Annotated in this window: 56 protein-coding genes and 1 pseudogene (1 of these 57 only partly in view); 24 read left to right on the plus strand and 33 right to left on the minus strand. The window is 41.2% G+C overall.

Annotated elements, in window-relative coordinates:
• Positions 1-110: 110 nt before the first annotated feature.
• Positions 111-524: an OsmC family protein gene (locus ACK4HU_RS06505; protein WP_409804519.1), complete on the minus strand. Its 414-nt coding sequence runs from the start codon at positions 522-524 to the stop codon at positions 111-113.
• Between the two features lie 174 nt (positions 525-698).
• Here ACK4HU_RS06505 and ACK4HU_RS06510 point away from each other — a divergent pair, with 174 nt between their 5' ends.
• On the plus strand, positions 699-1,082 hold the full coding sequence (locus tag ACK4HU_RS06510; RefSeq protein ID WP_409804521.1) for a GxxExxY protein: 384 nt from the start codon (positions 699-701) through the stop codon (positions 1,080-1,082).
• A 127-nt stretch (positions 1,083-1,209) separates the two neighbouring features.
• Here ACK4HU_RS06510 and ACK4HU_RS06515 read toward each other — a convergent pair whose 3' ends face one another.
• From ACK4HU_RS06515 to ACK4HU_RS06535, 5 genes are read right to left on the minus strand one after another with little or no spacing between them, the layout of a single operon-like run.
• A complete protein-coding gene (locus ACK4HU_RS06515) occupies positions 1,210-2,334 on the minus strand; it encodes a glycosyltransferase (protein ID WP_409804524.1) in 1,125 nt (374 codons plus the stop codon).
• Positions 2,310-3,443 (minus strand): glycosyltransferase family 4 protein, encoded by a 1,134-nt coding sequence (locus ACK4HU_RS06520; protein WP_409804525.1) that lies wholly within the window; start codon positions 3,441-3,443, stop codon positions 2,310-2,312. The genes ACK4HU_RS06515 and ACK4HU_RS06520 overlap by 25 nt, the downstream gene beginning before the upstream one ends.
• A gap of 13 nt (positions 3,444-3,456) precedes the next feature.
• Positions 3,457-4,359: a class I SAM-dependent methyltransferase gene (locus ACK4HU_RS06525; protein ID WP_409804527.1), complete on the minus strand. Its 903-nt coding sequence runs from the start codon at positions 4,357-4,359 to the stop codon at positions 3,457-3,459.
• Between the two features lie 3 nt (positions 4,360-4,362).
• Positions 4,363-5,487: a glycosyltransferase family 4 protein gene (locus ACK4HU_RS06530; RefSeq protein ID WP_409804530.1), complete on the minus strand. Its 1,125-nt coding sequence runs from the start codon at positions 5,485-5,487 to the stop codon at positions 4,363-4,365.
• 33 nt (positions 5,488-5,520) lie between these two features.
• Entirely contained in the window at positions 5,521-5,727 is a 207-nt protein-coding gene (locus tag ACK4HU_RS06535) for a hypothetical protein (protein ID WP_409804532.1), read from the minus strand.
• 182 nt (positions 5,728-5,909) lie between these two features.
• Between ACK4HU_RS06535 and ACK4HU_RS06540 the strand changes: the two genes are divergently transcribed.
• Positions 5,910-7,016, plus strand: a complete 1,107-nt coding sequence (locus tag ACK4HU_RS06540; protein ID WP_409804534.1) for a Fic family protein — start codon at positions 5,910-5,912, stop codon at positions 7,014-7,016.
• A 25-nt stretch (positions 7,017-7,041) separates the two neighbouring features.
• Here ACK4HU_RS06540 and ACK4HU_RS06545 read toward each other — a convergent pair whose 3' ends face one another.
• The 7 genes from ACK4HU_RS06545 to ACK4HU_RS06575 all read right to left on the minus strand — a co-directional run bounded on the left by ACK4HU_RS06545 (position 7,042) and on the right by ACK4HU_RS06575 (position 16,101).
• Positions 7,042-7,851 (minus strand): class I SAM-dependent methyltransferase, encoded by an 810-nt coding sequence (locus tag ACK4HU_RS06545; protein ID WP_409804537.1) that lies wholly within the window; start codon positions 7,849-7,851, stop codon positions 7,042-7,044.
• Between the two features lie 127 nt (positions 7,852-7,978).
• On the minus strand, positions 7,979-8,800 hold the full coding sequence (locus tag ACK4HU_RS06550; protein WP_409804539.1) for a class I SAM-dependent methyltransferase: 822 nt from the start codon (positions 8,798-8,800) through the stop codon (positions 7,979-7,981).
• Between the two features lie 53 nt (positions 8,801-8,853).
• Positions 8,854-10,245: an O-antigen ligase family protein gene (locus tag ACK4HU_RS06555; RefSeq protein ID WP_409804541.1), complete on the minus strand. Its 1,392-nt coding sequence runs from the start codon at positions 10,243-10,245 to the stop codon at positions 8,854-8,856.
• A complete protein-coding gene (locus ACK4HU_RS06560; RefSeq protein ID WP_409804544.1) occupies positions 10,236-11,159 on the minus strand; it encodes a glycosyltransferase family 2 protein in 924 nt (307 codons plus the stop codon). Before ACK4HU_RS06560 ends, ACK4HU_RS06555 begins: the two co-directional genes overlap by 10 nt.
• The gene (locus tag ACK4HU_RS06565) at positions 11,143-12,435 is read right to left on the minus strand and encodes an oligosaccharide flippase family protein (protein WP_409804547.1); all 1,293 of its coding nucleotides are present in this window, start codon (positions 12,433-12,435) and stop codon (positions 11,143-11,145) included. Before ACK4HU_RS06565 ends, ACK4HU_RS06560 begins: the two co-directional genes overlap by 17 nt.
• Before the next feature lie 13 nt (positions 12,436-12,448).
• The gene (locus ACK4HU_RS06570) at positions 12,449-13,516 is read right to left on the minus strand and encodes an exopolysaccharide biosynthesis protein (protein WP_409804550.1); all 1,068 of its coding nucleotides are present in this window, start codon (positions 13,514-13,516) and stop codon (positions 12,449-12,451) included.
• Positions 13,513-16,101: an SLBB domain-containing protein gene (locus ACK4HU_RS06575; protein WP_409804553.1), complete on the minus strand. Its 2,589-nt coding sequence runs from the start codon at positions 16,099-16,101 to the stop codon at positions 13,513-13,515. Before ACK4HU_RS06575 ends, ACK4HU_RS06570 begins: the two co-directional genes overlap by 4 nt.
• A 181-nt stretch (positions 16,102-16,282) precedes the next feature.
• Here ACK4HU_RS06575 and ACK4HU_RS06580 point away from each other — a divergent pair, with 181 nt between their 5' ends.
• Both ACK4HU_RS06580 and ACK4HU_RS06585 read left to right on the plus strand, forming a co-directional pair.
• Entirely contained in the window at positions 16,283-16,768 is a 486-nt protein-coding gene (locus tag ACK4HU_RS06580; RefSeq protein WP_409804556.1) for a nucleotidyltransferase substrate binding protein, read from the plus strand.
• A gap of 148 nt (positions 16,769-16,916) precedes the next feature.
• Complete coding sequence (locus ACK4HU_RS06585; RefSeq protein WP_409804558.1) at positions 16,917-17,240, plus strand: nucleotidyltransferase domain-containing protein; 324 nt, start codon at positions 16,917-16,919, stop codon at positions 17,238-17,240.
• Positions 17,241-17,248: 8 nt separating this feature from the next.
• Here ACK4HU_RS06585 and ACK4HU_RS06590 read toward each other — a convergent pair whose 3' ends face one another.
• A complete protein-coding gene (locus ACK4HU_RS06590) occupies positions 17,249-18,253 on the minus strand; it encodes a radical SAM/SPASM domain-containing protein (protein ID WP_409804734.1) in 1,005 nt (334 codons plus the stop codon).
• Between the two features lie 130 nt (positions 18,254-18,383).
• Between ACK4HU_RS06590 and gldB the strand changes: the two genes are divergently transcribed.
• Positions 18,384-19,382 carry a gliding motility lipoprotein GldB gene (gldB, locus tag ACK4HU_RS06595; RefSeq protein WP_409804559.1) on the plus strand — a complete coding sequence of 333 codons (999 nt, stop codon included), beginning with the start codon at positions 18,384-18,386 and terminating at the stop codon, positions 19,380-19,382.
• A 228-nt stretch (positions 19,383-19,610) separates the two neighbouring features.
• On the opposite strand, the gene ACK4HU_RS06600 is transcribed toward gldB, so the two are convergent.
• Genes ACK4HU_RS06600 through nth form a run of 3 tightly spaced genes read right to left on the minus strand, consistent with a single transcriptional unit; the run spans position 19,611 to position 23,286 of the window.
• Entirely contained in the window at positions 19,611-20,846 is a 1,236-nt protein-coding gene (locus ACK4HU_RS06600) for a glycosyltransferase family 4 protein (protein ID WP_409804561.1), read from the minus strand.
• Positions 20,843-22,615 (minus strand): asparagine synthase (glutamine-hydrolyzing), encoded by a 1,773-nt coding sequence (gene asnB / locus ACK4HU_RS06605; protein ID WP_409804563.1) that lies wholly within the window; start codon positions 22,613-22,615, stop codon positions 20,843-20,845. The genes ACK4HU_RS06600 and asnB overlap by 4 nt, the downstream gene beginning before the upstream one ends.
• On the minus strand, positions 22,615-23,286 hold the full coding sequence (nth, locus tag ACK4HU_RS06610) for an endonuclease III (protein ID WP_409804566.1): 672 nt from the start codon (positions 23,284-23,286) through the stop codon (positions 22,615-22,617). Before nth ends, asnB begins: the two co-directional genes overlap by 1 nt.
• A gap of 192 nt (positions 23,287-23,478) precedes the next feature.
• On the opposite strand from nth, the gene ACK4HU_RS06615 reads away from it, so the two are divergent.
• From ACK4HU_RS06615 to ACK4HU_RS06625, 3 genes are read left to right on the plus strand one after another with little or no spacing between them, the layout of a single operon-like run.
• Positions 23,479-23,691 carry a hypothetical protein gene (locus tag ACK4HU_RS06615; protein ID WP_409804569.1) on the plus strand — a complete coding sequence of 71 codons (213 nt, stop codon included), beginning with the start codon at positions 23,479-23,481 and terminating at the stop codon, positions 23,689-23,691.
• 38 nt (positions 23,692-23,729) lie between these two features.
• A complete protein-coding gene (locus ACK4HU_RS06620) occupies positions 23,730-24,815 on the plus strand; it encodes a P1 family peptidase (protein ID WP_409804570.1) in 1,086 nt (361 codons plus the stop codon).
• Between the two features lie 11 nt (positions 24,816-24,826).
• Positions 24,827-26,038: a hypothetical protein gene (locus tag ACK4HU_RS06625; RefSeq protein ID WP_409804572.1), complete on the plus strand. Its 1,212-nt coding sequence runs from the start codon at positions 24,827-24,829 to the stop codon at positions 26,036-26,038.
• Between the two features lie 6 nt (positions 26,039-26,044).
• On the opposite strand, the gene ACK4HU_RS06630 is transcribed toward ACK4HU_RS06625, so the two are convergent.
• Complete coding sequence (locus tag ACK4HU_RS06630; RefSeq protein WP_409804574.1) at positions 26,045-27,421, minus strand: methyltransferase RsmF C-terminal domain-like protein; 1,377 nt, start codon at positions 27,419-27,421, stop codon at positions 26,045-26,047.
• Positions 27,422-27,604: 183 nt separating this feature from the next.
• Between ACK4HU_RS06630 and ACK4HU_RS06635 the strand changes: the two genes are divergently transcribed.
• On the plus strand, positions 27,605-27,967 hold the full coding sequence (locus tag ACK4HU_RS06635; protein ID WP_409804577.1) for a DUF1304 domain-containing protein: 363 nt from the start codon (positions 27,605-27,607) through the stop codon (positions 27,965-27,967).
• A gap of 25 nt (positions 27,968-27,992) precedes the next feature.
• On the opposite strand, the gene ACK4HU_RS06640 is transcribed toward ACK4HU_RS06635, so the two are convergent.
• The 5 genes from ACK4HU_RS06640 to ACK4HU_RS06660 are packed head-to-tail and all read right to left on the minus strand — an operon-like array spanning position 27,993 to position 31,655.
• Positions 27,993-28,310 (minus strand): nucleotidyltransferase domain-containing protein, encoded by a 318-nt coding sequence (locus ACK4HU_RS06640; protein ID WP_409804579.1) that lies wholly within the window; start codon positions 28,308-28,310, stop codon positions 27,993-27,995.
• Positions 28,280-28,672, minus strand: coding sequence for a HEPN domain-containing protein (locus ACK4HU_RS06645; protein ID WP_409804582.1), 393 nt, complete (start codon positions 28,670-28,672; stop codon positions 28,280-28,282). The genes ACK4HU_RS06640 and ACK4HU_RS06645 overlap by 31 nt, the downstream gene beginning before the upstream one ends.
• Positions 28,673-28,727: 55 nt before the next feature.
• A complete protein-coding gene (locus tag ACK4HU_RS06650) occupies positions 28,728-28,976 on the minus strand; it encodes a hypothetical protein (protein ID WP_409804585.1) in 249 nt (82 codons plus the stop codon).
• Positions 28,977-29,031: 55 nt separating this feature from the next.
• Complete coding sequence (locus tag ACK4HU_RS06655) at positions 29,032-30,552, minus strand: magnesium chelatase (RefSeq protein WP_409804588.1); 1,521 nt, start codon at positions 30,550-30,552, stop codon at positions 29,032-29,034.
• A 2-nt stretch (positions 30,553-30,554) separates the two neighbouring features.
• Complete coding sequence (locus ACK4HU_RS06660; protein WP_409804590.1) at positions 30,555-31,655, minus strand: vWA domain-containing protein; 1,101 nt, start codon at positions 31,653-31,655, stop codon at positions 30,555-30,557.
• A gap of 461 nt (positions 31,656-32,116) precedes the next feature.
• Between ACK4HU_RS06660 and ACK4HU_RS06665 the strand changes: the two genes are divergently transcribed.
• Complete coding sequence (locus ACK4HU_RS06665) at positions 32,117-32,350, plus strand: hypothetical protein (protein ID WP_409804593.1); 234 nt, start codon at positions 32,117-32,119, stop codon at positions 32,348-32,350.
• A 50-nt stretch (positions 32,351-32,400) separates the two neighbouring features.
• Here the strand turns inward: ACK4HU_RS06665 and ACK4HU_RS06670 are convergent, their stop codons facing one another.
• Entirely contained in the window at positions 32,401-32,607 is a 207-nt protein-coding gene (locus ACK4HU_RS06670; RefSeq protein ID WP_409804595.1) for a DUF6364 family protein, read from the minus strand.
• Positions 32,608-32,683: 76 nt separating this feature from the next.
• Between ACK4HU_RS06670 and queG the strand changes: the two genes are divergently transcribed.
• Positions 32,684-33,631, plus strand: coding sequence for a tRNA epoxyqueuosine(34) reductase QueG (queG, locus tag ACK4HU_RS06675; protein WP_409804597.1), 948 nt, complete (start codon positions 32,684-32,686; stop codon positions 33,629-33,631).
• Here the strand turns inward: queG and nadC are convergent.
• Positions 33,612-34,469, minus strand: coding sequence for a carboxylating nicotinate-nucleotide diphosphorylase (gene nadC / locus ACK4HU_RS06680; protein WP_409804600.1), 858 nt, complete (start codon positions 34,467-34,469; stop codon positions 33,612-33,614). The genes queG and nadC overlap by 20 nt on opposite strands.
• A 33-nt stretch (positions 34,470-34,502) precedes the next feature.
• On the minus strand, positions 34,503-34,901 hold the full coding sequence (locus ACK4HU_RS06685) for a DUF4783 domain-containing protein (RefSeq protein WP_409804602.1): 399 nt from the start codon (positions 34,899-34,901) through the stop codon (positions 34,503-34,505).
• Positions 34,902-35,034: 133 nt separating this feature from the next.
• Between ACK4HU_RS06685 and gpmI the strand changes: the two genes are divergently transcribed.
• Positions 35,035-36,558 carry a 2,3-bisphosphoglycerate-independent phosphoglycerate mutase gene (gene gpmI / locus ACK4HU_RS06690; protein ID WP_409804603.1) on the plus strand — a complete coding sequence of 508 codons (1,524 nt, stop codon included), beginning with the start codon at positions 35,035-35,037 and terminating at the stop codon, positions 36,556-36,558.
• On the plus strand, positions 36,558-37,115 hold the full coding sequence (locus ACK4HU_RS06695) for a hypothetical protein (RefSeq protein WP_409804605.1): 558 nt from the start codon (positions 36,558-36,560) through the stop codon (positions 37,113-37,115). The genes gpmI and ACK4HU_RS06695 overlap by 1 nt, the downstream gene beginning before the upstream one ends.
• 190 nt (positions 37,116-37,305) lie before the next feature.
• Here the strand turns inward: ACK4HU_RS06695 and ACK4HU_RS06700 are convergent, their stop codons facing one another.
• Both ACK4HU_RS06700 and ACK4HU_RS06705 read right to left on the minus strand, forming a co-directional pair.
• Entirely contained in the window at positions 37,306-38,217 is a 912-nt protein-coding gene (locus ACK4HU_RS06700) for a Fic family protein (protein ID WP_409804608.1), read from the minus strand.
• 460 nt (positions 38,218-38,677) lie between these two features.
• Entirely contained in the window at positions 38,678-40,354 is a 1,677-nt protein-coding gene (locus ACK4HU_RS06705) for an amidase (protein ID WP_409804610.1), read from the minus strand.
• A 74-nt stretch (positions 40,355-40,428) separates the two neighbouring features.
• Between ACK4HU_RS06705 and ACK4HU_RS06710 the strand changes: the two genes are divergently transcribed.
• Positions 40,429-40,881, plus strand: coding sequence for a hypothetical protein (locus ACK4HU_RS06710; protein WP_409804613.1), 453 nt, complete (start codon positions 40,429-40,431; stop codon positions 40,879-40,881).
• A 64-nt stretch (positions 40,882-40,945) separates the two neighbouring features.
• On the opposite strand, the gene ACK4HU_RS06715 is transcribed toward ACK4HU_RS06710, so the two are convergent.
• A complete protein-coding gene (locus ACK4HU_RS06715; protein WP_409804615.1) occupies positions 40,946-41,245 on the minus strand; it encodes a hypothetical protein in 300 nt (99 codons plus the stop codon).
• Positions 41,246-41,409: 164 nt separating this feature from the next.
• Between ACK4HU_RS06715 and polA the strand changes: the two genes are divergently transcribed.
• The 6 genes and pseudogenes from polA to ACK4HU_RS06745 all read left to right on the plus strand — a co-directional run.
• Positions 41,410-44,247 (plus strand): DNA polymerase I, encoded by a 2,838-nt coding sequence (gene polA, locus ACK4HU_RS06720; RefSeq protein ID WP_409804617.1) that lies wholly within the window; start codon positions 41,410-41,412, stop codon positions 44,245-44,247.
• A 500-nt stretch (positions 44,248-44,747) separates the two neighbouring features.
• Positions 44,748-46,121: a DNA repair protein RadA gene (gene radA / locus ACK4HU_RS06725; RefSeq protein WP_409804619.1), complete on the plus strand. Its 1,374-nt coding sequence runs from the start codon at positions 44,748-44,750 to the stop codon at positions 46,119-46,121.
• A gap of 61 nt (positions 46,122-46,182) precedes the next feature.
• On the plus strand, positions 46,183-46,830 hold the full coding sequence (locus ACK4HU_RS06730) for a hypothetical protein (protein WP_409804621.1): 648 nt from the start codon (positions 46,183-46,185) through the stop codon (positions 46,828-46,830).
• The gene (locus tag ACK4HU_RS06735) at positions 46,787-47,476 is read left to right on the plus strand and encodes a hypothetical protein (RefSeq protein ID WP_409804623.1); all 690 of its coding nucleotides are present in this window, start codon (positions 46,787-46,789) and stop codon (positions 47,474-47,476) included. The genes ACK4HU_RS06730 and ACK4HU_RS06735 overlap by 44 nt, the downstream gene beginning before the upstream one ends.
• Before the next feature lie 10 nt (positions 47,477-47,486).
• Positions 47,487-47,693: a hypothetical protein gene (locus ACK4HU_RS06740; RefSeq protein WP_409804625.1), complete on the plus strand. Its 207-nt coding sequence runs from the start codon at positions 47,487-47,489 to the stop codon at positions 47,691-47,693.
• A gap of 68 nt (positions 47,694-47,761) precedes the next feature.
• Positions 47,762-48,028, plus strand: a pseudogene (locus ACK4HU_RS06745) (S16 family serine protease); the annotation flags it as partial.
• 13 nt (positions 48,029-48,041) lie between these two features.
• On the opposite strand, the gene ACK4HU_RS06750 reads toward ACK4HU_RS06745, so the two are convergent.
• Positions 48,042-49,979: a TlpA family protein disulfide reductase gene (locus tag ACK4HU_RS06750; RefSeq protein ID WP_409804628.1), complete on the minus strand. Its 1,938-nt coding sequence runs from the start codon at positions 49,977-49,979 to the stop codon at positions 48,042-48,044.
• Positions 49,980-50,212: 233 nt separating this feature from the next.
• Between ACK4HU_RS06750 and ACK4HU_RS06755 the strand changes: the two genes are divergently transcribed.
• The 4 genes from ACK4HU_RS06755 to ACK4HU_RS06770 all read left to right on the plus strand — a co-directional run bounded on the left by ACK4HU_RS06755 (position 50,213) and on the right by ACK4HU_RS06770 (position 53,129).
• Complete coding sequence (locus ACK4HU_RS06755; RefSeq protein WP_409804631.1) at positions 50,213-50,581, plus strand: DMT family protein; 369 nt, start codon at positions 50,213-50,215, stop codon at positions 50,579-50,581.
• 61 nt (positions 50,582-50,642) lie between these two features.
• A complete protein-coding gene (locus ACK4HU_RS06760) occupies positions 50,643-52,112 on the plus strand; it encodes a pyridoxal phosphate-dependent decarboxylase family protein (protein WP_409804633.1) in 1,470 nt (489 codons plus the stop codon).
• A 64-nt stretch (positions 52,113-52,176) separates the two neighbouring features.
• Positions 52,177-52,620, plus strand: coding sequence for an outer membrane insertion C- signal (locus tag ACK4HU_RS06765; protein ID WP_409804636.1), 444 nt, complete (start codon positions 52,177-52,179; stop codon positions 52,618-52,620).
• Between the two features lie 47 nt (positions 52,621-52,667).
• Positions 52,668-53,129: a DUF1905 domain-containing protein gene (locus ACK4HU_RS06770; protein WP_409804638.1), complete on the plus strand. Its 462-nt coding sequence runs from the start codon at positions 52,668-52,670 to the stop codon at positions 53,127-53,129.
• Here the strand turns inward: ACK4HU_RS06770 and ACK4HU_RS06775 are convergent.
• The 3 genes from ACK4HU_RS06775 to ACK4HU_RS06785 all read right to left on the minus strand — a co-directional run.
• On the minus strand, positions 53,126-55,528 hold the full coding sequence (locus tag ACK4HU_RS06775; protein WP_409804641.1) for a TonB-dependent receptor: 2,403 nt from the start codon (positions 55,526-55,528) through the stop codon (positions 53,126-53,128). The genes ACK4HU_RS06770 and ACK4HU_RS06775 overlap by 4 nt on opposite strands.
• A 72-nt stretch (positions 55,529-55,600) precedes the next feature.
• Positions 55,601-56,320 (minus strand): fatty acid desaturase, encoded by a 720-nt coding sequence (locus ACK4HU_RS06780; protein WP_409804643.1) that lies wholly within the window; start codon positions 56,318-56,320, stop codon positions 55,601-55,603.
• 17 nt (positions 56,321-56,337) lie between these two features.
• On the minus strand, positions 56,338-56,736 hold the 3' end of the coding sequence (locus ACK4HU_RS06785; protein ID WP_409804646.1) for a 4-hydroxy-3-methylbut-2-enyl diphosphate reductase. The gene runs 447 nt beyond the window's last position; 399 of the gene's 846 nt are visible here — the last part of the coding sequence; the start codon falls outside the window, past its right edge; it ends in the stop codon at positions 56,338-56,340.

The following is a 56,736-nucleotide window of genomic DNA, read 5'->3' on the forward strand; positions in this document are numbered from 1 at the left end:
GGAACATGGCTGTTGTCACTCTGAGCGAAGTCGAAGAGTCCTCGACTCCGCTCGGACTGACACATTATTTGTGCCCATCGCCGTGGTCTGTGTCCTCACAAACCACTTTTTTATGCGTTTAGCGTGTATTCTACACTTATTTCCATATTCAATGCTTTGGAGATCGGGCAGTTTTCCTCTGCATCTTTTACTTGCTTCGCAAATTCCTCTTCGGAGATTCCTTCTACTTGAGCTTTCAATACCAAATGAGATTTTGTTAAGGCTCCGTCTTCAAAAGTGATGTTGGAAGTCACGTCCAGTTCTTTTGGCGGAAACTTAACTTCGGTTAAGTTAAAGCTCAATTTCATCGCAAAACATCCCGCATGAGCTGATGCAATTAATTCTTCAGGATTGGTTCCTACCCCTTCTTCAAATCTGGATTTGAATGAGTATTGGGTTTTGTCGAGGACAGTGCTGTCGGTGGTTAAGTGGCCTTTGCCTTCCTTTCCAGTTCCGCTCCAAACGGCAGTTGCTTTTCTGATCATGGTATTAAAGAGTTTTAGGTTAAAATATATGATTACAAGGTTTTTTTGAGGCTTTAAGTTTCTTGATTTATAAAGTTCCCGCAGATGACCGCAGAAAAGGACGCAGATTTCCACAGATCTATCAAAATCAGCGGGCATTTTTTTTAAGTAACTAGAAAATTATTATTTTAATTTATGCACGAGAATGAAATCACATTTTTGATCCGAGGTGCAATTTTTAAAGTGTACAACACCCTCGGTCCTGGTCTTCTTGAATCCAGCTATGAAGCAGCAGTGGGATATGAACTTATCAAATCAGGGCTTTTGGTTGAGCATCAAGTAGGACTTCCTCTAATTTATGAGGAGCTCAAATTAGATGTAGGGTATCGGATAGATTTGTTGATAGAGAAAAAAGTAATTGTTGAAATCAAGTCTGTAGAAACTCTTGCTGAAGTCCATTATAAACAAATTGTGACTTACTTAAGATTATCAGGGATAAAAGTTGGGCTACTTGTTAATTTCAATACGGCGGATATTTTGAAATCAATTCATAGAAGAGTAAATGATTTTAAAGATTAAGGATTTATTTCCCGCAGATACTCGCAGAAAAAGTCGCAGATGCCCGCAGATCTTTTTTATAATCAGCGATAGATCAGCGCACCCAATCGGCGTAAATCAGCGGGAGATTTTTTTGTATCAGTGGGAACTAAATTTTGGCCAAGCTTTTAAACACCTCCAAGTATTCCTCGGTCACGTAGTCCCAGTTGTATCTTTTAGTCAATCCTGATCGTGCTGTTAATCTGAATTCATCCATCTTTTCTGGTTCGGATTCAGCTTTTTCAGCAATTGCTTTTACCGATTCAGGATTTTTTTCGAAATACCAACCATGCTTTCCGTTTTGCAGCATTTCCTGATTGAATGGCGTATCCAAAGCCAAAATCGCACAGCCGTAACCAAGCGCCTTGAGCATTGCTGGATTTGTCCCGCCATATTCATGCCCATGGAAATACACAAAACAGTGCGAATACAGTGCAGCAAGGTCATCGGGGTCGGTGACGTAACCTGTGAAAAGCAGACGCTCATCCTGAAGATTTTTCAGCCGATTTGCCCAGGCATCCTCAAACGGAACATCGCCCGTAATCACCAGTTTTCTCCTGGAATTTGACTTCAAAAACCCTTCAATAATCAAGTCGGCATTATTGTCCGGAACCAATCTACCGACAATCAAGAAATACCCTCTGCTTTCTAGATTCCACCGCTCAAGTGGTGCTGAATCGACAGATTCCCGTGGATTTGCCCCATAGGCGATGACTTTGGAGTCAGCCTGGAAAAGGTCCAAATAAACCCGTCGCATTTCATCAGAATCATTGATGAGTTGATCGTAAAATTTGGTAGCCAATTTGGAAGCCCAGTAAAAATATTTCGATCCCAAGCCTTTCCATTTGGGCCTCAGCCATTCCAATCCATCTACATTTATCGCTGTTGGTTTTCCAAAAAGCTTCGAAATTAATCCAAATGGGCCATTTCCACTATTCACTACAAAAATTACATCCACATCCGAAAAGCATGCATGGATCATGGCAAAGAAGGTATGCGTGAGTTGAGTTAGGCTTTTGGTCTCAATTGCCGGAGTATAAATGCACTCAATTCCATTTACGAACCGAGGTCGTTCTACAAACAAAGCCCGATGATTATACACTCTCACATGGACTCCTTTTGCGACCAAGCGCTCTCCCAGCTCCTTGATGAGCGTATCGTATCCACCGTAGACGTATGGATACCCTTTAGCACCCATGATGGCGATCTTTAGGGTTGACTCAGGTACTGCCATAGATGCGTTTTAATTTTTTCTTCGAAAGCTTGCAAACTATATAAATTTAGAACTCGCCTTCTTCCTGCTTCGCCATAATTTTGACGAAGTTCTGAATCTTGGATCAACTTTTCCAAAGCCTGTATTCCTTTTTCAATATCTTCTACTTGAATCAAATAGCCAGTTTCTCCATCTAAAACCATTTCTGAAGCACCTCCCGAGCGAGTTGCGACTACGGGTTTTCCGGAAGCCATAGCTTCCAAAATTACCGTTGGGAAAGAGTCAGGCAGAATCGAGGGCAAAACAAAAATATCCAAAGCTGCCATGACTTTAGGAATATCTTCTCTAAATCCCAAATAAGTAACTCTTGCTTCTAAATTTTTGTCTCTAACCTCCTTTTTCATTTCCTCCAAAATCGGTTCATATCCCGGAAATGGATCTCCTACAAGTATAAAGTGCGTATTTGGATACTTTTTTGACAGCAGATCTGCCATTTCCAGAAAGTAAAGCTGGCCTTTTCCGGGATTGATTCGACCAATCATTCCAATGACGATATTATCACCGTGTAAGCCTAAGTCCTTTTTTGCATCTGGATAATCTTCCGAAAATGGATCATAAGGGATACCATTATGGATTACCTGAATATTGGATTCTTTCAAAAGTGGTTGCCAATGATTGGCTACAGCATTCGAGACGGCAATGGGATTTGGAGTGCTTTGGTCCAGTAAACTGGCCAACATTTTTACTAGAGGCTTTGGGCCGGGGAGAATTTCATGAATATGCCAGATGTGTCGAATATGCCTTCTCTTAGCCCAATAAGCTCCTACTATTACTGCGAGCGTATTGGAATAAACCAGCTCAAACCGATAAGTCTGATGCAATTCGGTAAGGAATCGATAGGCTTTCAGGTTTTTACTCAGTCTATTGAGTAAACCAGTTGGGGTAATATATTTTCGACGAAGAATCCCCAAATTCTGTACATAGACAGGGATTTTGAGTTGAGACAAATTTTGCTGAATTGGACCTTCATTGGTCAAAACCACCACAGGTGAAAATCCCTGATTTTGGTAAATCCGCAAGACCTGCAAAATGATTTTCGCAGAACCGTAGCCATCGGAAGAGCTTTGCAAAAAAAGTACGTTTCTAGACTTCGCCACTTCTTTTCAGATAAATTCCCAATATTCCAGATTTGCCAAATCCAGTTGAAATCAATTCCAAAATCCATGCAAAAGGCAATAAAACTCCTATTGATATCAACAATCCAAATGACTTTTTTCGCTTCAGTCTAAGAATTAGATTTTCCCGGAAACCAAACTTAGAAAGCAAAGCCTGCAGCATTCCCAAGACACCAAGGTGAACGGAAAAGTTTCTTTTATCCACAATTTCAAACCCGGTTTTTCGCATCTGATTTTTCAAACTAAGGTCTGTCCAATGCGTCAAATGCCTAGGAATATCCCAGTGAATCCAGTTTTTACCGGCAATTTGAGCTTGCCATGAATTTGCCCGAGGCACTTCGATGTAGACCATGCCATTTGGAGACAAGTTTTCATCCAAAAGTGATTTAAGCAATCCAATTGGCTCAGGTAAATGCTCTAAAACATGATTCAAAGTGATTAAATCAAAGCTTCCATTTCCAATTTTTCCTCCCTCATAAAGTTCTGTATGAACTTGTACACCATATTTTTCTTTGGCAAATGCTGCTCGATCATAGGCAGTTTCGATTCCGAATTCTTTCCAGCCCTGAGATTTGGCAACGGCTAAAAACTGTCCTTTTCCAGAGCCAAAATCTAAAAGTGAATTTGCATTGGGATTAATTTTTCGTGCTTTTTGAAGCACTTTTTTAGCCTCTGAAAAAATGATACGTTCAAAAATCGATTTGCGGTTATCAACAATGGAGTAAACCTCATCCGAATAAAGAGACTGCCCGTCTACATCCTCTGGAAGAAAAGTCCAGCGTGTCCCACAATTCTGACATTGAACGATAGAATGACTTTTTGCCGATGTTGAAGGTGAAGTTTTACAAATCGGACAGGTATTTTGCCGCATGGCTTATTGAGGAGGGCTCAGGATAATTTGATGAAAAGACTCGATAAATTTTTGTGCGGAAAAGTCCAAAGATCTCGTCTTGCCCATTTGAATGAGTTGGGATCTAAGCTCGGTTTCGCAGTCCAAAAGTACCATTTTTTCAGTCAAATCATCTGAATTACCTGTTTCAAAAGCTAGTCCAGCACCTCCCGAAACTTCCATCAATGCTTGTTGATCGGAATGAATAACCGGAACTCCAAATCCAAACGCTTCTAAAATCGGAATTCCAAAGCCTTCATTTTCTGAAGGAAAAACATAACCAAAGGCGCCTTCATACAGGGCTTTGATTTCACCATCAGTGATATAGCCCGGAAGAATTACTTTGTCCTCCAATTCCAATTCTTTGATTATACTTTCAACGGTTGGCAAATCATTCATCTGCTTGCTTTCACCGGGTCCCCCAGCCAAGACTAGTTTTTTTTCAGAATCCGTTTGTTTCAAAAACTCAGCATAGGACTTTACGAGTAAAGGCAAATTTTTGCGTCGGTCGAAGGTGCCGATGTGGAGGAAATAGCCTTTGGCTTTTAGATCGTTTTTGGTCAAAAAAGTAGGGTCAGCGGCTGCTTTCAATCCTTTTGGAGCTTGATAAACCACAGAAATTGGAAAAGTATCTCCCAGAATCTCAAGTAATGAATTTCGAGAATATTCAGAGGTTGTGACGATTTCTGTTTTTTCTTTCAGCCCTTTTTTGATCAGACTGGTAAAATATTTTCGCCACCATTTGGAGTAGTTTTTTGGCATTTGCCAGAAAAATGCATCGTGAATGACCGTCAGTCTCCTGCATGGAAGTGAGGCCGCAGGTGAAATGAAATCAAGGCAAATCACGACATCGGGTTTGTGCTTCTTCACCATATCCGGAAGCATAAACTCCTTCCATCGGAAATAGTCCAAATGATAATTAAGTTTCTGGACTTTGGTGTGTGCTGACTTGTAGGTTTTGTCGGCCGCTTGAGCTTCAGGTTCGTGGGTAAAAATCCACTCAATGTCTGGATGAGGGTATTTTCGGGCCGCTTTGGCCAATTCCATCATATAGGTTTTGATCCCTGTAGAGGCAACATTGAGGTATTGGAGATCGAGGAGGACTTTCAAAGAATTGATTTTAAGATCTGGTTGATTTCTACCTCAAAGCTCATTAAGAAGTTCTTTTGCGGATTTAAGTTTTATCTTCCCTTGTTTGGCAAGATTAACCTCCTCCACCGCTTCCTTCAAACCCTCATAGAATTCCTCATCTTTTGGATTTAGTTTTTCAGTTTTGACATAGCTCAGCTTATTCAGCATTTCGAGAAATGATTTTGCCTTTTCATCAGGAACTTCTACAAGGAGCTTCATAATAAGAGTGAGTTTAACGAGTTTAAGTTAAGGTTTTTTAAACTGAGTTGAATCCTTCTCAACTTTCAGATTTATCATTGATTTGATTTTCTCGTGGCTGATTTTTGTTTTGAGTTAAAAAACTCAAATTTATAACTCAAAATATTGCATATTTATGAGTTATAAATTTGAAAATATACCTCATGACTTGGAATTGGGAGACAAAAGATTGGCCGAATTTTACATTTGAACTGAGCTTCATGCAGGCGGAATTGGATAAATTTTTCATATTGGCAGGTGAGCTTTTGGGAGTAAGCAAAGTGGTTTCCGATGAGGATAAGCAAATCTTGATGCTTGAGATCATTACAAATGAAGCACTAAAGACCTCCGAAATCGAAGGTGAAATTTTTAACCGTGAAAGCGTACAGTCCTCTATTCAAAGGCATTTTGGACTAAAAAGTGAAGGTAAAAAACCAAACCCTGCCGAATTTGGAATAGCTGAAATGATGGTGGATCTGTATCGTTCCATTGATAAATCGCTAAGCCATGAACTGTTGTTCTCTTGGCATAGTATGTTGACCAATGGGCGAAGGGATTTGGTGGATATTGGTAGGTATCGATCGAGCCCGGAACCAATGCAAGTGGTTTCTGGACATTTGGGAAGACCGATAGTTCATTTTGAAGGGCCTCCCTCCTCAGCTGTTTTTGGGGAAATGGAAAAATTTATGAATTGGTTTAGAGAAACATCCAAGTCAGGATCGAAACCATTGCATCCCGTAGTTCGAGCTGGAATAGCTCATTTGTATTTTGTAAGTATCCACCCGTTCGAGGATGGAAATGGAAGAATTGCTCGTGCTATTGCCGAAAAAGCACTTTCCGAAGGCTTGGGTTATCCAAGTTTGATTTCTCTTTCTCAGTCCATTGAGAAGAGCAAAAAGTACTATTATAGCTCTTTGGAAAAAAATAATAAGCACCTTGAAATCACTGATTGGCTTGGTTACTTTGCAAATACAGTCGTCCAAGCTCAAAAGCGAAGTATTGCTTTGGTGGAATTTGTTTTAGCCAAAACCAGGCTTTATGATGGCTTGAACCCAAAACTCAATGATCGTCAAAGAAAAGTTTTGGAGAGAGTATTCAGAGAAGGTTTAGATGGATTTCAGGGCGGACTTGGATTGAAAAACTACCTGACGATTACAGGAACGAGTCGCGCCACTGCCACGCGTGATTTACAGGAACTGGTAGAAATGGGAGCTCTTTACAAAACAGGAGAATTGAAATCCACGAGATATTTCTTGAATTTTAAAAACTGAATGAGAATTCATTGAGAATCATATTTCAATACTCCGACAATTCCTTTTTCCAGGATTTTTTCTCCTTCAATTCCACAATCACTTCAAGTTCCTCTGCAAATTTTTTTGTCAAATTTCCAATTTTTGAAAGTGCTTTATAAGCCAGATAGGGAGGTTTTAGATCGAGTTCTTTGTAGTGATAAGGATTGATTGTGACTTGAAAGTCATCGGATAAAGTATGAAAATAGGTTTTGATTTCCTGTGCGGAATATTCCTTCCAATGATGTCCATACGTTACCTTGGAAATGATATCATCTACCGTGATTCCCACCGATTGTAGCGTGATCAGATTTTTAAAATTCCTCGCCCAATTGGCCAGCGCAAGTGAATTTGGAGTGGAAATATAGATTTTCCCCCCGGGTTTCAGGATTTGGTAAATTGTTTTCCAAAGTTGGATCGGGTTAAAAGTGATGTGCTCAAAGATTTCCGTGAAAACGATCAGATCATATTTGTCATGAGTCGTCTGAAATTCTGGCATATTGGCCAAATCATTCTCGACAATCGGGTTAATACCAAATTTTGCACCTCTTTTTTTTACAAAATCCATATCCCAAAATATAGAGACGTCCATTCCGTCCACCTCAAAACCCATATCTGCCAAAATCATAGAAGAATGCAGATAATGACTGCCGATGTCCAAGCCTTTTAATTTTGCAGACTGGGGATCAATAGGAAATTGATTATTCAAAAATCCCTCAAAACGCTCAAAACGCCTTTTGTGAAAGGTGAAATATTCGATTTCAGATTCCTGTGCTGAATTGAGGATTTCTTGTTGTATGGTTTTAATCGTACTCATTTGAAAATGTAAGAACAGGCTTTCTGGTATTGTCTGATTTCAAAGATTAAGCCCAAACTGTTTGTTTTGACTTTTTATAATATGAATCTCGATTATAAATACATGCTACTTAACTCTAATCGACATTTTATTTTTTTCTACAAACAATCCATTGATTTACATGAAAAGCATTTTGAATTAATCGATTCACCTTTTTGTGAATCGGCATTTTGTAGGTCAGCAAGCGACTGATTTTTTCTCCAAAATTATGGGTATAATGATCCAACACATCTAAAGCTTCTTCCTCACAAAGGCTTTTTAATCGAGTTTTAGGGAAAATGAAAGTATGTTCCAATCCATCTATCACATCAGGAATCCGAAACCTAAGAAAATTGACCCATCGATGAATGGTGTAAAGCCAGCTTGAAATATCCGGTGTGCCAATCGCTAAAATTCCCCCAGGTTTTAGGATGCGCTTCATCTCTTGAATATATGCCCTTGGGTCCAAGACATGCTCAATCACATGTGAAATGTGTATAAAGTCAAAAAAATCATCAGGATAATTTGCTTCCTGAATGTCTCCATGAAAGGTCTTTACTTGAAAATGCTCCTGAACAAAATCCAATGCACCTGTATCGTACTCAGTGGCATATAACTCACAGCCAATTTGATGCGCATAAGCTAAACCTAGACCTAGTCCACAGCCTACATCCAAGAATTTCGTACCGCCCTCAAGCTTATTAAGAAATCTTGCTTCTTTTATTATCCCATCATAATTAAGGGTCGATATTCTTTTAAAATGTCCGAGAATTAGCTCTTTATATCCAATTGATTCATAATGGTCTTTTTCATAATACTTGGTATAATATTGCCCTAATTCATCCTGATCTGCCATTGGATTGGCAAAGACAACCCCGCAGCTTTCACACTTTACTCTTGATATATGTGGGCCCTTTCTTTGCGTATCCATAGCGTATCCAGATAAATCCCTAGACTGACAAAGAGGGCAAAAAGTATGTAAAATCATTTGTTGAGGCTTTTTAATTTTGAATACTCATTGGTACTAAACCCGATCATCCACCAAGTGATCCACGAGACATAGGTATAGATTTCAACATTGGCAGTGAAAAGAGGCAGAAGAAGTCCAACTTTCACAACTGCTCCAGTAAATGCGACTCGCGCGATCGAGGTGTTTTCAGTTGAATGGAACACTCGTATAGAATTTCTGACTCCCGAGGCCAAAGCTAAAATGTACAGTATCATCCCAATCCAACCCAATTGGACTCCATAAATCAGAAACTGATTTTCCCCTCCAACTCGAAGTTCCTCATCCACACTTCCAAAATTCCCACTCATTGCCAGACCGATTCCCAATGGATTGGCTACCATGGAGTCCAAGGCCAAGAGCCATTCCACCACGTGACCGAGACTTGAGGTGTTTTCAAAGGTGATGGTATCGATGACAAAGAAATAAAAATCCTCTGAGGCAAAGGCAATCACATAAATCCCAAAACCAATTAGGGCTAAAAAACCAGCTCCGATCAATTTGTAAAGCTTGAAAACTAGAGCTACAAAGAAAATCATGATAAAAAATGCTCCAAAAGCAGCTCTGGAAGCTGAGAAAACCAAGCTTCCCAAGGAAAAAGCCATGATCAATAAATAGGGCCAACTGTATTCTTTTTTCGAAGTCAAAAACCAAATCAATCCTGCTGCAAATCCCATCAGCACCGAACTTGCCAACTCCAGTGGATCAGAAAAAAAACTCGCCAATCGCTTGGTGACAGCCTGTGTTTCAAAGGTCCACGTTAAGCCAAAGTGACCAGATGGCTCGACGTCATTGATTACGTAATTGTATAGCGAATACCCGGTGAATTGCTGAAGATGCGCTTGCAGGAGATAATTTTCAATCAGATTAACCAAAAAAGCGCCTATCGCTACTACAAAAATTATCTTAAAAATCCAGCCAATTTCGACTTCGCTAAATCGGGTATTTCTCCCAAGAAAATAGACGAAACCAGGAATCAACATGCTTTTGTAGTATAGTGCTTTATTGATAAATGAGGCTTGACCCAAGGGTAGAACTAAATACAAAAATCCAATGCCTAGAAACCCGAGCATCATCCAATCGGTGGATTGAAGTCGAAAAGGATATTCGAAAACCTTCCTTTGGTAGAAAATGAAAACAAGAATGGCCACTAATACCACAACTTCCTTTAGAATCTGGAAAATCCCCAAGATCTCCGGAGAGCGAGTAGCAAGGAAGATTACACTCAATGAGGTGATGTAAAACGGAAGAAACGCTGCCAGAAAAAAGATGAAATAGCTCCATTTTCCCTTGAAAATCATTTCCTGAAGCACCCACAGAAATCCCGCGCCTACCCCCAATGCGATCACTATGAAAAATATCAGGGCCATCTTGCTGCGCTTTCTAAATCATCACTTAGCCCATCACGGATTCCCTTAATGACGGATTTCAATTTTTGGAATCTGCCTCTAAATAAAAAATATCCTGTCCAACCTAAAAAGCGAAAAAAATGATAAACGATTCCGGCCGGTATTCTTTGACTTCTAAGCAACAAAAATTGATTTCTAACATTATAATAAAATACCCGAGGGCTTAAAGTGCCTTCCGAATGAGTCTTTTTGGATGATGCTCCTGCTTCATGATAAATGACTGCCTTTTCTGCCAAAGCAATTTCAAACCCCGCTTTTTTGAATCTCAGAGACCATTCCACATCCTCAAAATAGGCGAAATATTGTTCATTGAGAAGTCCTACGTGCTGGATTGCTTCCCTTGAAATCAACATACAGCAGCCCGTTGCCCAGTCCAATTCCGATTTGTTAAATCTATAATCAGCTAAAGGTTCCCGATCTCCCAACGTAATCGCCCTGCCTATTGATGAAACCCATCTTCCTCCTGCGCTCCAGATTTTTTTTGGATCATGAAGGAAAAGAATCAATGGCTGCACAACTCCCAAGTTTGGGTTTTGGTGGAATTTCAGCATCATTTCTCCCAAGAAATCAGGCTCCACTTCTGTGTCATTGTTTAGGAGCATGATGTGGGAAAAGCCCTGTTCCAGCGCATATCTGATTCCTACATTATTCCCCCCTGTGAAACCAAGATTCTCTGCATTTTCGATCAATTCAATTTCCGGAAAAGCTTTTTTTAAAGCCTTGCCTTCTTGATCCAATGAGGCATTGTCTACCAAAATGACTTTATAATCAGTAAAATCCAAGTTGCGAAGCGAATTCAAACAAGCCCGCGTAAAGTCAAACCCATTCCAGTTGACCAAAATAATTGCGACCGATGAATTAGGAATAAAAGCCATGAAACAGGGTTCGGTTGTGTCTGTATAAAAGACCCAGACAGATTAAGAATACCATTATTTCGGTGGAAATGATGGCTATGCAAAGTCCAATTGGCCCAAAGTAGGCCGTCAAAATAGGTGACAAAATGATCATGAAAGCACACATCAGCCAACTTGCCTTAAACAGCAATTGTCTTAAATCAGCCGCCATCATCATGGTCACATTTGCCACATTAAGGCAAGCCAAGAACGGCACTAAGGCCAAAATTTTTAAATACAAAACGGACTCTTCCAGTGCCGACCTTGAGAGGACCTGAACGATAAAGGGCGCTGCAAAATGGGCTCCTGCTGAAATAAAGAACCCAACAACCAATACTTTCTTATACACTCTTTTCATGAATTTAAAGAATGCAGGTAAATCCTCAGCATAAAGTCTACTGGCGTTTGGAATGATTGCCTGGAAAATAAAAGGTGGAAAAAGTCTCAAAACCATAATCACTCGCTCAGCCAAACTGTACATCCCGAGTGTCTCCGCACCCGCAAAAAAACTTAAAACGATTAGTCCACCGCTGATAGAAATATGGCTCGCCAGATTGCTGAAAAAGAGCAAGGAATTGTCTTTGAGGCTTTTCCAGATAGCTGAGAATTCCGGTCTGTAAAATTGAATTCCTAAAAACGAATGGATATAAGCCAAGAGCAGAAGATTTATTCCAAGCCCAAAAAAGCCCATCAGAAAGTTAACCCATTTGCTTTGCTCCGGAGAATGAATGAACAGCACGATACCCATTAAGAAAAGCAGCTTGGAAAAGATATTGGCGATAGATACCAGTTTCATTTTCTCCATGCCCTGGAAAAACCAAAGTGGAAGTGTCGCTTCAGAAAAAAGTAAAAGCACTGAAAACACCAAAATCATTCGGTATTCCTGGAAAAGATTGAATCCGAAAGCACCTACCAAAATCAGGAAAGTAGCTGTAACCGCAAGGAGAATTTTGCCAGAGAAAACATTGGAAACAACATGAGAAAGGGCTTCTTTGTCTCCTTGGTTGATGGCAATTTCTCTTGGAGCACTGAGATTGTAACCAAATCCAACCAGAATGTTGAGAAGGATAATCACCGAAAGTGCAAGATTTACCAAGCCAAATTGATCTACTCCGATACTTTGTATAAGTAAAGGCATAGAGATGATCGAAATCAACACGTTGGAAGATTGGATCACCGCCAAAAAGAGGAAATTCTGAAAGGACTTGTTTCGGATGTAATTTCCGAAGGGGATGAGGAGGTTTAGTTTTTCAAACATGGCAGCCTAGGGTTTAGCTTTCCTGCACATGCTTTTGGTACAGCCTGTGAAAATATAGACCAAAAATTACCAATAGCCCCATAATGATCACACCTAAAACCATCCCTTTGACCAATCGGATCTCTGATCGATTCAAGGGAAGTCTAGGTGAATCGATGATCTGGATTAGAGGAGAATTGTTGCGATGATTGACTTTGGCGATTTCCAGATTTTTTACAATCTCCTGGTACACCGCGCCGGTTGCTTGCACGTCAATTTGCCGTTTGCGGCTTTCGACATTAGCAGAACTTAGGAGCGGATTGGCATTGGGCACTCGGTCTGTCGCACTGGCAAATGCACCGATACTTTCATCCAAAATCACCCGCACACTGTCTGCTTGCGTTTGAAGAATTGTGAGATTCTCGCCGGTCTTTTTGGTTTTAGTTTCGAGGTAAAAGGAATTCACTTTTTCCACTAATTTTTCATTAAATGCTTTCGCAAAATGCTCATCCTTCGATGAAATGCTAACCTGAATAATGCTGAGTTTTCGATCCGGCTTGGAAACTGAAAGTTGATTTTCCCGAATTAATTTGGAGACTTCTTTGACCACTGAGTCTTGGGTAACTGTGAAATTTTCCCGTGTAATCGAAAAATCCAAGGACGAAAAATCAACCTTTGAGGCCCATTTTTCATCCAATTCCTGAAACTCCACAAATCGCTCTATAAGCAATTGGCTTTCATTGAATTCACTGAGTAAAGTCTCTCCAAGCATCCGATCGGAGCGATACAATTCCATGATATTGTCACCTTGGAAAAGTCCACTCGTACTTCCTAAAGAACCCAAATTGACGCCAACTAGCGAAGCCAAACCCGACATTTGACCAATTCCTCCCCCTTCACCTTCTTCTAATACAAAAGACGTTTCCGCATGGAAAACGGGTTTCTTGAATTTGGAAACTAAAGCACCAAGGCCAAGTCCGATGATTCCCGCGAGAATTAAAATTTTCCACTGAGACAGAAAAAAAGAAAACCACTCGCCCAAGTTTTGAAAGACTTCCTTAAGCGTAAACTGATTATCCGAAAAGTGCTTCGACCCCGTCATTGCCAATTGATTTGAGATAGAACAAGGGCAAGAGTCGCTAAGCCTGTAGTCACACCAACTACATCACCCAATCGAAGCGGCATTCTAGGACCTTTGGTTGGCACGATCACCTCTGCTCCGGGTTCAATCGGAGGGAAGCTTCTAATTCCGAAAAAGCTTTTGGTCCGCTTCACAGCACCATTCGCATAGACTACGTAGGTTTGCTTTTTATTGGCTCTGCGCTCAAAACCACCTGCACCATTGATGTAGTGTTTTAATCCTCGACCGGTTTCATGACGGAGCGTCGTTGGATAGACTACATCGCCGCGCATCCTGACAGTTTGAAGAAGTTTTGGCACTGAAAGAATATCACCTTCTTCAAGAATCAGGTCATTTTCAGATCCCGGATTTTCGATGATTTTCTGAAGGTCGATTGCAACTGCTTCACTCTCTTTAAGTTTTACCGCAAATCCTGGAGTTCCGGCTGCAATCTGATCCAAGGATTCTCTTTTGGCAGATGCGATAGCGGTATCGGCTGGACTTAAATTCGTTGTTGGTAAATCCCTAAAAAGTCGCTGAAGCATTTCTTCCTGGGCTTCGGAGTTATTTGGATCTTCGATAAGCTTCATTCTCAATGCTTCAAGGTTTCGCTGTCTTCGAATTTGCTCGGACTCAGTATTGAAAAACTCCGTTCTACGGATCAAAGTTGCACCTTTTGAGTAAGCAAATTGATTGAGCCCACCTGCTCTTTTCACCAAATCAGATACTCGCTCTACACTGTTTTGAATAGCGAATAAACCCGGAGAATTCACCTGACCTTCTACAGAGACAAGTCTTTGCATTGTGAAATTTGCTCGCTTTCGAATAATAACTTGGTCAAAAGGAAGCAAACTCGGAGAATCCGAACTGATGGATAAATCTGGATTTACGCGTGCTGGAATAATATCTGAAAGTGTACCTAAGTCAGAATCCTCCAATCTTCTTGCGATCTCAATGTCCTGCGAATTGGCTGACTCCTGAAGTCCACCTGCCAAAATGATCAATTCCTCGATCTTCATGGATTCAGAATAAGGATAGGTTCCTGGCTTTTTCACTTCTCCCAAAATCTGAACATAGCGCTCATTCTGAACATCGTAAATGCTGGAAATGCGAATTACGTCTTCGCGCTGTAGAATTACATCCGGTGCGGTTCCGGCGAGGACATTCTTTAGATTGACCTCAATCATTTCTGTGCTTAGATCAGCTTTAGTTCGCAGAATACTTGCTCGCTCGGTGTAGGCATCGCCTCGGAGTCCTTCTGCATTATTCACTAATTGAGATAAAGTCAACCCATCAGAAAGCGCAAAAGTACCCTCACGGTATACGGCACCTCTGATCTGAACTCGATTGCTGAAGCGATTCAGAATTTTGCTGACGGAGATTTCATCGCCGCCTTTCAGGATAAACATCCCAAACTGGTTCTGATACACATCTGAAACCGAGCGCTGATTTCCGGTAATTCGGGAGATGGCAACCCGATCTTTAAATGCCAAATCGGTAAATCCTCCGGCATAACTTAGCAGGTTTTCAAACGTGTCCTCTGCGGTGATTTCAAAAGTCATTGGACGCTTTACCTCCCCGTTTATTTTTATTCTGGACTCAAATGGAGGAACCAATATTACATCCTGATCCTGAAGTTGAATATCGAGGTTTGCAGTACCGTTGATCAACAAATCATACACATCGACGACTGCAATGGGCTTGTTATTTCGGATCACTTTAATTGCTCGCATGGTGCCGTTGTCATTCGGACCACCTGCTGAATAAAGGGCATTGAATACGGTGGAAAAAGCGCTAAGGGTAAAGGTGCCAGGTAATCGAACTTCGCCCAGAATGTTCACTTTTATCGTTCTGACATTTCCCAAAGTCACCTGTAAAAAAGTTTTTGGGTTGGCTCCGGAAAGACCCGGATAATACCTGGAAACTCTGCTTTTGATGATTCCGGTTGCTTCGGTGATGGTCTTTCCCGAAACTGAAACAGGGCCGATGTTGTCCAAGATCACGAATCCGTCCGGATTTACTGTGGCCTCGTAGTATTGCTCAGACTGACCGTAGATGTCAACAAATATCACGTCTCCGGGGCCTAAAATGTAACTTTGGGGAGTGGCTTGGTTGAGGCTTGGTTCGAAACTCAAACGCCTGTTTTTTTGGTAAAAAAGGGAACTGCCAAATATCTCGTTTCCAGAAGGTAGATTTTGGATTTCATCCTGAGGTTGATAAAGTCCTCGGGTAATCTCATTAAAGTCCATTTGTTGCCTTGGCTCTCTGCGAGAGGCATTCGTACTCCTTTTTGCAGATCCGCTTAGGTCAAGGTCCCCAATTCTGTTTCGTAGTTTTTCGACTTCTACAGAGGGCATTCCCCGGAGTTGAGCCATTTGCAGAAAATCATCCACTCCTAAGCCTGCCTCATTGGCTCTTTTCACCAATTCGGCAACCTGTTCGTCGCTCAAATCATCAACTTTAATGGTTGTCAGGTCAATGTTTTGCTGAGCAAAGCTGGATGGAACTGATACAATCAGCAATGCGATGAAGGCAAAAAAATACCAGATTCTTATGTTTAAAATCATGATCTAAAAGACTATTCCGGGTGTATATCGGGCAATTACGGTTATCAAAAATCCATCAATTTCTTAATTCTACCAAATATAGGTCCAAAAAGTCCCTTTTGGGTTAGATCCGGAATCAAGGATTTGAACAATAATTTGGATATTTTTAAATTTCGAATTGAAATTTAGGGGATTAAATCTCATGAATTATTTGGTCCGTTTGAAAACTAATATGGATATCAGGTGGGAACAACGGTTTAATAATTTTAATAAAGCTTTTCAAAAGCTTGGTGAGGCCGTTTTGAGGATAAAAAAGGAATATTATTCAAACGGGGAGCTTGATCGAGTTAAGTTTTTAGAAGGAGATGATTTAATTAAAGAAGGTCTTATTCAACGTTTTGAATACACACATGAACTAGCTTGGAATGTTTTGAAAGATTTCCTTGAGGTAAGAGGTGTTTCAGGTCTATTTGGTTCGAGAGATGCAACGAGAGAAGCATTCGATGTAGAATTAATCACTGATGGGAAAATCTGGATGGACATGATCAATAGCAGGAATAAAACTTCCCATACTTATAATGAGGAAATTGCGGATGAGATATTCGTGAAAATTTTGGAGGAATATTATCATGCCTTTTTGAATTTCCAGAAAGTCATGAACAAGTTAAAATCTTCAAAAAGGAATTGAAAAAATGAAATCGAGCCTGCCTGAGGCAGACAGGCATGACTAAAAAGTCACACACTGGGATGCCTCGATGGCTATCGGGGTCACCATGCGAGATTCCACCTGCCTGCTGGCAGGCAGGTGTGACCGATAAAAATCAAATTATAAACTCATGAAATTTGGATTGGAAGAAGAGGATATTCAAGCGATTTCGAAAGTGCTAAATCAATACAATCAGATTAATCGCGCAATCATCTATGGCTCTAGAGCTAAAGGGAATTTTCAGCCTTCTTCAGACATTGATTTAACTTTGGAAGGTGAAGATTTAGACTTAAGCCTGCTTTTTGGGGTTGAAAATGATTTGGATGATTTGCTTTTGCCATGGAAAATTGACTTATCCATTTTGAAAAAAATTGAGAATTCTGAATTAGTGGATCACATTTCTCGGGTAGGAAAAGTGTTTTTTGAAAGAGAAACAGAGAAAATCTCTCGTTAAATGATCCCCTACTCCGTACAATTCCTGCAAATCTCGATCTCTCTTCGGTCTGCCAATAGCTGCTTCCGAAAGTTGAAATAAGGCCATGAATTCCAAATTGAGCTCATTGATTGAGTTTTGAGCTCCCCCATTACATGGCTAGCATCCTTGTCAAAACAGCAAGGAACCACCTTTCCATCCCAAGTTACTACGGCGCCTTCCCACATTCTCCAGCATTTGTTTTCGAGTTGTTTTTTCAGTTTCCATTTTCCATTTCCGACAGGAACATAACGAGAATAACCCAAGTCTTTTGGAATTAAGTCAGAGCCGTTCTCGAAATCGTAAATCTGGGTGGTTTTGAGTTGGAGTTCATCTACCTCCATTGTTTTTGCCCAATTTTTCAAAGCAGGAAGCTGATGTTCGTTTTGTCCTGTGACCAAAAATTGAAGGACAATTCTGGGATATTGAAAGTCATCTTTTTTTCGCTCTGAAATTAGCAATTGAAGACCCTGCTCAACTTTGGCGAGATTTCCTCCTATTCGATATTGCTCATACACTTCCTGTGTAATGCCGTCCATTGACACAATCAATTGCTTGAGTCCACTTTTCAGGATTTCTTTAACCTGCTTTTTCTCAAGATAATGGGCATTGGTGGAGGTGGAGGTGAATATCCCCTTTGAATCAGCATATCGGACCATCTCCAGAAATCTGGGATTCAAAAATGGCTCACCTTGAAAATAAAGATGAAGCCAGGAGAGATGACCTTTTACTTGGTCGATTACAGTTTCGAAAAGCCGTTCTTGTAACATTCCGGTCGGACGGGAAAATGACCTCAAACCAGAAGGGCACTCTGGGCAGCGCAGATTACAACTAGTGGTTGGTTCGATGCTCAAGGTCGTCGGCCTTCCCCACATGAGGGGTTTTCGAATCACTTGGCTGAAATAAAAGGAACTTCTGAGCAGGAGGTAATTCATGACTTTTTGAAAAGTCAGGTATCGGAAAAATGCCAGCCCGGTGATCCATTTGTTTTGCACACGGAAAAATAAGGAATAAGTGCTGGAAGTAGCAATGAAGAATTCGGGCAAGTAATACCAAATGGTCAGTAGATGCGTTTGGATGGATTAAACTTGGATTGCTTATTTTTGAACTCGAAACATCAATCTCATGCGGCTAAATCGAATTGCTCTTCTTATTCCTGTATTGTTTTTAGCTTTTGCCTGCGGCAAAAAAAGCGAGACATGTGAACTTGATCCTGACATTTTGGATCAAGACTTGGAGGTGAATATTACCCGACTGGAAGATGAGTTTTTCGGAGCTAAAACCGCTCAGGACTTTCTTTTTTTGTTGGATAAGTACCCTGATTTTGCGAAATTTTACCTTCAGGAGAGTGTTTATTTTTCACCGGATTCACTTGCTCCCAGTCTTCTGGAGATTCATCAGGATTCTTCTTTGCGGGTTTTGTATGATTCTGTCAAGGTTGAATTTGCGGACATTTCCGATCTTGAAAACGAACTTGAAGCATCTTTCAAGGCTATCAAATATTATTTTCCCGATTTTAAAGTTCCCAAGGTGTACACCTTTGTCTCCGGATTCAATTCGGATTTGCTCATCACTGAAGACATGATTGTCATCGGTTTGGATTATTTTCTTCCGGCGGATCATACATTCCAACCCGACATCGCGCGATACATGGCAGTACGATATGAGAAAAAGTTCCTCGTACCCATGATTGTGCTGGCGATTTCCTCCAAGTACAATATCACCAACCCGGCGGATAACACCTTGCTTTCGGAAATGATCTATTATGGCAAGGCCTATCATTTTGTTAAGTCTATCATGCCTTGTACCTCGGATCAGTACATCATCGGTTATTCTCCGGAAGAAATTGCTGAATGCTTTGACAATGAAGAGTACATCTGGTCTCATTTTGTGGAGAATGAATTACTCTACGAAACCAACCCATTTGAAATCCGCAAATACATCGGAGAGGCTCCTTTTACTGATGCGATTTCTACCAAAGCTCCTGGAAGACTAGGCCGATGGCTGGGATGGAACATCGTGGATGATTACCGATCCTATCAGGATATGGATCTAGCAGTGCTGATGATGGAATCTGATGTTGAGAAGATTTTCAGGCAGTCCGGGTATCGACCGAGAAGGTAGGGAGCCCTGTTTTTGCTTTCTCTTGAAGGTGTGCAAGGGATCATACTGATTCACAAATCCTTTATTTGTCGTGAAAAGGATTGATCCTTCACAAAGCCTTGGAGTTCGAAAATAGATTGATACTAACTTTTCTCTCTTCAGAATCTTTGCGGTTAAAAAAAAGTGCTAATAGGTAGGATATGATTGATATTTAAGCTCCTAAGCCCCGCCATTCTTTTTCTGTAAATCCTAAATGTTTCTTACTCGGAACGACCTTTCACTTTCACCTTTATTCAAATTTCTGTCATCAGTAGGATTGATCACTTCCAATAGTCGGTTCACAGCGATTTCCTTTGAAAAATACGTCTCGGCAAGTTTTCTTGAGTTTTTTCCCATCAGTTCTAATTGAGCAGGGTTGTCGGCCAGGTTTTCCAGCTTTGCAAAAGCTGATTTCATCCTGCCGGGTAAACAGGAAATCCCAAGTTCATGGGTTTTCACCAAGTCAAATACCCAACCTTTATGATTGACCAAAATAGCCTTTCCTGCCGCCAAGGCATCAAAAAACTTGTTGGGACTGTTGGTTTTGAGGACTGGCAAATGAGCAAAAGATATCCATGCAAAGTCTGCAAGGCTGAGAACTGCATTTACTTTTTCCTTTGGGCCGAAAGGGATAAATCGGACATTCAAAAGGCTTTTTGAGTGAGCGATTTTCCTCAGATTTTCCTCGTGACTTCCTGTACCCATGATCAGGAAATTCCAGTCTTTCTTTTGATTTTGAGCCATTTCGGCTAATTCCAAAAGTTCTTCCACCGCATTCACTTGTCCAAGTGCACCAGTATAGGCGATGGTCAGTCCAATAGAAAGTCCAAGTTGCTGAGCGAGTTTTTGGTTTTTTTCTTCTGGATAAAAGACATTCAAATCAGAAAAATTGGGAATCAATGCTACTTCTCGCTTTGGGCTGATCTTCTGCAAATGGGCTGCTATACCCGGAGAAAGTGCGACCAAACTCAAAGCTTGATCATAAATCCGTTTCTCCAGTTCATAAAGTAACCTCTTGGTCAACGGGTTTTTGATTGCACCCACCTGTATCGGAGCTTCCGGCCAAAGATCCCGAACTTCAAAAATATACGGCAAAGCCAGCCTTTTCTTTGACCAAAGTCCGATCAATCCAGTAGTGAGAGGGGTGGATGTGATATAGAGTAAATCCGGTCTGGGAAGTTTTTTGACTAGTTTTCTGGCCTTCACGACAAACTGCCAAAACGCCCAAATGCGCTTTAAAAAGCCGAATTTTTGATCATAATTCACCGGCAAATAATGAACTCGAATTCCATCAATCCATCGCTGATCATAGTCAGGTAATTCATGTGAGGTGATCATTTCTACGCCAATTCCAGCTTCCACCAAGCCTTTGGCAAGGTGATAAGATCGAACCGCCCCACCTTGATCGGGCGTCCGAAAGTACTGATGGATGTAGATCACTTTCATAGACGCAAGTTCGACCATTCTGCCAAAAGAAACAGATTATATATCGCCAAGAATTGTGTTTTGACACCACTCTCTGGTTTTTGCAAGAGTTGACGGACAGGAGCAGAAAGGTACTGCCCATGGCTTTGGTCAAATTCCCTAAGAGAATGAAAAACTCGCATGGAGAATTCATTACTTTCGCTTAGCCATTCTTTCAGAGGCAAGCCAAATCCGAATTTTTTACGATCGGCTATCCAGCCCAAGTCGTTTTCCCGAAGGATATTTTTAATCCATGGCTTACCAAGGAGTAAATCGGGGTCCTCTACTTGCTGCCAAAGCTTAAGCATGGATACATCAAGATATGGAGAACGACCTTCGATTCCGTGTGCCATGAGTGCATTATCATGAACTTTCAGAACATCCTGTACGAGATAACCCTGTCGGTCAAAGTCCAGCATTCGCTTGTATTCCGGTAGTTTTGGATTAAATATCCGCTCATAGTCACCCATAATTTCCTGAGGTGGATTTTGTAGGGTAGAAAAATTAAGAAAGGTATGATTTGGGTCTTGCCGAATACCTGACAAGAACTTTTTCCAATTGCTACCAAAAGGGAATTTCCCAAAAAAACCTGCGCAATTGATCCAAAATGAATGCTGATCCCAATATCTGGAAAAAGCTTGGTGCCGCTGATATCCACCCCAAAGCTCATCCGCACCTGCGCCGGAAATCATGACTTTGGCATGTGATTTAGCTTTTTTACCAATCATCCAAGTCAAAAAACCAGCGGAATCGCCAATTGGAAGGTCTACCGATTGAAGGTATTCATCCCAGTTTTCCAGAAAGATTTTTTGGGTTATGTCTATCAGGTGATGGTGCGTCGGAATTTGCTTTGCAAAACGGATCGAATGATCTCCATCGGCGTATTTCGTGCGGTATTTTTTTTCTACCTGAATAGTAAAAGCTGGGAGCGGAGTTCCTGTTTTTTTATACCAAAGCGTGTACAATAAAGTACTGTCAGCACCTCCGCTGAGCAGGACTCCGACAGGAACATCGGCATGAAAATGATTCAAAACCGCTTTTTCCAAAAGTTTGGTAAAGGCTTTTTGGCTGGGAACTTCCTTTTCAACCTTTGGCATAGGCAGCGTGTCCCAACGGAAAGTGTCATGTCGGAAAAGCGTACTATATCGACCGGGTTTCCATGCACTGATTCCCCTGTGAAAAGTTTTACCTGGAGAAGGTGCCCTGAAATAAAAATAGTGTTCCACCTGCTCCCAATCCGGGGCGTGGTTTTGAAGAGATGCAATCCCTCTAACCTCGGAGGAAATGACTAATCTATCTGGACTTTGAGCGTAATAGAGTGGTTTTTCGCCATTACGATCCCTTGCGACCAAGACTGATTTACTAATCAAATCGACATAGACGAGGGCAAACATTCCATTCAGTTTTTCCAGCCCTTTGGCTCCAAAAACGCGGATGTAATGAAGCAATACCTCAGTGTCAGACTGCGTGATAAATTCAATTCCCATTTTTGAAAGTAACTTCCGTAGTTCATGGAAATTATAAATCTCACCATTGAAGATGAGGAGACTTTTTCCATCACCCGACCAAAATGGCTGATCTGCATCGGGTCCCGGATGGAGAATTTTAAGACGATTTACTCCGATCCAAAGCCCTGCCCAAGGGGAATAAATCGCTTCCTGATCAGGTCCTCGATGACGGGAACTTGATACTAGTTTTTGAATGGCTGTTTTATTGGCGCCTTTGCCCCAAATGAGGTGAATCCCGCACATTATGGATTCGCTCCTTCCTTTGCCATTTTGAGTTGGGTTTTCTCAAAATACTTGCAAAAATGAGTGAGTGTACATTCTTCACATTTTGGTCTTCTAGCGAGGCAGACATATCTACCATGTAAAATCAACCAATGATGGGCAATATGAATGTGTTGTTTGGGGATATGCTTGATCAATTGCTTCTCCACTTCCAGCGGAGTGTTAGCTGTCATCGGAACAAGCCCGAGTCGACGTGAAACTCGAAAGACATGGGTGTCGACGGCCATATTTGGTTGGTTCCAGACGACTGAGGTGATGACATTTGCGGTTTTGCGGCCTACTCCGGGTAGCTTCACCAGTTCGTCAACAGTGGAGGGTATTTCTCCATTAAAATCCTCCATCAGCATTTTCCCTAGGCCGATCAAGTGTTTGGTTTTATTGTTTGGGTAGGAAATGGAGCGGATGTAGGGAAAAAGCTCATCAAAGTGTGTGGCCGCCAGGTGTGCGGCTGTGGGAAAATGTTTGAAAAGTTCCTGGGTTACGATGTTTACCCGTTTGTCAGTGCATTGGGCAGAAAGGACGACGGCGACTAAAAGCTGAAAGGGATTTTCGTATTGAAGTTCCGTTTCAGCAATCGGCATGTTGGTTGAAAAGTGGGTGATAAAAGCCTCGTATCGTTGTTTTTTGAGCATGAATAAATTCTAGTTGTAAAGGGAGCTTAAGATAGTTATAATTGGAATATTGTCCCGATGATTATCGGGATGGAAAATTGAAAAATTAAGAGTCAATTCATCAATGCTTAAAAAAAACACTAGTTATTTCACCCATCTTCAATTATATGGTTTTGGGAGCTTTTGGGTATATTTAGAAAAAATCATAAGGTAATGGAAGCGATCATTTTAAAAAGTAAGTCTCCAAAAAGTTTAGAGAAAATTAAAGAACTAGCAAAAACGCTTGGCGTGGAGTTTTCTATAATTGATAGCAAAATAGCTGAAGATTTATCCCTTGCAAATGCTATTGAAGTTGGAAAAACAGGAGAATACATCGATTTAGCTGATTTTTTAACCGAGTTGAAAAACGAAAGGACTGATAATTGAAAAAAAGTCTTTTATTATTCCTGTTGAATTTTACTTTTATGATTGGTTTCTCCCAAAACCGACCCCGCGAATTAGGTGTTCCCTTTGGCATTTTGCCCACGGGGCCGCTTAATTCGATCACTGATGTAGAAGGATTGAAAGTGGGGCATTTCACGAAGATTGAAGGTGAAAATATCCGCACTGGCGCAACTGCAATTCTACCTCACTACGGTAATCTTTTTCAGGAAAAAGTACCTGCAGCAATCTTTGTAGGAAACGGCTTTGGCAAGCTTGCGGGGGTCACCCAAGTTCAGGAACTGGGAACGCTGGAATCTCCGATCATTCTCACCAATACCTTAAGTGTAGCGGCAGGAATTGAGGGAGTCGTCAAGTACACTTTGGCGCAGGCAGGAAATGAAACTGTCCAATCTGTTAATGCACTAGTTGGTGAAACCAATGATGGTTATTTGAATGATATCCGAGGAATGCACATTTCCTCGGATGAAGTCATTGAAGCTGTTCAAAATGCCAAAGTGGGATCTGTGACCGAAGGAAATGTCGGTGCCGGAACGGGCACGGTCTGCTTTGGCTGGAAAGGTGGAATTGGAACTTCGTCAAGGAGATTACCGGAAAGTCTGGGTGGATACACCGTCGGAGTATTGGTACAAACCAACTTTGGCGGAAATCTGCAGATTGCGGGAGTTCCCGTCGGAGAAAAGTTGGGAAAATATCCCTTCAAGGATGCACTAGAAAAATCTGATGGCAGTTGCATGATTGTGGTGGCCACTGATGCTCCGGTTTTGGAGCGAAACCTGGAACGAATGGCTCAGCGAGCAATGATGGGATTAGCAAAGACCGGTGGGATTGCTTCTAATGGTTCGGGGGATTATGTCATTGCTTTTTCTACAGCCGAAGGACTTCGGATTCCTCATTCTATTCCAGCCCAATCACTTCAAAAAGCTGAATTTATTGGAAATGATGACATGACTGCGCTCTTTCTGGCGGTAATCGAAGCGACTGAAGAAGCAATTATCAATTCACTTTTTGCTGCAGAGAATATGACCGGAAAAGATGGAAGAACCGTAGAGAAACTTCCAAAGGAAAAAGTTTTGGAATGGATTAAAATTCAGCAAATTAGAAACTGAAATATTTTCTAATGGAAGACGCAGGTATTAAAAAACAGCATGATCTGACTTGGTTGGAAAACTTGCAAAAGAATAGCTGGGAGCCTGAAGTAATTATCTCAGGTATTTCCTTGGCAGTTTTATTCATAATTCCATCCCGTCTTTTTGAATATTCGGTAGTTTTGATTCAGGACTATGGCTTGGAGCAAATTCCCGCCCTCCTGGTTATATTGTATTTTTCATTGATCATTTCTGTATTCAAGATTTTCTTGATTTCCCATTTACTTCTTCGGTTTATGTGGGCGGGAATGTTGGGGATTACCTATGCATTTCCAGAAGGTGTTTTAAAAGGAAAGCTTTTTAAATTTTCTCAAAATGTAGAATACAAACACCCCAATCACTTTCTTCTTAAACTGGAGCGCTGGTGTAGTATGGCTTATGGTTATCCCTTGACCATTGCGATTCCCCTTTTTTCTATCACTGTTTACCTAATACTATTAATCATAGTTTATCTTTTTTTTCAGCTCGATTTTCAAATTATATACTTTGTTTTCATGGTCTCCTTTGTTGTTCTTTTTTTGGTTGTTTTGATTTTAAATAAATCAGGAATTTCAAAAACTATGATTGCCGGATTGAATGGAACCATTGGTGCTGTTTACACAAGCCACCTAGGCAAATGGACAACACTTTCCTTTTCGTTGGGTCTGTTTCTTGCAGCTATACCTTTTGTATTGTCTGATTTAACTGGATTTTCCCAATATCAGCCAATTTCAAACCTTGAGGAAGAGTTTTATGATTGGCCAGAGCAATCCCGGTATTTTGAAGAGTATAATTCCGTTCCTGTCAGATTCCCCAGGGTCTGGACCGAAACTAAGTCGGTAAATTCTGATCAGTTAAACCTGTACCTAGCAAGATATTCCAGGGATGAATTGGACTTACCCAAACTTCAGGTTCTTTTAGCCGGTAAATTTGATACACTTCAATGGGGTGCTTTGGAAAAAGTAGAGGACACTTACCGAATTTTTCTAAATGACTCCTTAATTCAAACTGAAAATTGGTTTCCTATCACCTCTGGTCTTACGGGTCAAAAAGCATTCTTTGGAACTATCCCCATAAGCCATCTTGAAAGCGGAATTCATGAAGTACGGGTTGAAAGGCTTACTTACGTTGGACCTTTCCTTAGTATCGGAAATGAACCACGCCATCGAAAGCGTTGGGCAAGATTCCATTTCATTAAGCAATAGTACTAACTACATCCTAATTCTCCACTCTTTCGGAAAGTAGTTATTCAGGCGATTGCCGAGATTCTTGACCCAGCCAAGCGGGAGGTTTTGATAGGTCATTAATACCCAGCCAAGGGGCAAGTCATCTATTTCCTGATCGTTTTTTCGGAGAAAATCCAATGCTTGGTCCAAATGGAGTTCGTAAGTAGCGAATCCATTTTTAGGAAAAGTGGACAAAGCCCATTCGTGCGAAGGTATCCAGTCATTTTTCTGTTTTTTGCCTAGCTCAACTCCAAAGTAACGCAAACTTAGATGCAAGGCAATGCGCTCAAAATGCCTGAAGAATTTTTGATCGATCCTAAAAATTGAGTCGTTGAGACTGTAATATTTCCCTTTCCCTTGAAAGCCTAATTCTGAATCAAAGCCAATTTCCTCCCGCTCATTGATGGATTTCAAAACTGCGTGTTTGAAGTCTTTTATCTTTCCAGGTTCTTGGGAAGAAGCGGAATCTGGCCGTTTTAGAATTGTGATAAAGAAGCCCTCACCTATTACTTTATGCGGGAAAAAACGATATCCGAAGAATCTCCCGTCGGGCGTTTCCACCTGAGATTCTACGATATTCCAACTCGGATCGAGTGGAATTTGAACGGGTTCAAAAGCGAATTCCTCTGTAAGAAATTTGACCATTTCCTCATTTTCCTGCTCGTTGAAAGTGCAGGTGGAATAGATCAAGTATCCGCCTCCCTTAACCAAAGCACCGGCTTTGTCCATGATTCGCCTCTGCCGGGAAGAGCACAGCATTACATGATCGGGAGACCATTCTTCCCTGGCTTGAGGATCTTTTCGAAACATCCCTTCTCCGGAACAGGGCGCATCCACCAAGACCAAATCAAAAAAACCTTCCAAAGGCTCAAAGTGATCTGGGTCGTTGTTGGTCACAATGATATTTCCCAAACCCCATTTGATAGCGTTTTCCTTCAAAATCTGAGCACGGGATTGAATGACTTCATTGGCTACCAACATCCCTTCGTTTCCCAAAAAGGTAGAAAGTAAAGTGCTTTTTCCACCGGGTGCGGCTGCCAAATCGAGATAAATTCCTTTAGGAATCTGAAGGCTATGGAGAATATGCTCTATAAACATGGAAGAGGCTTCCTGCACGTAATAAGCCCCGGCCTGAAATGCGGGGTCAAGGGTGAAGCTGGGTCTGTCCTTCAAAAAAAAGCCATGTTCTGACCATGGAATTGGAGTCATGGGCCAGTTTGGGGTAAGTGGCTTTGCCGGATTGAGACGAATTGCGGTACGAGGAGATTGGTTGACTGCGGCTTTGAATTCTCCGAATTCTTCTTTTCCCAAAAGAGAAATCATCTGAGACTCGAAGGCATTCGGCAGCTGGATGTCGGACATGGGACAAAGATAGTGATCGGTAAGCAGTCGCAGAAGGCAGAAATGAAGTCAGAATGCTAAAGTATGAAATCTGAAAGCCCCGAACGAGAAAGGGCTTTTGCTTATTGCAAACTGAGACTTCCTACTTGAAATTTTGTAACTGTAAGGATAAAAATCTTAACTTAATTATCAAATCTCGACTCCATGGAACTCCTCACAAATATCGTCATCGGCTTGGTTGCCGCACTTCATTTGTATTTTTTATGGTTTGAAATGTTTGCTTGGGAGACTACCGGGAGGAAAATCTTCCGGCAAATGCCGGCAGAACTATTTCCAAAAACAAAGGCTTTGGCAGCAAATCAGGGTTTGTACAATGGGTTCTTGGTAGCAGGGCTGATTTGGTCCTTGGTTATTGCAGATCCGGTTTGGGCGGATAAAGTGGCCTTGTTTTTTCTGACCTGTGTGCTGATCGCAGGGATTTATGGAGCGATCACTGCGAGTAAAAAAATCTTTTATGTACAAGGTTTGCCTGCGCTGGTGGGGATTGTGTTGATTTTGATCGGCTGATTTTGATTTACTGCTGAACTTAAAATCAAGCAATTTGGATTCCTGATTCCTTGACTTTTGTAACCAAAGGAGAGTTTTCCGAAGTCTCATAATTTTTGGTTCCAATTATAATGGGCTCGATTTTAGAACTGACTTTACTTGTTAGACGCCATATTTTTCCAACCAATCTGTCATTTGATTCTTCAAATCCATCCGAAACCAGTAAAACATCAATATCGCTTTCTTCGGAGGCAGAGTTGTCGCTATAACTTCCATATAGGAAAGCTTTATTGACTGAAATTCCCTCTGCTCGAAGGATTTCAATGTATTTTTTCAGTAATTGGATAACCTCTCCTTGAGCCATGATAATTGCTTTTTTGTCTCTATCAAATATTCTTTAACAACTCGAAGATCTGGAATAAACGGCTGATATCCAGGATATCTTCCTTCCAATTGATATTTCATCAACACTCCGAAAAATTCTAAAGTGTCATTACTAAGTGCAAGGTTAGATTTTTCAGAAAGATATATCAAGTTATGTGTTTTGGGAGCTAATTCACATGTGACTTTGACCACATGCGCTTTGAGGGCTTTTTCTACAACCAAATGACAAAAAAACAATCCATGTAAGCACCTACTCTTTTCAATAAGAATACTGGCAACTTCAAGATCTTCTACAGCTCCGTTGATCCAATATTCTATCTGTTTTTCAATGTTTATTCCCATGACTATTGAATTTGGAAACTTTTAGATCAAGAAATCTTTTCTGACCAAAAAATCTTCATAGAATTCTGCCAGCTTTGATTCGGTTTTCGAGTTCTTCTTGAGAAATAATTCGACCTGACTTTATATCCTCCTCCGCTTCAGCCACACAATTTTCAAATTCCTCCATTGACATTGGAGAAAGTGTCTTTTGATAGGCATCAAAAACCGTTTTCTTCCGAATAGACTCTAATTGATCCAAAATCTCCTCATCCTGAAGATTGGATAGCCAAGTTATTAAATCGATTTTTTTCTCTGCGGTACTCATGGTATTGAAATTTTAAAATTCAATTTAACAAAAAAAAGAGGCTTTCGCCCCTTTCTTAATTGTCATCCTCATCTTCGAAATCATCGTCTTCATTCATATCAAACATCGAACTGAATAGGTCCTTGAACTGAAGTCCTGTGTCCAATAATTTTTTACTGAGTTGGGAATACTCGGCCAGTCCGTGAAGCGCAAATTCCATGAAGAATTCCTTCTCTTTTTCAGGTAGGTTTTTCACCAATTGAGTGACAACCTCTTCCAATCCCGGCACAGAGTGAAGTAAGCTTTTGTATTGTTTGTCCGGTTGAGATGCTAAAATGTCAAGTACATTTCCTTCCCCAAACCAAGCCAAAGGAAGGATATAGGGATTACCGTTTTTGTCTTTTTTACTTTGCTCAGGAGAAGGAAAATAGTTGATAAACTGAGTCCGGATCGCTTTTCCAATCAAATTGTATGCAACTAATCCTGCACCTTCTTGCTCGCCTTCGTAGACCAGTTCCACTTTTCCTGTAATAGCAGGAATGACACCGATCAAATCTGCAATTCGAACCATCGTGTTGGTTTCACCATTCATGTAGAGTCTTCGCTCCGCTGCTGAAATCAGGTTTTCGTAGGCCGAAATGGTTAATCGGGCTGAAACCCCACTTTTTTCATCCACAAATTCAGAACCTCTCGCTTCTATCGCAATCTGCTCGATGAGATCTTTCATCAGTTCGGGCACAAAGATGTTTTCCACAGGCTTGCCCTTCAGATTCGCTTCTTGAGCTGTAATCCGACGACCGATTTCGATGGACTTTGGATAGTGGGTTATGATCTGACTTTCGATTCGATCTTTCAGTGGAGTCGCTATACTTCCTCGATTGGTATAATCTTCAGGATTTGCGGTAAAGACAAACTGTATATCCAGCGGCAATCTGAGTTTGAAACCTCTAATTTGTATATCACCTTCCTGCAAAATATTAAACAATGCCACCTGAATTCTAGCCTGCAAGTCAGGCAATTCATTGATGACGAAAATGGATCTGTGCGATCTTGGCACGAGTCCATAATGGATTACCCGCTCATCGTTGTAGCTGAGTTTCATGGTCGCTGCTTTGATCGGATCCACGTCACCAATTAAGTCGGCAACAGAAACGTCAGGAGTTGCGAGTTTTTCGGTGTACCGATCATTCCGATGCCACCAGATAATAGGTGTATCGTCACCTTTTTCCTCGATCAGATCTTTTGCAAAAGTGGATAGCGGTTGCAATGGATCATCATTTAGTTCCGAGCCAAAAACTACAGGCACATACTCGTCCAGTAGATGAGTCATCATGCGAGCAATCCGAGTTTTCGCCTGACCACGAAGACCAAGTAAATTGATATTGTGGCGGGAAAGGATAGCCCGCTCAATGTCCGGAATGACAGTGTCTTCATATCCCCAAATCCCTTCAAAGACATTTTCTTTTCGTTTGATTTTCAGAATTAGATTATCACGAAGTTCTTCTTTGATGGATTTTGAGGTATATCCGGAGGCTTTGAGCTGTCCGAGCGTTCTGATTTGTAAGAGTTGTTGACCAGTTAGTTTTTGGTAGTCCATGCTTAGAAGCGTTTGGTTCGGTTTCGTCTGTAATCTTCAAAAATTAAATCTCCAAGGCCTTTCAGGCTGGAGTAATAGGCATTTCCATTGTTTACTTTGGTGAATTCTTTCACGAATTCTTTCAGATATGGATCTGAAGCAATCATGAAAGTCGTCACGGGAATTTTCAGCTTACGGCATTGAGCGGCCAGTTTCAGCGTTTCAGCCAAGATTTTGCTGTCAATCCCAAAAGCATTTTTGTAATATTTGATCCCCACTTTCAGGCAGGTTGGTTTGCCATCGGTGATCATGAAGATCTGTTTGTTCGGGTTTTTGCGCCGGCGAAGTAAATCCATAGCAAGTTCCAGACCTGCGACAGTGTTGGTGTGATAAGGTCCAACTTGCAGGTAAGGCAAGTCTTTGATTTCGATTTGCCAAGCATCATTTCCAAAAACGATTATGTCGAGCGTATCTTTTGGATAGCGGGTTTTGATGAGTTCAGCAAGCGCCATCGCTACTTTTTTGGCAGGAGTGATCCGATCTTCACCGTATAGAATCATCGAGTGCGAAATGTCAATCATTAGCACAGTGGAAGTCTGTGATCGAACTTCATTTTCCATCACTTCCAAGTCATCCTCGGTAAGTAGAAAATCGCCCGAAAAACCATGATTTGCCTGCGCATTTCTAAGGGAATCGGTCAAAGCGATTTGATCGAGGTTATCTCCAAATTCGAAAGCACGACGGTCGGTACCACGCTCATCACCAGTTCCGGAATGAGTGGTTTTGTGCTGACCGGATTTGCTACGTTTGAGTTTACCAAAGATTTCCTCCAAGGCATTTTTTCGGATATTCTGCTCTGCTTTTCCGGTGATCTTTAATTCGCCTTTTTGATTTTCCTCGGTGAGATAACCTTTTGATTTCAGATCATCTATAAAATCACCAATCCCATAATTTGGATTAGCCATGTTGTAACGCTTGTCGAGGTTGGTCAGCCAACTCAAAGCTTCCGCGACATCTCCACCTGTCATGGTGACGAGTTGAAGGAAAACATTCAGAAGGTTTTCGAACGTGTTCTTCTCCGGATCCTGTGGAGGTATGTACTGAGTAAAGCGAAAGCCTTTCATTTTTAAGAAATTAGATACAAGAAGCAAGAGACAAGATATAGTAGCAAGTAGAAGGTATCAAGTATCAAGAAGTTGTCAAAGAGGATATAGGGTTTCTAACAAAGGGAAGGGCAGTGGAGTTTACTATTTTCATCAAATTTCAAAAAAAGATGATATAGAGCCAGCCTGAGTCAGATAGGCAGAACCCTAGCAAACAAACTGGGGTGTTTTCCGAATAGAGCCTGCCTGAGGAGACAGGCATAATTTGTGCAACACAAATAGAGATTAATTAGCCAATTCAGGTCTAAAATAGCCTTGATAGTAATCGGAGGGCTGTTGTTAAAATGCAATTATAAACCGATGCAATCGAGCCTGCCTGTGGCAGACAGGCATGACGAAAGCGCCACAAATCGGGATGTTTATCCAATATGCGAGATTCAACCGGTTTGTAGGTATGGCTTCAAAAGAAAATTATAAAAAAAATGAAAAACTATCTTCAGGTTGTAGGAATAGTGACGGGGGTATTGATACTTTTCATCACACTGATTCAGTTTAACGTGGCATTACCACTGATTTGGGCGATATTTTTGGTAGGTCCGTTCTTGGTTTTGTGGATGGTGTGGGCGGTATTAACAGCTCCCGTGGATATCAAAGAAACTTTTGAGGATCAATGGTATCAGGATAGACCTGATTTGAAGAGATTGGAGGAAAGCTAATCTATATCATCCAATTTTTTTCGTAGAGTCTCGATAATTAGATCTTTATTCTACTTTTCCTGTTCTTTAATTGATGTATGTTTTTTCATCCGTTCCCGAAAACGGTTCACCGCTGACTGGATAGCTAGATGATCTTCTTCCAAGGCTTCAAGTTTCCTAGAAAACAGTTCAGAAAGTGAAATACCCTGACTTTTGGCTAAAGCTTTAGCGTGATCAGCAATTTCCTTTTCTACTGTGAGAGTAATCCTTTTTTTCATCGCAGATTATTTAGAGTCTTAGAAATTTAGCCTTTTTCTAAAGTAAAATCCAGATTCCAGCTAATTTCGAATCACAATGACTCCCACCGATAAAAACTCCCAAACAATCAAATCCACCGCCCATCGATTGGGTTTTGACTTTTGTGGGATTGCCAAGGCGGAATTTTTGGAGGAGGAAGCACCTCGATTGGAGGAATGGCTCAATAGGAATTATCATGGAAAAATGGGCTACCTCGCTAACCATTTCGATAAAAGACTGGATCCCACCAAACTCGTCGAAGGCGCTAAAACTGTCGTTTCGCTGATTTATAATTATTATCCAGTTCAAAATCTTCCTGAAGGAAAGTCGGATATCAAACTCGCTAAATATGCCTATGGGGCCGATTACCATGATGTGATTCGCGACAAATTGAATGAATTTTTGGAATTGCTTCGCGAAGAAATTGGCGAAATCAACGGCCGATCTTTTGTTGATTCTGCACCTGTCATGGAGCGACAATGGGCAGAGAAAGCCGGATTGGGCTGGATTGGAAAAAACAGCCTTTTGCTCAATCGGGAGATGGGAAGTTTCTTCTTTTTGGCGGAGTTGATTATTGATTTGGAGGCTACGCCGGATTTACCGCTGGCAAAAGATTACTGTGGTACTTGCACAGCTTGCATTGATGCTTGTCCGACTGATGCCATTGTACAGGCTGGTGTAGTAGATGCGTCGCGATGTATTTCCTATCTGACTATCGAACTCAAGGAAGCTATACCCGATGAGTTTGCCGGAAAGATGGAAAATTGGGCTTTTGGCTGCGATATCTGTCAGGACGTTTGTCCCTGGAATCGTTTTTCCAGGCCGCATCAGGAACCGGCATTCCAGCCAAATAGAGAATTGGGAAATTTTACTAACCGGGACTGGATTGAAATGACTGAGGAGACCTTCAAGAGAGTTTTTCCAAAATCTGCAGTGAAAAGAACAAAGCTCTCTGGACTGAAGCGAAATGTGGATTTTTTGAACTTTAAAAGGCCTTCAGACTGATATCCAAACTGCTTACAGAGTGTGTTAAAGCACCCATGGAGATGTAATCCACCCCACATTCGGCGACAGCGGCGAGCGTTTCTTCAGTGATGCCTCCGGAGGCTTCTGTGGAATATTTTCCGTCAATCATTGACACGGCCTCTCTCATGGTGGCATAATCCATATTATCGAGCATGATGTAGTCTATTCCACCTACCTCCAAGACTTGACGGACTTCATCCAAATTGCGCGTTTCTATCTCGATCTTCAGGTTAAGATTATTTTCCTGTAGGTAATTTTTGGTTCGCTCGATCGCTGCTCGTATTCCTCCCGCAAAGTCGACATGGTTATCTTTTAACATCACCATATCATAGAGCGCAAATCGGTGATTGACGCCGCCGCCAATGAGAACCGCCCATTTTTCCATCAAACGGAAATTAGGTGTAGTCTTTCGAGTATCCATCAACTTTGCCTTAGTATGAGAAATCAGCTGACTAAGCCAATTAGTTTTGGTGGCGATGGCACTCATTCGTTGCATACAGTTGAGCACTAGCCTCTCAGCGGATAAAATGGAGGCCGAAGGTCCAAAAACAGTAAGTCCAATATCTCCGGCATTTACCTGGTCTCCGTCTTTTTTGAAAAACTCCACTTCCAGCCTAGGATCCACAGCTTTGAAGATCTCTCCGGCCAGTTCTACTCCAGCCAGAATTCCATCATCCTTGATTAAAAGTTTGGCCTTGCCTGTTTTTCCCGCAGGGATGGAAGCCAAAGAAGAATAATCTCCAGGGCCAATGTCCTCAAGGAGTGCAGATTGAATGAATTTTTGGAGAGACTCCGGAGTCAGATAAGCGGGCTTCATGGCCCAAAAATAGCCAAAATGAGCGGCTAAAAACTAGCTTTTTACGAAATCAAGGCTGTAAACCCTAAATCCGGAACCATTTTGAGAAACTTTAATAAAAACTTTAAATAATCCCTGATTGGTCGAATACTCACCGATGTAAGTACTGAGACTTCCTGGGTTCTCGTTTTGGAAAATCAGAGCAAATCCAAGGGAAGGATTTTTCTTAAAAAAATCTCTCAAAATGATCTCAGCTTGGCTTTTAGAATACTCTCCTTGCTGTCCATTGACATTCATGGAGATGCTTGAATCGAAAAATCGTACTAATTCGCTACTTGAACCACTGCTAATAGCCGATACAATTGGGTCAATAGATTTCTCTGTATTCAACCCAGGATCAGGGGAATAGAACCACAAAAAAGCTGAAAGTAAAAGACTTAAAACTTGCATCATGCTCATTTGGCAAAATCTAAGCCAAAAAAGGTGAGTAGAAGTTCATTTTTCAGAATAGAAAAATCAAGTGGACAAGTGGTGTCAGAAAAGATTCCAGGGGAAAGTTTGGATTGAAAAGTAATATATTTGCCCCATGGACAAGAAAGTTTTATTGATGATTTTGGACGGTTGGGGTATTGCCACCAATCCAGCAGTTTCTGCAATTGACAAAGCTAAAACGCCTTTTGTAGATAGTCTTTTCACTAAATATCCTCATGCTACACTCGAGGCCTCAGGTCTTGCTGTCGGATTGCCTGAGGGCCAAATGGGCAACTCCGAAGTCGGTCACATGAATATCGGTGCTGGCAGAGTCGTCTATCAGGATCTTGTCAAAATCAATCTTGCCGTTCAAAACGGGGAACTGAAAACTCATCCTGTTTTGGCTGATGCTTTTGCCAAAGCAAAGGCCGCAGGCAAAAAAGCTCATTTCATGGGATTGGTTTCTGACGGAGGAGTCCATGCTCATATCAATCATTTGAAAGGACTTTGTGATGCTGCAAAGTTTCATGGAATGGAGCAAGTTTTCATCCATGCATTCACTGATGGCCGTGATACTGACCCAAAGGGAGGTATAAATTATTTAAGCAACCTTCAGGATTTTTTGAAAGACTCAGTGGGAAAAATAGCTTCAGTAATTGGGAGATATTATGCCATGGATCGTGACAATCGTTGGGAGCGAGTCAAACTTGCCTATGATGCGATGGTGAGAGGTGAGGGCGAAAAGTCCAAAGACATACTTGCAGCAATTAAAAAATCATACGCCAATAATGTGACGGACGAGTTTATTCGCCCGATAATTCATGTAGGGCCAAATAATAAACCCCTTGCCACAATGGAGGAAGGCGACTTGGTGATTTGCTTCAATTTCAGAACAGATCGAGGTCGTGAAATCTCTCAAGTTCTGACTCAGAAGGATTTTGAGGATTTTAACATGAAAAAGCTCAATGTGGATTATATAACCTTCACCCATTACGATCATACCTTTGTAGGAGTGGAGGTACTTTTTGAAAAGGACAATCTCAATAATACGATCGGAGAAGTCCTGGAAAGAGCAGGGAAAAAGCAAATCCGAATCGCCGAGACTGAAAAATACCCGCATGTGACGTTTTTCTTTTCCGGAGGAAGGGAAACAGAATTTATTGGAGAAAGCAGGATTCTTTGCCCATCACCGAAGGTGGCTACCTACGATCTCAAACCTGAGATGAGTGCTTTTGAGATTGCTTCAAAGATCAATGCCGAACTGAAAAGGAAAAGTGCGGATTTTATCTGTCTTAATTTTGCGAATGCAGACATGGTCGGACATACCGGAGATTTTGATGCAGCGGTCAAAGCCTGTGAAGCTGTTGATACCTGTGCAGAAAGTGTAGTGACAACAGCCTTGGCCAATGGATACACAATCATTGTCATCGCAGATCACGGCAATTCCGATATGATGATCAATGAGGATGGCACTCCCAATACTGCTCATACGACCAACCTAGTTCCATTTATCATGGTTGATGGTACTGAGCAAATGCCGGTGGAAGATGGAAAATTGGGTGATTTGGCTCCTACGATTCTAAAATTAATGGGAATCGAAATCCCTTCAGAAATGACCGGAGATATACTTGTGAAGTAATGAATTTGAAGTCATATTTTACCTTTTGTTTAATTGCTTTGGTCAGCTTTTCGTGTGTCACGGGAGAAGAAGGGGGAAAAATGGAAAAGCTTCCTTATTTCAACCTGATTGGATTCATTGATGTAGAAATTGCGAAAATTGACGGTGCTGCGGTGACTAAAACGTCCAGAATTAATGGAGAAGAGAAGATCGTGGATGTAGTTTATTCATCCCAAGATTGGAAAGAAGAGTTTTTGGCTTTTTATCGAGCGGATATCAATGCTCCATCACTTGCACGTGCATATTCCACAGACACAAAACATGACTATTTGATCCATAAGCTTTCGCCTGGGGAAAAGGGAAAGGTAAAGGAGATCACAATAAAATATACCAATGATTATCCTTCTTCTATTAAATTTCGAATGGCTGAGGAAAATTTATTTTTTTCCACAACTTCCCATGGAGAGTTTTATATGAATCTCGCCACAAATAAGTTGGATCATTACTCAATTGAAACCACGCAGAAGGTCTGGTTTCTGAAGCCAACCAATATCAAGGTTGCGGGTGTTGTTAAATAGTAATTAAATCACCTAAAAAGGCCTGTGAATTTCGTTTTTACGGGCCTTTTTGCTTTGATTCTATTGGATGGTTGTCGGTTTATAGCTATACACCGTCATTAATTTTTAGAACTGAACTTCAATAATAGAACAAACCTTGCATTTAGCATCTCACTTTCATGGAAGCAGAACGCCACTTCTTATCATTGTTTTATTTTATAGTATAACTCACATTTCGTCCGCGACCTTGTTTTTCAATCAATCCTATATCAATCAACTTCGGCAAAATACGTTTTATAGTTGGTGAAGGTATTCCCAATTTTTCAGCAATTTCTCCCGACTGAATGTTCGGACGGTTTTGAATAATTGTGAAAATTGATTTTTCCTTTGGCGAAAGTTGTGTTTCAAAACCGCTTTTATTCAATTTAGTCATCAGCTGCGATTGAATATTTGACAAGCAACTCAAAAAGAACTGCATCCAATCGGTAACATCTTCGTTGGGGCGTTGTGCCTGACAACTTCTTAAAACCTGATAATATTCGCTTTTTCTGTTTTCAATTTCGTGCTCAAAACTCACATATTGAATCCATTTATAACCATTTTTGAGTAACAAAAGAGTTGAAATCAAACGGCTCAACCTTCCGTTTCCGTCTTGGAAAGGATGAACGCTCAAAAAATCATAGACAAATGAGGCTAATTTAATTAAGGGGTGTACCTCCATTTCAGAATTATACCAATTAATCAAAGCCTTTATAGAATCTTCGGTTGCAAATCCCGGTTCAGTGGTTTGAAAAATTATTTGTCGTGTACCGTCAGGAAATGAGGCTTCCACAGCGTTGCTATGCACCTTGTAATTACCTCTATGCCATTCGTCTTTGACACTATACTTCATCAACCTGTTGTGTAAAGCTTTGATATGACTTTCGGTAAGATTGATAGTTGAGTAAGATTCAGAAACCAAATCCAACACTTCAAAATAACCGACTACTTCCTGGGAATCTCTGTCGGTAAGTTTTGTAATGTCAATTTTTTGAAGTAACACATCAACCTCCTCATCGCTCATTTTGTTGCCTTCAATGCGGTTTGAAGCTCCAACGCTTCGTACCGTAGCAATGCTTTTCAACTCTTTGAGGCTTTGTCCTTCTTTTCGTTCAATGGCTGTCCAATTTGCATCAAAGCGGTCTAATTCACTGATTAGATTAATCAGTTTCCAATCAATATTCAGTTTAAAACTATATACCCCAATACCCATTATGATACGATTTGATACGCAAAAATACGATTATGATTTGAATCTGCACACACAAAATGAAACGATTTGATACGTTTAGATTTGATTATGATATGGAAAAGATTATCCTACTTTTTTTCGAAGGTTGTCTTGTTTAAAGTTCGCCTAGCTTTGCTACTGACGCTGTTCTATTACCCGGTGATTTCTTATTCTGATTATGCGATCCTTCGTTGAAAAATTAAACTGGATTAAGGGACAGACTTTAGGTGTAATTTCAGGCCCTATCCTGTCTTACATCCGATATAAAACAGATAATTTTTATAGTGGCAAAAATGATGTTTATCCACATTTCTTACCTATCAAACATCGGAGGGCGCTTGGCTTGCCAATCGGTATTTTCCTGAATTAAGCGTCCAAGCATAATCAACTTTTCTTCCTCAAACAGGTTGGCTAGGAGTGTGATTGAGGTTGGGCTTCCATTGTCTGTAAAGCCATTTGGCATGCAAAGCGCCGGATGCCCTGTGAGGTTGGTGATCTGAAGTTGTTGTCCAGCAAAGGAAGGGGTCACGATCACATCGTATCCTTTCATCAATTCATGCATTTCCTCGATCAAAAGACTCCGCTGACGGCTCATTTGCACATACTCCACTCCCGGGATAAATCGAGCTGCACGGAAAATATTCGGCCAGGAATTTTTACGTTGGGCGACCATCTGATCATCGAGATCCAGTCGGGTAAGCTCGTCAAAAGCTGCTGCTCCTTCCACGATAAGCATATTAGTGATCGGACCGGGATTCATGCTAGTCTTGAGTTCAAGAGGATGCAATTCTATTCCCTGGGCTTTGAGTACTTCAAGCACAGCCTGATCATTTTTACTTGCACGATTTCCTTCAAAGAAAGCATTGAAATAGCCCACCTTGAGTTTTTTGACATCGCTTTTCGCGGAATAATTAAAGGCTGCAGGGATCGTCGAGGCGTCTTTTTCGTCTTTTCCGTTCAGTACAGCAAGTACAATTGCATTATCCAAAACTGACCGTGAGATTGGGCCAATTTTGTCCATTGACCAGCTCAAGGCCATCGCACCATATTTGCTCACCCGTCCAAACGTCGGCCGAAGTCCGGTCACGCCATTTCGGGTAGAGGGGGAGACAATGGAACCCAAAGTCTCTGTACCCAGTGCAAATGGAATCAATCCGGCACTGACTGCGGCGGAAGATCCCGCCGAAGATCCACTCGACCCTTGATTGAGATTCCATGGGTTTTTGGTGACACCCCCATACCAAACGTCTCCCATGGCGAGAGCTCCGAGGGTAAACTTAGCGACTAAGACTCCGCCTGCTTCGTCCAGCTTTTGAACAACAGTTGCGGTTTCGTCGAAAGATTGATTTTTATAAGGCTCAGCTCCCCAGGTAGTTTTGGTGCCTTTGACCGAAAGTAGATCCTTGATTCCGTAAGGTATTCCGTGCAGAGGACCTCGGTACTTTCCGGCAGCGAGCTCTTGATCCATTGCTCGGGCTTTTTCTAAAGCAGGGGCCTCAAGTAAAGTGATCAAGCACTGAAGTGTATCAGAGTAGGTCTTGATTCGATTCAGGTAGATTTTTGTCAGCCGTTCTGAAGTGATCTTTTTTGTCTTGATCAATACCGCAAGTTGGTTTACCGGCAAGTAAGCTATATCACTTTCTTTATCAGGTAATTGAACAGATGCAGGTAAGCCCCAATCGTAAAGGTTTTGATCCTGATTTGGATAAAAGCCCTGAGGAAGCGGATTGAAGACTAGAGAAGGAGAAACGGAATTTGCCAGAGTGGTTTTGCGAAGGATTTCAAAATTACCTCGCTGGGTGGTCAAAGCGTTGATCATGCTGTCTTTTTCCGAAGGAGAAAAGGAGAGTCCGATCAGATCGGCCGCCGCTTCGATAGAAATAGGAGTGATTTCACCGACTTTTCGGCCGAGTGTAAATCCCAGTGTCAAGAAAGCTATTGCTACTAAAAGCAGAAAAGCGCTGGAGGGAAGGTGATTTTTTCGTTGCATTGGATAGTTTTGTGTATATACCAAACTTAAAGCGCCGGAAGGTGTTTAATTCGCCCGAAATAATCAAACCACTCATGGATCAAAACCACTCGACTCCTTATTTTCCTATGCACTTCAGAGGACTTTTGCTCCTAGCAGGGATGTACACGATTGCCTGGTCGGCTTTTTTCAAATGGTTTGGGCCACAGTTACTATTATGGATGGCAATGGGAAATACTGAATTGGAAAGCCTTCCGGTTACTTACTTCGGGACATTTGGGATTCTGGTGGGCTTGATCATTTTTGTTTCCGCTTTTTACCCAGTAAGTTGGGTTTGGTTGATTTTGGCAGGAATTACAGGGAAAATAATTACTACAATATGGTTCACACTAGGCTTTGCTCCGGATCTTGGATGGAACAAGCGCAGTATTTTCCACTTGGTATTTAATGAACTGGTTTGGTTAATTCCGCTGATAATTATTTTCCTCCGAAGTTTGCAGGTAAAAAATTATTTTCTGGAAAAAGAGTTGGAGGAGGCAAAAAAATAACCTCTAGGTAGAGGTTATGAGATAAAAAAAATAGAGCTCTCGAATCGAGAGCCCTAAGTTTTTATTAAGTAAGTAAAATCAACAATAAAACGATGATAATGATTGCTCCCAAAGAAAGATAGACGCCATTGCTAGCCTTCTTAGCTTCTTCCTTCATCTCTTTCATCTCAGTCTTGATGGTTTTGATTTCCTCTTTACTCATTGACTTGAAGTCCATGGCTTTAATTTCTTCAAGCCTTTCTTTCATTTCAGTAGCACGGATTTGTTGAGCTTCAGTAAGCTCTTGCTTTGGATCGTTCTTAGGTGTTGCGTTTACAAATTGCACACTTAGGAATAATGCAAGGATGGTAAGGATCTTTTTCATAGCTGTTAGATAAATTAAGTTTACACAAAGTACGCATTCCAAATAGAACTCCAAAACGTGTCAACTATTGACACTAAAATAAAACCTAAGACTTCTCAATCGGAAAAACAGTAACTTAGAAGCCTTAATTGACCGAAAATAATTACAATATTAATTATTGAAAAATGTCTCAAAAACAAGCCCATAAGCTATTTTTATTAGATGCCATGGCCCTAATTTACAGGGCACATTTTGCTTTTAGCAAAAATCCAAGGATTAACTCAAAGGGTCTCAACACTGGTGTTATGCTTGGCTTTACCAATACCCTAGTTGAGGTGCTGGATAAGGAAAAACCTACCCATATTGGGGTGGCTTTCGACACAAAAGCCCCAACTTTTCGCCATATTCAATACGAACCGTACAAAGCCAACCGTCTGGAACAGCCGGAAGATATTACAGTTTCGATCCCATGGGTCAAAGAAATTGTGAAGGCATTTCGGATACCGATTTTGGAAATGGATGGCTTTGAAGCAGATGATATCATTGGAACTTTGGCCAAAAAAGCCAAACGCGAAGACTTCACAGTCTATATGATGACTCCGGATAAAGATTACGGGCAGATCGTCGAAGATCATATTTTTCTTTACAAACCCGCCTTTATGGGAAATGGGGTGGATGTAATGGGTCCTAAGCAAGTCTGTGAGAAATGGGATATTGATCACGTGGACCAAGTCCGGGATATGCTGGGACTTATGGGTGATGCGGTGGATAATATCCCCGGTATTCCTGGCATTGGACAGAAGACAGCGGTTAAGCTTCTAAAGGATTATGGCACTGTAGAAGGCCTGATAGCCAATGTAGATAAGCTGAAAGGCAAGCAACGGGAAAATGTGGAGAATTTTGCCCAACAGGGAATTTTATCAAAAGAACTAGCCACTATAAAAATTGATGTGCCGGTAGATTTTATCGAAGAAGAATTGATCTATGAAGGAATAGATGAGGAAAAGCTCAGAGCGATTTTTACCGAACTTGAATTTAGAACATTAGCAGCCCGTATTTTTAAAGAACCAAGCGCAAAGAAAGCCAATCTCAGTGCACCTGCTCAAATGGATTTGTTTGGTGCTCCTGCGGCCGAATCTTCCTCTTCTATTTCAATTACTGAGGAAGGAGAAGAAGGCGAAACTTTGGAACTAGGTCCTCCACCTGTTCTTGATACTATTTGGTCCAATGTCCATAATTACCACAAGGTGAAAGGAAAAGTAGAAGTAGCAGAGCTTGTAGAATATTTGCTCCTCCAAAAGGAAATTTGCTTCGACACAGAGACCACTGCATTGGATGCGATGCAAGCCGAGTTGGTAGGATTGTCATTTTCTTATGTTGCCGGTGAGGCGTATTATATCCCTGTTTCAGATAATCAGGCCGAAACCCAAGAGATTCTCGAGATTCTTCGACCGGTTTTTGAAAATGAATCCATCACCAAGATTGGTCAAAATGTTAAATACGACATGCTCGTGTTGAAGAATTACGGCATCGAGGTGAAGGGAACACTTTATGATACCATGCTTGCTCATTACCTAATCGAGCCGGAAGGAAAGCACAGCATGGACTGGTTGGCGCAGCAGTATTTAAATTATATGCCAGTTTCCATCACAGAACTGATTGGCAAAAAGGGCAAAAATCAGGGAAACATGCGTGATGTTGACGAGGATGAAGTCACCTCGTATGCTTCCGAGGATGCGGATATTACGATGAGATTGAAGGAGAAATTCGATCCAATTTTGAAGTCTAATGGTCTGGAAGAACTTTTTGATAATGTTGAAAATCCACTCATTCGGGTTTTATCTGAAATGGAATTCGAAGGCGTGCGAATAGATACCGAAAGCTTAGCTGAGCTGTCCATTTTATTGGAAAAAGAAAGTCAGGAGATCGAAAAGAAAGTTTACGAATTAGCTGGAGTCCGATTTAATCTGGCTTCGCCAAAGCAACTGGGCGACGTGCTTTTTGAGAAATTAAAGCTGGATCCAAAGGCCAAAAAGACGAAAACCGGGCAGTATGCAACCGGAGAAGAAATTCTCAGCAAAATGGCCAACGAGCATCCGATCGCCGAAGCGATCTTGGATTACCGACAGATGGTGAAACTGAAATCGACCTATGTGGATGCTTTACCTACGATGATCAATCCGAAAACTGGCAGGATTCATACTACTTACAATCAGTTTGTTGCTGCTACAGGTAGACTTTCTTCGATAAATCCCAACCTTCAAAACATCCCGATCCGAACTGCAAGAGGTCGCGAAATCCGAAAGGCCTTTGTTCCAAGAGATGAAAATCATGTCCTGCTTTCTGCCGATTATTCGCAGATTGAGCTTCGCCTAATGGCGGCTTTTTCACAGGATGAATCGATGCTGGAAGCATTCAAAAACGGTCGGGATATTCACGCCACCACTGCTGCTAAGATCTTCAAAGTGCCGCTGGAAGAAGTGACTTCAGATATGAGGAGAAAAGCTAAAACGGCTAATTTTGGGATAATTTATGGTATTTCACCATTCGGATTGGCGCAGCGATTATCCATTCCAAGAGGTGAAGCCAAAGAAATAATTGACGCTTATTTCGAGGAATTTCCTGCCGTAAAAGGATATATGGACGGAGCTATCGAGAAGGCCCGAAAAGATGAATACGTGGAAACCATATTAGGTCGCCGACGCTATCTGAGAGACATCAATAGCCGCAATATGACCATGCGTAACTTTGCTGAGCGTAATGCAATCAACGCTCCGCTTCAAGGTTCGGCTGCCGATCTGATCAAAGTGGCCATGATCCATGTGTACGAATGGATGAAAAAGGAAAATCTGAAGTCCAAAATGATCCTACAGGTTCATGATGAATTGGTTTTTGATGCGCATAAGGATGAAGTGGAATTGCTCAAGAAAAATATTCCAGGCCTAATGTCCAATGCAATCAAACTCGCTGTGCCGATCGAAGTGGAAGTGGGTGTAGGGACGGATTGGCTGCAAGCACATTGATGGGGAGTATCAAGTATCAAGACGTAAGTATCAAGACGTAAGTATCAAGAAAGATACAAGAAGCGAGAAGCGACAGTAAGTATCTAGTATCAAGACGCTAGTATCAAGAGCAGAGACTAGAAACAAGAAGCAATAGACAAGTCGAGTGTGTCAATAAACAACCCTGAAGGGGTTAAACTTTAAATAGCCCCGTGTGAAACGCGGGGAATTGAAGATTTTAAATCAGGGACGACAACCCTGAAAGGGTTGAACAATTTCGGGTAATTTGTAAATATTGTTTCAAGTAAGATTAGGAAGTGACAAAGAAGCGAGAAAAAAATTGAGACATAAGTATCAAGACATACGTCGTAAATCGAAATCAAAAAACCTAAATCAAATTGGAGCAAGAAGTAAGATTCAGGACGTTAAAATTTCGGTCAACCTTACCTCCAAACTTCCTACTTCCGAACTTCCTACTTTGTCGTAAATCGTAAATCGTAAATCAAAAATCGTAAATCAAATTGGCAAAAGTAAAAACCACCTTTTTCTGTCAAAACTGCGGAGCGCAAAGTCCTAAATGGATCGGGCGATGTCCTGCCTGTGGGGAATGGAATACCTATGTAGAGGAAATCGTACAGAAAGAAGAAACAGGGAAAGGTAGCTGGAAGCCTCAAGGTGCCGGTACTAAGAAAGCCAGTTCACCTAAAAGAATCCACGAGGTAAATTACGAAGAGCAAGCGCGATGGATCACAGGAGATCCTGAATTGGATCGAGTGCTGGGAGGTGGAATCGTGCCGGGATCTTTGGTTCTGATAGGTGGGGAACCTGGAATCGGTAAGTCTACGCTGATGCTGCAAATCGCCTTGATTTTGAAAGGAAAAACCATCCTGTACGTCTCAGGCGAGGAAAGTGAAGCCCAAATCAAAATGCGTGCAGATCGGATGGAAGCTAAAAATCCGGATTGCTATGTGCTCTCAGAAACCAACACACAGCAAATCTTCCAACAGATTGAAGTGCTTAATCCTGATTTGTTGGTCATTGACTCGATCCAAACTTTAAACAGCCAATATGTAGAATCCGCTGCAGGCTCGGTTTCTCAGGTGAGAGAGTGCACTGCTGAACTGATGAAATTTGCCAAGGAAACCGGTACGCCTGTCTTTTTGATTGGCCATATCACTAAGGATGGATCGATAGCCGGGCCAAAAGTTCTGGAGCACATGGTTGACACCGTTTTGCAATTTGAAGGAGATCGGCATCTCACTTATCGGATTCTGCGGACATCAAAGAACCGATTTGGCTCCACTCACGAACTCGGAATCTACGAGATGCGGGCTGAGGGACTTCGCTCGGTCGCCAATCCTTCAGAGATTTTGCTGACGCAGCGGGAGGAAGTGCTCAATGGTGTCGCCATTGGAGCGATGATGGAAGGAAATCGGCCCTTACTAATTGAGATTCAGTCTTTGGTCAGTCCAGCGACTTATGGTACACCGCAGCGGAGCAGCACCGGACACGATGCCAAGCGGCTCAATATGCTGTTGGCAGTTTTGGAAAAGCGTGGAGGAATGAAATTGGGTCAGCAAGATGTATTTCTGAATGTCGCAGGAGGTTTGCGAGTGGACGATCCTGGATTGGATTTGGCGGTTTGTGCCTCGTTGATCTCGAGTTATGAGGATACGCCGGTCTCGGAGCACATTTCCTTTGCCGGGGAAGTGGGTTTGGGAGGAGAAATCCGGGCGGTATCACGCATCGAAAACCGGATCGCAGAAGCGGAGAAACTCGGCTTCAAAAAAATTATGGTTTCCAAGTATGCGGTGAAGGGTTTGGACCTGAAGAAATTCAAGATACAAATCCTCCAGGTAAGTAAGTTGGAGGAGATGTATCAGTTGATTTTTTGAGGTAAAAATGCGGGATTAATAAGATAGGTTGCTATATTAAAATGTTTTTTAAATCATTTTTATGACAGCAGTAGTTGGAGTTTTGAATAGACAGGCGGTAGCAATTGCCGCTGATAGTGCAGTTACCATCCAAAATGGATCGGGTTACAAAATCTTTAATCGGGCAAATAAAATTTTTACGCTCTCTAAATTTCACCCTATAGGTATAATGATCTACAATGAAGGAAGTTTAATGGAAACTCCTTGGGAAACTATAATCAAGGTTTACAGAAAAGAAATTGGCAAGAAAAATTTTGATACAGTAATTGACTTTCAAAAAGACTTTATTGAATTTATCCTTCGAAATAATCACTTTATATTAAACGAATCCGATATTCAATATCTTAAATTCTCATTGGAGTTAACGATTGAAAACCTAATAAAAGAAATTCCCCTAGATTCCTTTTCTAAAGTTTCTGATCCCAAATTTTTATCGGAAAAATTTCTTGAAGATCTAAAGACACTAGTTACCCAGTATACTGAATATTTGAATAATAATAGGTCAGAATTAGAGGGCTTTTCAGTAATGGATTTTGATCAATTTAATGTCAAATTCGGAGAAATATTAATTGGTCTAATTGAAGAGAAGCTAAAATTCATCTTTCCAGTTTATGATGGTTCATTAAATGCCAGTGTTCTTAGACTTTTTTTTTCTTTTTATCACAGATGAAAAATCTTTGCAAGAAAGGTTTACTGGCTTAGTTTTTACGGGATTTGGTGAAAAAGAATATTTCCCTCAACTAATTTCTCTTCGAGTTTCCTTTCCGTTAAATGGAAAACTTCGTTATAATGTTGTTGATGAAGAATGCGCTTCAATAGGCACAATTCATAGAGCTACTATTAGCCCATTTGCTCAAAAAGATGTTATCGAAACAATTTTGATGGGAATAGAACCTAATTTTCAAAACTCAATATTTAAAAACTTCAAGGACACAAACCAAAAGTTAGTCGAGCTTTTGGCAACAGCTCTAGAAACTTCCAATCCATCAGCGGCAGAAAGTTTAAGAAGAATTGACCTAAACCCTGTTGTTGAAAGTTTTGTTAAAACATTAGAAGACTATCAAAATTCTAAGCACATTTCACCACTTATGGATGCGGTTTCCACGTTATCAAAAGAAGATCTTGCAGAAATGGCAGAAAGTTTGATTTATTTGACTTATCTAAAAAGGCGAATTACATTCGCACAAGAAAGCGTTGGAGGTCCTGTAGATGTTGCCATAATTTCAAAAGGTGACGGATTTATTTGGATTAAAAGAAAGCATTATTTCGACCCTAAGTTGAATAGTAACTTCTTCAAAAATTACTTTAATCATTAAAACAAGTGTTATGCTAAATAAAAACTCATCAATTAGAGAAAAGGAATCATATATTGACAAATTGGCAAAACTTGTCAATCCTGAGTTGGAAAAAGAATTGGAGTTTAGTCCAGAAATGTCCCCTGAAGATGTTGCGAGAATAATGTCAGAAAGAATATTTAAAGTAATAAAAATTCAGTTTGAAGAAACTAAGAAAAAACTAGAGACAACTGCGTAAAAAGGAATTCTAGAAATTTGATAGGTTTCTGAAAGTGAAATAAGAAATGAGCTCGGCATTTTGCTGAGCTTTTTTTTGCGGTTTGTGCTTCCCTGATCTCGAGTTATGAGGATACGCCAGTTTCGGAGCATATTTCCTTTGCCGGGGAAGTTGGTTTGGGAGGAGAAATCTGGGCAGTGTCACGCATCGAAAACCGAATCGCTGAAGCGGAGAAACTCGGCTTCAAGAAAATCATGGTTTCCAAGTATGCGGTGAAAGGTTTGGACCTGAAGAAATTCAAGATACAAATCCTCCAAGTGAGTAAGTTGGAGGAGATGTATCAGTTGATTTTTTGATAAGTAAAATCGCTCAGCGTGAGGAGTGCTCCTTTAATTGATTGACCAAAAGGAATCCTGAACTAGGACGTTGAATTCCGTCCTTTAGAAGCTTACCTTCTTTTGTGATGATCATGTAAGTAGGGAATCCTGTGATATTGACCTCTTTATCAAACTGCTGATATTCGACCATGTCAAGAAAATAATGTTCGCCAAGGAGATTGTGTTTTTTTACTTGAGCCTCAAAAGTATTTCGATCTGACTGTGCACAGATGTAAGCAAATACCACATCATCAGGAGCCTCTTTTTTAATCGTTTCAGCATATTTAAATTCAGATAAACAAGGCCCACACCATGTCGCCCAAACGTCAACGTAGATAACTTTTCCGGGAAATTTGGCTTTCAATTGAGCCAATACATTCTCAGAATTTTCAGAGATTTCCATTCCTTCCACAAACTTGGCATTTTGTGTCATTTCAAACTCCTCAATTTTTTGATTGACTATCGCAAGTACTGCTGGTTCAGGTATCTCCTTGGCAAGACTTGTTTTGATCCCTGCCGGGATTTCCTTTCCCACGGTAAGGTAATTCATGTCCAAAAAGGTGGCAATGATACTTGACCTCGGAATACTTTCCATGTCTGAAACTTTGGATAGGACATGATTCCATTGGCCTGCCGAAAAAAGGTGAGTAAACTGGGATTGATGTATTTTCATCAACTCCTTGAAATCATCCGAAGTCACTAAACTGTCTCGGGGAACTTCTTTTTTTACTTGGCTATACCAACTTTCTACACCAGCTTTTTGTGTATTTGATAAGTCTAAATCATTTAAATACTCAAAGATGAGTTTATAGTTTTGCTGACTTATTTTTTTAAACTCAGACTCCTCTATAGTACTTGCGAATTCACGCATTAGCCCTGCATAGTTTGCGGTCATGAGATCTTCACGGTCGTTTGTAATCAGTTTTTTCACCTCTTGAATATATTCCTTTGGCACTGCTATCGGTTTCAAAGACCCACCCGACGTTCCATTGTGAAGCCAAATATATCTCCGCAAGTCATCCGCAGCATAGGTTCTGGCATCTCTTAGGCTAATCTCCTGAAGGAGAGCGCTGACAGGAATAGAATCGAAATACGATTGATAAAATTGAGTATGGGAATTCATCAGTCCAAGTCTGTATTCCATGAATTCCTCAGTCTCCAGAGACTTGGTCATGCTATCCGTGAGGAAATAATTCCGAACCTTCATGAATTCAGGGTTGAGTAGTCTTCGCTCTTCATTTTCTACAGCCAAGTCACCCATAAAGTCAATATTCTTTACTTGGGTCCAAGTGGCCATTCCCGCTCCAAAAGAGCTTTCATCTACAACCATTGATTGCTTGGCTCCAGGTGTAGAAAAGTAGGTGAAAAATGCATTTCCAATCCGTACCATCACTTCCTGCGGATAGCTTAATGGAAAAATCACCTTGAATCTTCCTTTTTCATCTACATCTCCTGTGAATTGAAGCTGGTCATCACTGAAGGCAAAATTGTAAATGATCGTGATGGTGGAGGGCATTTCGGCTTTCGGTAGAAATACACCCTGTAATAGAACCTGATCCTGTTTAAAGAAGTCATTGGAAACATCCGTTTTTCCTACTACCCGATTTTTTAAGTCTTTGGACTTTTGGGCTTGGACCGTAATTTTTTCCTGTCCTTTCTCCAAAATGTATGAAGCTCCTTTTTTGGTTATCAAAAGTTCAAGATTGGTGTCCCCGTTTTTGAGAATCACCTTTTCTGAAGTAATCTGATCAATTTCCCATAGCTGACTTTCAAACAATGCAAAGTCATCCATGACCATCAAAACCAACTCATTGCTACCATCAGTTGTGTACCAAGAGCCCTTAATTCCATCAAAAGGGCTTTCCTGAGAAAAAACGGATGCAGTAATGAAATTAAAAAAGAGAAAAAAAGAATAGAATAGCTGTCTCATAAATAGAAAGTACGTTTAGATGAAGCAATTCAACTAAAGTATCTTAACTAACCGATGGGTTTTTGAATTTGTTGCCGATTGGCAGGTTTTCTTCCTCATATTTTTGGTGATTGGGCATTTAAGACGAAATGAAAACCGCCGAAATCTTCAAATCTCCAAAATTATTCCCTTCCGACTTGTGATATCCGACGATCAAGACCCCTTATTTTTGAGCGAATTTATTCTTCTATTTTATGAAAGCACTCCTCACCATCGGACTACTCGTCCTTTCCAACACCTTTATGACTTTGGCCTGGTACGGCCACCTGAAATTTGCAGAGTGGAAATGGTTTAACAAACTTGGATTGGTGTCCATAATTCTGATCAGTTGGGGAATTGCGCTTTTCGAATACATGTTTCAGGTGCCTGCGAATAAAATAGGCTATTCAGGTAATGGAGGTCCTTTTTCCTTAGTTCAGCTCAAAGTCCTTCAAGAAGTCATCACGCTGGTGATTTTTATGATTTTCACGCTCATTGCATTTAAAAATGAAACCCTAAAACTCAATCACTTGATCGGTGCCATTTTCCTGATTTTGGCAGTTTATTTTATTTTCAAAAAGTAGTTTTTTAGTGCAACCCAAACCCTGAATTTCCATCTTAGTAATGGAAAAATTTTCTTTAAATATGACCGAAGAGAAAAAAAATGACCTCACACTCGACCCGGAAAACTGGGACGCCATGCGCCAACTTGGGCATCAGATGATTGACGATCTTTTTGAGTATTGGCAAAATATCCGGGAACAAAAAATCTGGAAGCCGATTCCTTCTGAGGTTAAACAATTTTTGGATAAACCGCTTCCCGAAAAAGGCCAAAGTCCGGAATCCATTTACCAAGAGTTCAAGCAAAATATTTTCCCATATAACAAAGGCAATGTTCATCCACGATTTTTTGCATGGATTCAGGGAACGGGCACACCACTTGGTGTTTTGGCGGATTTGCTTGCTTCAGGGATGAATCCAAATGTAGCCATCGGTGAACATTCGGCCATGTATGTGGATCGCCAAGTCGTCAATTGGTGCAAAGAACTGATGAACTTTCCTGCTGATGCTTCTGGAATCCTAGTCAGTGGCGGTTCGATGGCAAACATCACTGCACTCACGGTGGCTAGAAATTCATTCCGTGATGAAAAAATCAGAGCACAAGGCCTCAAAGCCGCCTCGGCACAGTTGGTTTTGTACTGTTCTGTTGAGACGCATTCCTGCATTCAAAAAGCAGCGGAAGTCATCGGTTTAGGTACCGAAGCGGTCAGAAAAATCGGAGTTAATGATCGGTATGAATTGGATATCGAGTCCCTCAAAGCTCAAATTGAGCTGGATATCGAGGCTGGATTGCTTCCTTTTTGCATAGTCGGAACTTCCGGGACAGTGAATACCGGAGCAATAGATCCCTTGGACGAACTTTTGGCAATTTCCAGAAAACACGGCATGTGGTTTCACATTGATGGGGCTTATGGCGCATTGGCAAAGCTTGATCCGCAATATGCTGGTAGATTGAAGGCGATTGAAGAGGCGGATAGTTTGGCTTTTGATCTCCACAAATGGCTATATGTTCCCTATGAAGTCGGCTGCACCTTGATTCGTGATGCAAAAATGCATCGGGATTCATTCTCCATTACTCCTAATTACTTGCTTCAGGAAGATCGTGGGCTATCCGGAGGATTGGATTCGATCAATAATTATGGTTTTGAGCTTTCCCGTGGATTCAAAGCGCTCAAAATCTGGATGTCACTCAAAGAGCATGGACGAGAGAAATATGCTCAGATGATCGCTCAAAACAACCGCCAAGCGGAGTATTTGGCCGATCTGGTTAATGGAAATCCAAATTTGGAATTGACGGCACCTGTCTCGATGAGTATCACTTGCTTTCGGATGATCAAATCTGGGTATTCTGAAAGTCAACTTCGGGACTTAAACCGAGAGATTCTCCTAAGACTTCAGGAGGAAGGAATTGCATCTCCAAGTTCTACCGTATTAAATGGGAAATATACGCTACGTGTAGCCAATGTGAATCAGCGTACTCGAATGGAAGACATGGATTTGCTGGTGAAGGAAGTGTTAAGAATCGGAGCTGAAATTCAAAAAATAGTCCATTGATATGGATTTGAAAGCATTTTGGCTCAATTTTCGCTATTTTTGACCAAACTTTTAAACACCAACTATGCAAAAGATCAAACTATTCGCTCTCATTATGGGGCTCTCATTATTCAGTACGCTGAAATCCCAGGCACAGGAACTCGGTCTTCGATTTGGAGATTTTTACGGAAACAATGTCGCAATCGATGGGGTATTTGCACTTGGGGAATTCAGCAGAATCCATGCTGATGTCAGCTTTGGAGGAAATGGATTGGGTATTGACGCACTTTGGAACCCTATCTATGACGACATTCCGGACACGGATTTCCAATGGTATGCAGGCTTTGGCCCGGCAGTTTATTTAGGAAATAATTTTCGATTGGGAGCAGCAGCCGAGATAGGTGCGGAATATGCCTTTGCTGATGTTCCAATCACGATTGGATTGGATTTCAGACCTTATTTATTTTTGGTTGAAGTCACCGAATTTAGAGCTGGATTTGGTCTGAATGTTCGCTGGAGATTGCCTTAATTTGCTATTAATCAATATATTTAAGCCGGCTACAAGTCGGCTTTTTTATGGAAAAGATTATCGAAGGTGAGTTTTTTCTGGAGCGTTTTCATGGAAAGGGAGGCTGGACCTATATCAAAATTCCAATAGAAATTTTGCCTTCGGGAAAAGCATTCGGTATGCTCAAAGTCTCCGGAACCATTGATGATTTTGGATTTGAAGGGAAGCACCTGATGCCCATGGGAAATGGGTTCCTCTTTATGCCGATCTCCAAACCCATTCGTCAGGCAATTGGAAAGGAAGAAGGTGATCAAGTCCTTTTCAAACTTTATCGTGACGAAATACCTACTTCTATTCCCGAAGAATTGATTGCTTGCCTCGAGGATGATCCGGGAAAACTTCCCATTTTCATGAAACTCTCTGATGCGGTCCAAAAGCATTGGATCGAATATATCTATAGCGCCAATTCGGATGAATCTAAAGCTGATCGAATTGTCAAGCTGCTTCTTGAGCTTGGGTCTAAGTTTTAGAACTCTATAATGAGCCCAACTGTAGGGAGGATATTTCCTGCTGGATTTTCGAGTAATTTCAGCTGGTAGCGAGATGGGTCATTGGGATTGACAAGAAGTTTACCCGCATCGTCACGAATTGGAATCAAAATGGGAGGCTGCTCCGCCTGGAAATTGTAGGCATTTTGGATATCCACATACCAGTTGAGATTCCAGCGATTGAAGAAGTATTTCTTATCAATTCTAAGATCCAATTGGTGAAAGGGGTTCAATCGGATGGCGTTGATTTGGGTATAATCGAGGATTCCTGAATTCCTCAAATCCCAATTGTTGATCAAACTGGACTTTTCAAGATCAAATGGTGTGTAGGGCGTTCCGCCAAGAAATCTCCAGCGAGTTCCCACTTCCCAGTTTTTCCCAAATCGCTTTCCTGCTGTCAAGCTCACGATAAATTTATTATCCCAGGAAGAAGGCAAAAAACCAGTGGTGTTGGGATTTGTAAATTCACTTCGTACTAAAGTCAGGGATGTAATTCCGTAAAAATTATTGAATAATCGCTGCTGTGCAAGAAACTCCAAACCATAAGCTCTTCCTTCTGCATTGGAAAGTACAGGTTCATTCCCGATCACTCCAAAGTCAGCACCTAAGTTGGCAAGTGCAATCCCATTTCGAATGGAAGAAGGGTAATTGCTGTACTTTTTGTAGAAAGCTTCTGCTGTGAATCTTCGGTTTTTTTCAGGAACGAGAAATTCGATACCTGCGATGAGTTGGGAGTTTCGGATAAAGCGAACGTCTCTTTCTTGGTTTTCAAAAATTCCAGCATTGTTTCTAAATCCCAATACGGTGTAAGGAGGCTTTTGGTAATAAATGCCCGCATTCGCCGTGGCAAAGAGATTTGGTTTCAATTGGTAAGATGCCGATATGCGTGGACTAAGTTGATTCAGGGGATTTGAGGCAGTTTTAGCAAAGTCAGCGCCATCCATCCTTAGTCCGCCTGTCAGTAAGAGTCGATTTGAGTAGAAATTTTTACTTCCTGAAATAAAAGCCCCGTATTGGTTGAAGAAAGAAGTAGACTCTACATTGATCACTTGACCTGAACTGGAAAGTACTGATCTGTCAAAATCGCTGATGAAATAACGGGCATACTGATAGTTTACACCGTATTTGATGGTGTAGCCTTTTCCAAAAATGCTGTTTTCTGCTCGAAATTTATTCTCTGATTCTTGTGACTTGTAGTTGAATAGCAGGTTTGATTCTGAAGAATTGTCATTTCCTGCATACTTGAAGGATTGATTGTTCAGCATGTTGCGGCTGAGTACAAAAGTCCAAAAGCCATTCTCACGAAATCGCTTCAATTTCAATCCAGTGACGTAATTCCATTGAGTTTGAATTGGGAGAACATCTAGAAGGTATAGTCGATTTTCTCGCTCTTCTTCGGTTTCGTCTTTAGGAATATCTTGATTCAGTGCAAAGTTGTCAATGGCACCCAAACCAATAAATGTCAATTCAGTTTTGGCATTTAACTTCGTTGTAGTCTTGACTTGGAAGTCATTGAAAGTTGGGAGGAATGGCAGTCCTAAAAGTCTAAACAAGCCTTGCAGGTAAGACCTTCGGGCAGAAAAGGAATACGTTGTCTTTTCTGAAAGCGGGCCTTCATTGGACAAAGTCAGTTCGGAAGCACCTACAGTCACTTGTGTGGCCATTTTGTCCCGTCGACCGTCTTTGAGCTGAATTTCAAAAAAGGAACTCAAGGCATCCATCCGATTGGCAGGAAATCCGCCGGCGATGAGGTCCAGATTTTTTATCAGATTTACATTCAGAATTCCAACTGGGCCACCTGAGGAACCTTGAGTCGAAAAGTGATTAATCACCGGGACCTCGATCTCATCCACATAGAATTTGTTTTCGTTTGGCGCCCCACCACGGATCAAAATATCATTTCGGAAACTTGCTGTACTTGCCACACCGGGAAGCGCTTGGATCACTCGGGAGATATCCCTATTTCCGCCGGGATAGCGCTCGATTTCATTGGTGTTCAGCTTTCGGACAGAAAGTGGAGTTTCTTCCGATCTGGTAAATTCACTGTTGACCACGACTTCACTCAGTTCAGCAGCATCTTCTTCCAGTTCAAAATCCAGCTGAACAGCCCTCGCCAAAGTCACCTGAACCTCAAATGCGGTGGAGGACTTGTACCCGACAAAGCTTGCTCGGACATTATAAAGCCCCGGCGTAATGCCTGAGATTTCATACCCTCCTTTTTCATCGGTAATGGCCCCAAGTTCGGTGTTCAAAACCAAAATATTTGCAAAAGCTACGGGCTGATTATTGACCGGGTTCAGTACTCTTCCCCGGATTATTCCTTGGGAAAATGCTTGGGCTGAAAGCAGAAAAATGACCAAAAAAGTCAGCTTTATTTTCATGGGAGTTTGGTTTTTACTCTACAATCAAAATGGCCTCAAAAAGTTTCGGTAATGACAAGAAATTGACAATAATCAATGATTTTGAGCCGTTTGTTGCTCTTTAACCTTCCATAATCTCCACCATGGAGTACCTGGTGAATCGTGATGCTCGTAATGATATCCAAAAAAGTAGCAGCTGATAAACGCCCAAAAGTGATTTTTTGATTGAGAGTTAGAGTGATGTTTGTTTGAGTTTTCACCCATGTGTGGTAAGAACGTGCCGAAGAAAAAGAGCTGTAGTGTCGAAAGGATCGCAGGGGCCATCCAAAAGGCTATTAGGTTTTCTGTAGGAATAAACAGTTTCAGTACGTTGAAAGTCACCGCCATCATCAAGATTTGCCAGATCGTAACATACTGTTTAATAAAACTAAAGTACCAAATAAAAAAATTTCCTGAAGGGTGATAGTCAGGATCTTTATCTGTTGCGACATAGCGATGATGTTCGTGATGTTTGGGAAAAAGCTTCCAGTAGAAATTATAAGAAAAAAGCAGTGCAGCGATCAAGCCTGTGGCTTTATTCCATCCCTTATTTGAAGAAACAATTCCATGCATTGCATCGTGGGCCGTGATAAACAATCCGGTGTAAAGATGCATTTGGATCAAGACTCCCAGATAGGTCAAAGGATTAGACCAGCTTAGCTCAACACTTAAAAGGAAAACTAGCGATATTGCCCAAAGAAAAATAATTCCCCAACCAATTAAGAGACCCTTTGGATCTACTGGTTTAGAGACGGAAATAGATGCCGAATTCATAGCTGAATCGGTTAAAATCAAAGATTGAGAATTCGTTCTTTCACTTGCTCCATCAGCCACATTGGCGTGGAGGTTGCCCCGCAGATTCCAACGGTTTCATTTTGATTAAACCATGAGTCATCGATCTGATCAGGATTTGAAACGAAGTGGGTATTATCATTCTTTTCTTTACATACGTTGTACAAGACCTTCCCATTGGAAGACTTTGTGCCGCTGACAAAAATGATTTTATCAAATTTTTCTGCGAAGTCCCGCAGTTCCTTATCTCTATTGGATACCTGACGGCATATCGTATCATTTGTGTTGATAGTGATGCCGTTCTGCCTTAGGATTTCATTGATTTCGTAAAATTTATCCGTGCTTTTAGTTGTCTGACTGTATAGTGTGATACTTTTTGGAAGGTTGGGGATATCCAA

The sequence above is a fragment of the Algoriphagus sp. genome, assembly GCF_046296635.1.
GTDB lineage: Bacteria > Bacteroidota > Bacteroidia > Cytophagales > Cyclobacteriaceae > Algoriphagus.

Bases quoted from the DNA above. Each gene is read 5' to 3' on its own strand.
- polA (WP_409804617.1), top strand. From the start codon at position 41,410: ATGTCTCAAAAACAAGCCCATAAGCTATTTTTATTAGATGCCATGGCC.
- ACK4HU_RS06585 (WP_409804558.1), top strand. From the start codon at position 16,917: ATGAAATTTGGATTGGAAGAAGAGGATATTCAAGCGATTTCGAAAGTG.
- ACK4HU_RS06560 (WP_409804544.1), bottom strand. From the start codon at position 11,159: ATGGCTTTTATTCCTAATTCATCGGTCGCAATTATTTTGGTCAACTGG.
- ACK4HU_RS06625 (WP_409804572.1), top strand. From the start codon at position 24,827: ATGGAAGACGCAGGTATTAAAAAACAGCATGATCTGACTTGGTTGGAA.
- ACK4HU_RS06555 (WP_409804541.1), bottom strand. From the start codon at position 10,245: ATGGCCCTGATATTTTTCATAGTGATCGCATTGGGGGTAGGCGCGGGA.
- ACK4HU_RS06650 (WP_409804585.1), bottom strand. From the start codon at position 28,976: ATGAGTACCGCAGAGAAAAAAATCGATTTAATAACTTGGCTATCCAAT.
- ACK4HU_RS06755 (WP_409804631.1), top strand. From the start codon at position 50,213: ATGAAAGCACTCCTCACCATCGGACTACTCGTCCTTTCCAACACCTTT.
- ACK4HU_RS06685 (WP_409804602.1), bottom strand. From the start codon at position 34,901: ATGATGCAAGTTTTAAGTCTTTTACTTTCAGCTTTTTTGTGGTTCTAT.
- ACK4HU_RS06765 (WP_409804636.1), top strand. From the start codon at position 52,177: ATGCAAAAGATCAAACTATTCGCTCTCATTATGGGGCTCTCATTATTC.
- ACK4HU_RS06545 (WP_409804537.1), bottom strand. From the start codon at position 7,851: ATGAGTACGATTAAAACCATACAACAAGAAATCCTCAATTCAGCACAG.
- gldB (WP_409804559.1), top strand. From the start codon at position 18,384: ATGCGGCTAAATCGAATTGCTCTTCTTATTCCTGTATTGTTTTTAGCT.
- ACK4HU_RS06535 (WP_409804532.1), bottom strand. From the start codon at position 5,727: ATGAAGCTCCTTGTAGAAGTTCCTGATGAAAAGGCAAAATCATTTCTC.
- ACK4HU_RS06750 (WP_409804628.1), bottom strand. From the start codon at position 49,979: ATGAGACAGCTATTCTATTCTTTTTTTCTCTTTTTTAATTTCATTACT.
- ACK4HU_RS06740 (WP_409804625.1), top strand. From the start codon at position 47,487: ATGCTAAATAAAAACTCATCAATTAGAGAAAAGGAATCATATATTGAC.
- ACK4HU_RS06580 (WP_409804556.1), top strand. From the start codon at position 16,283: ATGAATTATTTGGTCCGTTTGAAAACTAATATGGATATCAGGTGGGAA.
- nadC (WP_409804600.1), bottom strand. From the start codon at position 34,469: ATGAAGCCCGCTTATCTGACTCCGGAGTCTCTCCAAAAATTCATTCAA.
- ACK4HU_RS06550 (WP_409804539.1), bottom strand. From the start codon at position 8,800: ATGGATACGCAAAGAAAGGGCCCACATATATCAAGAGTAAAGTGTGAA.
- ACK4HU_RS06730 (WP_409804621.1), top strand. From the start codon at position 46,183: ATGACAGCAGTAGTTGGAGTTTTGAATAGACAGGCGGTAGCAATTGCC.
- ACK4HU_RS06575 (WP_409804553.1), bottom strand. From the start codon at position 16,101: ATGATTTTAAACATAAGAATCTGGTATTTTTTTGCCTTCATCGCATTG.
- ACK4HU_RS06640 (WP_409804579.1), bottom strand. From the start codon at position 28,310: ATGGCTCAAGGAGAGGTTATCCAATTACTGAAAAAATACATTGAAATC.
- ACK4HU_RS06705 (WP_409804610.1), bottom strand. From the start codon at position 40,354: ATGCAACGAAAAAATCACCTTCCCTCCAGCGCTTTTCTGCTTTTAGTA.
- ACK4HU_RS06670 (WP_409804595.1), bottom strand. From the start codon at position 32,607: ATGAAAAAAAGGATTACTCTCACAGTAGAAAAGGAAATTGCTGATCAC.
- ACK4HU_RS06735 (WP_409804623.1), top strand. From the start codon at position 46,787: ATGCCAGTGTTCTTAGACTTTTTTTTTCTTTTTATCACAGATGAAAAA.
- nth (WP_409804566.1), bottom strand. From the start codon at position 23,286: ATGCTCAAAAAACAACGATACGAGGCTTTTATCACCCACTTTTCAACC.
- ACK4HU_RS06715 (WP_409804615.1), bottom strand. From the start codon at position 41,245: ATGAAAAAGATCCTTACCATCCTTGCATTATTCCTAAGTGTGCAATTT.
- ACK4HU_RS06710 (WP_409804613.1), top strand. From the start codon at position 40,429: ATGGATCAAAACCACTCGACTCCTTATTTTCCTATGCACTTCAGAGGA.
- ACK4HU_RS06695 (WP_409804605.1), top strand. From the start codon at position 36,558: ATGAATTTGAAGTCATATTTTACCTTTTGTTTAATTGCTTTGGTCAGC.
- ACK4HU_RS06565 (WP_409804547.1), bottom strand. From the start codon at position 12,435: ATGTTTGAAAAACTAAACCTCCTCATCCCCTTCGGAAATTACATCCGA.
- ACK4HU_RS06510 (WP_409804521.1), top strand. From the start codon at position 699: ATGCACGAGAATGAAATCACATTTTTGATCCGAGGTGCAATTTTTAAA.
- ACK4HU_RS06600 (WP_409804561.1), bottom strand. From the start codon at position 20,846: ATGAAAGTGATCTACATCCATCAGTACTTTCGGACGCCCGATCAAGGT.
- ACK4HU_RS06645 (WP_409804582.1), bottom strand. From the start codon at position 28,672: ATGGGAATAAACATTGAAAAACAGATAGAATATTGGATCAACGGAGCT.
- ACK4HU_RS06780 (WP_409804643.1), bottom strand. From the start codon at position 56,320: ATGAATTCGGCATCTATTTCCGTCTCTAAACCAGTAGATCCAAAGGGT.
- ACK4HU_RS06760 (WP_409804633.1), top strand. From the start codon at position 50,643: ATGACCGAAGAGAAAAAAAATGACCTCACACTCGACCCGGAAAACTGG.
- queG (WP_409804597.1), top strand. From the start codon at position 32,684: ATGACTCCCACCGATAAAAACTCCCAAACAATCAAATCCACCGCCCAT.
- ACK4HU_RS06540 (WP_409804534.1), top strand. From the start codon at position 5,910: ATGACTTGGAATTGGGAGACAAAAGATTGGCCGAATTTTACATTTGAA.
- asnB (WP_409804563.1), bottom strand. From the start codon at position 22,615: ATGTGCGGGATTCACCTCATTTGGGGCAAAGGCGCCAATAAAACAGCC.
- ACK4HU_RS06615 (WP_409804569.1), top strand. From the start codon at position 23,479: ATGGAAGCGATCATTTTAAAAAGTAAGTCTCCAAAAAGTTTAGAGAAA.
- ACK4HU_RS06505 (WP_409804519.1), bottom strand. From the start codon at position 524: ATGATCAGAAAAGCAACTGCCGTTTGGAGCGGAACTGGAAAGGAAGGC.
- ACK4HU_RS06570 (WP_409804550.1), bottom strand. From the start codon at position 13,516: ATGACGGGGTCGAAGCACTTTTCGGATAATCAGTTTACGCTTAAGGAA.
- ACK4HU_RS06515 (WP_409804524.1), bottom strand. From the start codon at position 2,334: ATGGCAGTACCTGAGTCAACCCTAAAGATCGCCATCATGGGTGCTAAA.
- ACK4HU_RS06775 (WP_409804641.1), bottom strand. From the start codon at position 55,528: ATGAAAATAAAGCTGACTTTTTTGGTCATTTTTCTGCTTTCAGCCCAA.
- ACK4HU_RS06525 (WP_409804527.1), bottom strand. From the start codon at position 4,359: ATGCGGCAAAATACCTGTCCGATTTGTAAAACTTCACCTTCAACATCG.
- ACK4HU_RS06655 (WP_409804588.1), bottom strand. From the start codon at position 30,552: ATGGACTACCAAAAACTAACTGGTCAACAACTCTTACAAATCAGAACG.
- ACK4HU_RS06620 (WP_409804570.1), top strand. From the start codon at position 23,730: ATGATTGGTTTCTCCCAAAACCGACCCCGCGAATTAGGTGTTCCCTTT.
- ACK4HU_RS06635 (WP_409804577.1), top strand. From the start codon at position 27,605: ATGGAACTCCTCACAAATATCGTCATCGGCTTGGTTGCCGCACTTCAT.
- gpmI (WP_409804603.1), top strand. From the start codon at position 35,035: ATGGACAAGAAAGTTTTATTGATGATTTTGGACGGTTGGGGTATTGCC.
- ACK4HU_RS06665 (WP_409804593.1), top strand. From the start codon at position 32,117: ATGAAAAACTATCTTCAGGTTGTAGGAATAGTGACGGGGGTATTGATA.
- ACK4HU_RS06770 (WP_409804638.1), top strand. From the start codon at position 52,668: ATGGAAAAGATTATCGAAGGTGAGTTTTTTCTGGAGCGTTTTCATGGA.
- ACK4HU_RS06630 (WP_409804574.1), bottom strand. From the start codon at position 27,421: ATGTCCGACATCCAGCTGCCGAATGCCTTCGAGTCTCAGATGATTTCT.
- ACK4HU_RS06660 (WP_409804590.1), bottom strand. From the start codon at position 31,655: ATGAAAGGCTTTCGCTTTACTCAGTACATACCTCCACAGGATCCGGAG.